Source organism: Acetobacter sp. DsW_54, assembly GCF_002153575.1.
GTDB lineage: Bacteria > Pseudomonadota > Alphaproteobacteria > Acetobacterales > Acetobacteraceae > Acetobacter > Acetobacter fabarum.
The window spans coordinates 293,945-351,113 of sequence record NZ_JOPD01000003.1 but is presented as its reverse complement, the minus strand read 5'-3'; the positions used below and the strand labels follow the sequence as shown (position 1 = coordinate 351,113).

At 59.9% G+C, this 57,169-nt stretch carries 50 protein-coding genes and 1 tRNA gene (2 of these 51 cut by a window edge); 27 read left to right on the top strand and 24 right to left on the bottom strand.

Features of this window, described 5'->3' with window-relative positions; genetic code table 11:
• A protein-coding gene (locus HK20_RS03360) for an ABC-F family ATP-binding cassette domain-containing protein (RefSeq protein WP_086645639.1) crosses the window boundary here: on the bottom strand, window positions 1-886 show its 5' end (the start). 1,007 nt of this gene lie to the left of the window's left edge; only the first 886 of its 1,893 coding nucleotides appear in the window; the start codon lies at window positions 884-886; the stop codon falls past the left edge of the window.
• A gap of 139 nt (window positions 887-1,025) precedes the next feature.
• On the opposite strand from HK20_RS03360, the gene ndk reads away from it, so the two are divergent.
• Both ndk and hpnR read left to right on the top strand, forming a co-directional pair.
• Complete coding sequence (gene ndk, locus HK20_RS03355) at window positions 1,026-1,448, top strand: nucleoside-diphosphate kinase (protein ID WP_086645638.1); 423 nt, start codon at window positions 1,026-1,028, stop codon at window positions 1,446-1,448.
• Between the two features lie 221 nt (window positions 1,449-1,669).
• Window positions 1,670-3,211, top strand: coding sequence for a hopanoid C-3 methylase HpnR (hpnR, locus tag HK20_RS03350; RefSeq protein WP_086645637.1), 1,542 nt, complete (start codon window positions 1,670-1,672; stop codon window positions 3,209-3,211).
• Between the two features lie 80 nt (window positions 3,212-3,291).
• Here the strand turns inward: hpnR and HK20_RS03345 are convergent, their stop codons facing one another.
• Window positions 3,292-3,957 carry a hypothetical protein gene (locus HK20_RS03345; RefSeq protein ID WP_086645636.1) on the bottom strand — a complete coding sequence of 222 codons (666 nt, stop codon included), beginning with the start codon at window positions 3,955-3,957 and terminating at the stop codon, window positions 3,292-3,294.
• Between the two features lie 140 nt (window positions 3,958-4,097).
• Between HK20_RS03345 and HK20_RS03340 the strand changes: the two genes are divergently transcribed.
• Window positions 4,098-4,310 (top strand): heavy-metal-associated domain-containing protein, encoded by a 213-nt coding sequence (locus tag HK20_RS03340; protein WP_025826709.1) that lies wholly within the window; start codon window positions 4,098-4,100, stop codon window positions 4,308-4,310.
• Between the two features lie 186 nt (window positions 4,311-4,496).
• Entirely contained in the window at window positions 4,497-4,763 is a 267-nt protein-coding gene (locus HK20_RS03335) for a hypothetical protein (protein WP_086645709.1), read from the top strand.
• Between the two features lie 15 nt (window positions 4,764-4,778).
• Here the strand turns inward: HK20_RS03335 and HK20_RS03330 are convergent, their stop codons facing one another.
• Window positions 4,779-5,342, bottom strand: coding sequence for an HNH endonuclease (locus HK20_RS03330; protein ID WP_086645635.1), 564 nt, complete (start codon window positions 5,340-5,342; stop codon window positions 4,779-4,781).
• Window positions 5,343-5,531: 189 nt separating this feature from the next.
• Between HK20_RS03330 and gluQRS the strand changes: the two genes are divergently transcribed.
• From gluQRS to HK20_RS03310, 4 genes are all read left to right on the top strand, one after another.
• Window positions 5,532-6,497, top strand: coding sequence for a tRNA glutamyl-Q(34) synthetase GluQRS (gene gluQRS, locus HK20_RS03325; protein WP_086645634.1), 966 nt, complete (start codon window positions 5,532-5,534; stop codon window positions 6,495-6,497).
• A gap of 210 nt (window positions 6,498-6,707) precedes the next feature.
• Window positions 6,708-7,910: a pyridoxal phosphate-dependent aminotransferase gene (locus HK20_RS03320; RefSeq protein WP_086645633.1), complete on the top strand. Its 1,203-nt coding sequence runs from the start codon at window positions 6,708-6,710 to the stop codon at window positions 7,908-7,910.
• A 3-nt stretch (window positions 7,911-7,913) separates the two neighbouring features.
• The gene (locus tag HK20_RS03315) at window positions 7,914-9,119 is read left to right on the top strand and encodes a pyridoxal phosphate-dependent aminotransferase (RefSeq protein ID WP_086645632.1); all 1,206 of its coding nucleotides are present in this window, start codon (window positions 7,914-7,916) and stop codon (window positions 9,117-9,119) included.
• A 46-nt stretch (window positions 9,120-9,165) separates the two neighbouring features.
• Entirely contained in the window at window positions 9,166-10,110 is a 945-nt protein-coding gene (locus HK20_RS03310; protein ID WP_306460210.1) for a DMT family transporter, read from the top strand.
• Between the two features lie 59 nt (window positions 10,111-10,169).
• Here HK20_RS03310 and HK20_RS03305 read toward each other — a convergent pair whose 3' ends face one another.
• Complete coding sequence (locus HK20_RS03305; RefSeq protein ID WP_086645630.1) at window positions 10,170-11,207, bottom strand: ABC transporter substrate-binding protein; 1,038 nt, start codon at window positions 11,205-11,207, stop codon at window positions 10,170-10,172.
• A gap of 471 nt (window positions 11,208-11,678) precedes the next feature.
• On the opposite strand from HK20_RS03305, the gene HK20_RS03300 reads away from it, so the two are divergent.
• A tRNA-Asn gene (locus tag HK20_RS03300) sits at window positions 11,679-11,754 on the top strand.
• Window positions 11,755-11,891: 137 nt separating this feature from the next.
• On the opposite strand, the gene HK20_RS03295 is transcribed toward HK20_RS03300, so the two are convergent.
• Together HK20_RS03295 and panC are read right to left on the bottom strand one after the other, a co-directional pair.
• Entirely contained in the window at window positions 11,892-12,242 is a 351-nt protein-coding gene (locus HK20_RS03295) for a RidA family protein (RefSeq protein ID WP_086645629.1), read from the bottom strand.
• Between the two features lie 47 nt (window positions 12,243-12,289).
• A complete protein-coding gene (gene panC, locus HK20_RS03290; protein ID WP_086645628.1) occupies window positions 12,290-13,129 on the bottom strand; it encodes a pantoate--beta-alanine ligase in 840 nt (279 codons plus the stop codon).
• 176 nt (window positions 13,130-13,305) lie between these two features.
• On the opposite strand from panC, the gene dnaE reads away from it, so the two are divergent.
• The 8 genes from dnaE (at window position 13,306) to parC (ending at window position 25,256) form a co-directional block, all read left to right on the top strand.
• Complete coding sequence (dnaE, locus tag HK20_RS03285) at window positions 13,306-16,725, top strand: DNA polymerase III subunit alpha (RefSeq protein ID WP_086645627.1); 3,420 nt, start codon at window positions 13,306-13,308, stop codon at window positions 16,723-16,725.
• Between the two features lie 3 nt (window positions 16,726-16,728).
• Window positions 16,729-18,105: an aminodeoxychorismate synthase component I gene (gene pabB, locus HK20_RS03280; protein ID WP_086645626.1), complete on the top strand. Its 1,377-nt coding sequence runs from the start codon at window positions 16,729-16,731 to the stop codon at window positions 18,103-18,105.
• Complete coding sequence (locus HK20_RS03275; protein WP_086645625.1) at window positions 18,102-18,908, top strand: aminotransferase class IV; 807 nt, start codon at window positions 18,102-18,104, stop codon at window positions 18,906-18,908. The genes pabB and HK20_RS03275 overlap by 4 nt, the downstream gene beginning before the upstream one ends.
• Before the next feature lie 159 nt (window positions 18,909-19,067).
• Entirely contained in the window at window positions 19,068-20,174 is a 1,107-nt protein-coding gene (locus HK20_RS03270; RefSeq protein WP_086645624.1) for an aromatic ring-hydroxylating dioxygenase subunit alpha, read from the top strand.
• A 162-nt stretch (window positions 20,175-20,336) separates the two neighbouring features.
• Window positions 20,337-21,125, top strand: coding sequence for a 30S ribosomal protein S2 (gene rpsB / locus HK20_RS03265; protein ID WP_086645623.1), 789 nt, complete (start codon window positions 20,337-20,339; stop codon window positions 21,123-21,125).
• Window positions 21,126-21,257: 132 nt separating this feature from the next.
• The gene (gene tsf / locus HK20_RS03260) at window positions 21,258-22,163 is read left to right on the top strand and encodes a translation elongation factor Ts (RefSeq protein ID WP_086645622.1); all 906 of its coding nucleotides are present in this window, start codon (window positions 21,258-21,260) and stop codon (window positions 22,161-22,163) included.
• 39 nt (window positions 22,164-22,202) lie between these two features.
• Window positions 22,203-22,961, top strand: coding sequence for a DNA repair protein RecO (locus HK20_RS03255; protein WP_198943872.1), 759 nt, complete (start codon window positions 22,203-22,205; stop codon window positions 22,959-22,961).
• Between the two features lie 84 nt (window positions 22,962-23,045).
• A complete protein-coding gene (parC, locus tag HK20_RS03250; protein ID WP_086645708.1) occupies window positions 23,046-25,256 on the top strand; it encodes a DNA topoisomerase IV subunit A in 2,211 nt (736 codons plus the stop codon).
• Between the two features lie 66 nt (window positions 25,257-25,322).
• Here the strand turns inward: parC and HK20_RS03245 are convergent, their stop codons facing one another.
• Together HK20_RS03245 and hemB are read right to left on the bottom strand one after the other, a co-directional pair.
• The gene (locus tag HK20_RS03245; RefSeq protein ID WP_086645620.1) at window positions 25,323-26,096 is read right to left on the bottom strand and encodes an arginyltransferase; all 774 of its coding nucleotides are present in this window, start codon (window positions 26,094-26,096) and stop codon (window positions 25,323-25,325) included.
• Between the two features lie 72 nt (window positions 26,097-26,168).
• The gene (hemB, locus tag HK20_RS03240) at window positions 26,169-27,173 is read right to left on the bottom strand and encodes a porphobilinogen synthase (protein ID WP_086645619.1); all 1,005 of its coding nucleotides are present in this window, start codon (window positions 27,171-27,173) and stop codon (window positions 26,169-26,171) included.
• Between the two features lie 475 nt (window positions 27,174-27,648).
• Here hemB and glyA point away from each other — a divergent pair, with 475 nt between their 5' ends.
• Window positions 27,649-28,938: a serine hydroxymethyltransferase gene (glyA, locus tag HK20_RS03235; RefSeq protein ID WP_086645618.1), complete on the top strand. Its 1,290-nt coding sequence runs from the start codon at window positions 27,649-27,651 to the stop codon at window positions 28,936-28,938.
• 248 nt (window positions 28,939-29,186) lie between these two features.
• On the top strand, window positions 29,187-30,182 hold the full coding sequence (locus tag HK20_RS03230; RefSeq protein WP_086645617.1) for a glycosyltransferase family 2 protein: 996 nt from the start codon (window positions 29,187-29,189) through the stop codon (window positions 30,180-30,182).
• A 38-nt stretch (window positions 30,183-30,220) separates the two neighbouring features.
• Here the strand turns inward: HK20_RS03230 and HK20_RS03225 are convergent, their stop codons facing one another.
• Window positions 30,221-31,249 (bottom strand): succinylglutamate desuccinylase/aspartoacylase family protein, encoded by a 1,029-nt coding sequence (locus HK20_RS03225; RefSeq protein WP_086645707.1) that lies wholly within the window; start codon window positions 31,247-31,249, stop codon window positions 30,221-30,223.
• A gap of 189 nt (window positions 31,250-31,438) precedes the next feature.
• Complete coding sequence (locus tag HK20_RS03220) at window positions 31,439-32,665, bottom strand: DEAD/DEAH box helicase (RefSeq protein ID WP_086645616.1); 1,227 nt, start codon at window positions 32,663-32,665, stop codon at window positions 31,439-31,441.
• A 133-nt stretch (window positions 32,666-32,798) separates the two neighbouring features.
• Between HK20_RS03220 and HK20_RS03215 the strand changes: the two genes are divergently transcribed.
• On the top strand, window positions 32,799-33,830 hold the full coding sequence (locus HK20_RS03215; protein WP_086645706.1) for a mitochondrial fission ELM1 family protein: 1,032 nt from the start codon (window positions 32,799-32,801) through the stop codon (window positions 33,828-33,830).
• 83 nt (window positions 33,831-33,913) lie between these two features.
• On the opposite strand, the gene HK20_RS03210 is transcribed toward HK20_RS03215, so the two are convergent.
• From HK20_RS03210 to serB, 4 genes are all read right to left on the bottom strand, one after another.
• The gene (locus HK20_RS03210) at window positions 33,914-35,122 is read right to left on the bottom strand and encodes an MFS transporter (protein WP_086645615.1); all 1,209 of its coding nucleotides are present in this window, start codon (window positions 35,120-35,122) and stop codon (window positions 33,914-33,916) included.
• Window positions 35,123-35,126: 4 nt separating this feature from the next.
• Window positions 35,127-35,393: a metal-sensing transcriptional repressor gene (locus HK20_RS03205; RefSeq protein WP_086645614.1), complete on the bottom strand. Its 267-nt coding sequence runs from the start codon at window positions 35,391-35,393 to the stop codon at window positions 35,127-35,129.
• Between the two features lie 157 nt (window positions 35,394-35,550).
• Complete coding sequence (locus HK20_RS03200; protein WP_086645613.1) at window positions 35,551-35,745, bottom strand: hypothetical protein; 195 nt, start codon at window positions 35,743-35,745, stop codon at window positions 35,551-35,553.
• Between the two features lie 47 nt (window positions 35,746-35,792).
• The gene (gene serB, locus HK20_RS03195) at window positions 35,793-36,680 is read right to left on the bottom strand and encodes a phosphoserine phosphatase SerB (protein WP_086645612.1); all 888 of its coding nucleotides are present in this window, start codon (window positions 36,678-36,680) and stop codon (window positions 35,793-35,795) included.
• Between the two features lie 30 nt (window positions 36,681-36,710).
• Here serB and miaA point away from each other — a divergent pair, with 30 nt between their 5' ends.
• From miaA to HK20_RS03165, 6 genes are all read left to right on the top strand, one after another.
• Window positions 36,711-37,739 carry a tRNA (adenosine(37)-N6)-dimethylallyltransferase MiaA gene (gene miaA, locus HK20_RS03190; protein ID WP_086645611.1) on the top strand — a complete coding sequence of 343 codons (1,029 nt, stop codon included), beginning with the start codon at window positions 36,711-36,713 and terminating at the stop codon, window positions 37,737-37,739.
• A gap of 39 nt (window positions 37,740-37,778) precedes the next feature.
• Window positions 37,779-39,593, top strand: a complete 1,815-nt coding sequence (ilvB, locus tag HK20_RS03185; RefSeq protein WP_086645610.1) for a biosynthetic-type acetolactate synthase large subunit — start codon at window positions 37,779-37,781, stop codon at window positions 39,591-39,593.
• A gap of 65 nt (window positions 39,594-39,658) precedes the next feature.
• Complete coding sequence (gene ilvN, locus HK20_RS03180; RefSeq protein WP_086645705.1) at window positions 39,659-40,177, top strand: acetolactate synthase small subunit; 519 nt, start codon at window positions 39,659-39,661, stop codon at window positions 40,175-40,177.
• 62 nt (window positions 40,178-40,239) lie between these two features.
• Complete coding sequence (gene ilvC, locus HK20_RS03175) at window positions 40,240-41,259, top strand: ketol-acid reductoisomerase (protein WP_086645704.1); 1,020 nt, start codon at window positions 40,240-40,242, stop codon at window positions 41,257-41,259.
• A 228-nt stretch (window positions 41,260-41,487) separates the two neighbouring features.
• Complete coding sequence (locus HK20_RS03170) at window positions 41,488-42,438, top strand: alpha/beta hydrolase (protein WP_086645609.1); 951 nt, start codon at window positions 41,488-41,490, stop codon at window positions 42,436-42,438.
• Between the two features lie 231 nt (window positions 42,439-42,669).
• Window positions 42,670-44,115 (top strand): catalase, encoded by a 1,446-nt coding sequence (locus HK20_RS03165; protein ID WP_233129052.1) that lies wholly within the window; start codon window positions 42,670-42,672, stop codon window positions 44,113-44,115.
• 73 nt (window positions 44,116-44,188) lie between these two features.
• On the opposite strand, the gene HK20_RS03160 is transcribed toward HK20_RS03165, so the two are convergent.
• The 5 genes from HK20_RS03160 to HK20_RS03140 form a co-directional block, all read right to left on the bottom strand.
• The gene (locus HK20_RS03160) at window positions 44,189-45,472 is read right to left on the bottom strand and encodes a DEAD/DEAH box helicase (protein WP_086645608.1); all 1,284 of its coding nucleotides are present in this window, start codon (window positions 45,470-45,472) and stop codon (window positions 44,189-44,191) included.
• Window positions 45,473-45,603: 131 nt separating this feature from the next.
• Window positions 45,604-45,936, bottom strand: coding sequence for a metal-sensitive transcriptional regulator (locus tag HK20_RS03155; RefSeq protein ID WP_086645607.1), 333 nt, complete (start codon window positions 45,934-45,936; stop codon window positions 45,604-45,606).
• Window positions 45,937-46,095: 159 nt separating this feature from the next.
• Complete coding sequence (locus tag HK20_RS03150) at window positions 46,096-47,007, bottom strand: copper resistance protein B (protein ID WP_369823008.1); 912 nt, start codon at window positions 47,005-47,007, stop codon at window positions 46,096-46,098.
• 155 nt (window positions 47,008-47,162) lie between these two features.
• Window positions 47,163-48,872: a copper resistance system multicopper oxidase gene (locus HK20_RS03145; RefSeq protein WP_086645702.1), complete on the bottom strand. Its 1,710-nt coding sequence runs from the start codon at window positions 48,870-48,872 to the stop codon at window positions 47,163-47,165.
• A gap of 79 nt (window positions 48,873-48,951) precedes the next feature.
• The gene (locus tag HK20_RS03140) at window positions 48,952-49,365 is read right to left on the bottom strand and encodes a hypothetical protein (RefSeq protein WP_086645605.1); all 414 of its coding nucleotides are present in this window, start codon (window positions 49,363-49,365) and stop codon (window positions 48,952-48,954) included.
• Between the two features lie 127 nt (window positions 49,366-49,492).
• Between HK20_RS03140 and HK20_RS03135 the strand changes: the two genes are divergently transcribed.
• Window positions 49,493-51,877, top strand: a complete 2,385-nt coding sequence (locus HK20_RS03135; protein WP_086645604.1) for a heavy metal translocating P-type ATPase — start codon at window positions 49,493-49,495, stop codon at window positions 51,875-51,877.
• 39 nt (window positions 51,878-51,916) lie between these two features.
• On the opposite strand, the gene HK20_RS03130 is transcribed toward HK20_RS03135, so the two are convergent.
• From HK20_RS03130 to HK20_RS03110, 5 genes are all read right to left on the bottom strand, one after another.
• Complete coding sequence (locus HK20_RS03130; protein WP_086645603.1) at window positions 51,917-53,206, bottom strand: lipoprotein pyruvate-formate lyase; 1,290 nt, start codon at window positions 53,204-53,206, stop codon at window positions 51,917-51,919.
• A gap of 188 nt (window positions 53,207-53,394) precedes the next feature.
• Window positions 53,395-54,726, bottom strand: a complete 1,332-nt coding sequence (gene gltX / locus HK20_RS03125; protein ID WP_086645602.1) for a glutamate--tRNA ligase — start codon at window positions 54,724-54,726, stop codon at window positions 53,395-53,397.
• A gap of 115 nt (window positions 54,727-54,841) precedes the next feature.
• The gene (locus tag HK20_RS03120) at window positions 54,842-55,285 is read right to left on the bottom strand and encodes a hypothetical protein (RefSeq protein ID WP_086645601.1); all 444 of its coding nucleotides are present in this window, start codon (window positions 55,283-55,285) and stop codon (window positions 54,842-54,844) included.
• Entirely contained in the window at window positions 55,282-56,487 is a 1,206-nt protein-coding gene (locus tag HK20_RS03115) for a nicotinate phosphoribosyltransferase (protein WP_086645701.1), read from the bottom strand. Before HK20_RS03115 ends, HK20_RS03120 begins: the two co-directional genes overlap by 4 nt.
• A gap of 109 nt (window positions 56,488-56,596) precedes the next feature.
• On the bottom strand, window positions 56,597-57,169 hold the 3' portion of the coding sequence (locus HK20_RS03110; protein ID WP_086645600.1) for a class II 3-deoxy-7-phosphoheptulonate synthase. It continues 807 nt past the right edge of the window; 573 of the gene's 1,380 nt are visible here — the last part of the coding sequence; its start codon lies beyond the right edge, outside the window — the gene reads right to left on this strand; the stop codon is at window positions 56,597-56,599.

The following is a 57,169-nucleotide window of genomic DNA, read 5'->3' as shown; positions in this document are numbered from 1 at the left end:
CGGTATCTTCCACCACAGCGTCGATCACGGGCAGTTTTTCCAGCGCCTTGAGCCGGGCCTGTGCCTGTTTGGCTTTGGTGGCCTTGGCCCGGAAGCGATCCACAAAAGACTGCATATGAGCGCGGCGGGCGGCAATTTTTTCGGCCTGCCGGGTCTGCTGCAACGCCTGTTCGGTACGGATTCGGACAAAATTTTCGTAGCCACCGGGGGTCAGGCTCAGCTTGCCGCGTTCCAGATGGGCAATGGCGTCCACGCAGGAATCGAGCAGGCCACGGTCATGGCTGACAATAAGGGCAGCCCCTGCGAATCGGCGTAACCAGTCTTCCAGCCAGAGTGTGGCCTCAAGGTCCAGATGGTTTGTGGGTTCGTCGAGCAGCAGCAGGTCAGGTTCCAGAAAAAGGGCCGTGGCCAGCGAGACACGCATGCGCCACCCGCCCGAAAAGTCCGATACCGGGCGCATTTGCGCCTGAGCACTAAAGCCCAGCCCCGCCAGCACGGCCCCGGCGCGCGCGGGGGCGCTGTCTGCTCCTATGGCGCGCAGGCGTTCGTGTATTTCGCCAAGGCGCATGGGGTCTGTGGCTTGTTCGGCCTCGGCCAGCAGGGCTGTGCGCTCGGTATCTCCTGCCAGAACGGTGTCCAGCAGGTTGGCGCCATCTGCTGGGGCTTCCTGTTTAACGCGGGCCATGCGCGCGCGTGAGGACAGGCGGATTTCCCCCCCATCGGGGGCAATGTCCCCCGCAATGGCGGCCAGCAGGGTGGACTTGCCAGCACCATTGCGCCCGACCAGCCCGACCTTGCGGCCGGGGTCGATGGAAAGGCTCGCCTGGTCCAGCAGAACGCGGCCAGCCATACGCAGGCTAAGGTTGGAGATGACAAGCAGGCTCAACTCAAGTCTCGTTTCTTCTGGAATTGTTCATTACATTCTGTGTGGTACCTACCAGCCAGCGCCGATATGCTCTAGATGGAAACGCTGAACGTTCGCCAGACCAAGGCGGATATCTGCGTTTATACCCAAGGAGGGCCTTATGGCTAAAGAACGTACTCTGTCCATTATCAAGCCGGATGCAACCCGTCGTAACCTGACCGGCAAGATCAACGCCGTGTTTGAAGATGCAGGCCTGAGCATTGTTGCGCAAAAGCGCGTCCAGCTGTCCCACGCTGTGGCTGGCGCTTTTTACGCTGTGCACAAGGAACGCCCTTTTTACAACGATCTGGTGTCCTTCATGATCTCCGGCCCGGTTGTGGTGCAGGTGCTTGAAGGCGAAAACGCCGTTGCTAAAAACCGTGAAGTCATGGGTGCAACCGACCCCAAAAAGGCCGACCCCCAGACCATTCGCGCCCAGTTTGCTGAAAGCATTGAAGCAAACTCCGTGCATGGTTCCGACAGCGCGGAAAATGCTGCAAACGAAATCCGCTTCTTCTTTGCAGAAACGGAAATCCTGCCCTAATTCTGGCAGGTCACACCCCGGCGTTGTGCCTTGCGCATACGTCGGGGCCGCCATAATGGCGCTTAAACGCCAAGCCAGACGTCTTGCGCATGGGAGATACCCGGCTGCAGGATAGGGCAATGGGGTGCATTTCTTATATAATCATTTCTTATGCTCGAGCGTTATGGGCAAGGCGGGATGCCGTTCGCATTCCCGGCCCGCAGTAGGCAGAAAGGAATGTCATGAAAGTTCTGGCGGTTCATCCCAGCGCCCTGATGTACACCAAGGTTTTCCTGCGGCTGGAGCCGCTGGGGCTGGAACTGGTGGCAGGTGCTGCGCGGAATGCCGGACACGACGTGCGGATTATCGACCTTCAGGCCGAAACGCACGAAGATTACTGGAAGCTGGTTGACGAGTTCCAGCCCGATGCCGTGTGCTACTCGGGCAGCTATCTGGCCAATGTGCCGGAAATTCTCGATCTGTGTCGTGAAACACGCTACCGCTTCCCGCAGGTGTTCCAGTTTATTGGCGGGCATTCGGTTTCGTTTATCGCCAAGGATGTGCTTGATCTTTCCGAAGGGACGGTCAACTGCATTCTCAAAGGGGAGGGCGATGCTACGGTCGGCCTGCTGCTGGATGCGGTGCAGAACGGCACGGATATTCTGGAAGTCCCCGGCACCATTACGCTGGACGGGGAAGGCCCGCCCCCCATTTTTGTTAAATCGCTTGATGAGGTCCGCCCCGCGCGTGACCTGCTGCGCCACCGCAACAAGTACTTTATTGGCACGCTGGACCCCGCAGCCTCCATTGAATTTGCCCGTGGCTGCCCGTGGGACTGCACGTTCTGCTCGGCTTGGACCTTCTATGGTCGCTCCTACCGCACGGCCAGCCCGCAGGTCATTGCGGATGAGCTGGAGGAGATCAAGGAACCCGGCATCTTTATTGTGGATGACGTGGCCTTTGTGCATGAAGAACACGGCATGGCCATTGCCAACGAAATTAAAAAGCGTGGCATTAAAAAGGAATATTACCTTGAAACCCGCGCAGACGTGCTGCTGCGCAACAAGGAAGTGTTCAAGGTCTGGAGCGAGATCGGTCTCTCCTACATCTTCATCGGTCTGGAAGCGGTGGATGAGGAAGGGCTCAAGCAGTTCCGCAAGCGTGTTTCACTCGACAAGAACTTTGAAGCCCTTGAATATGCCCGCTCTTTAGGGCTGATCGTGGCCATCAATATCATTGCCGATCCATCCTGGGATCGTGCGCGGTTTGAGGCTGTGCGGCAGTGGTGCCTGGAAATTCCCGATATTGTGAACATTTCCGTCACAACGCCTTATCCGGGGACGGAAATCTGGCACAAGGAAGCACGCCGCCTGACCACGCGTGACTACCGCCTGTTTGACATCCAGCACGCGGTCCTCCCCACCACCCTGCCTCTGCCCGAGTTTTATGAAGAACTGGTCAAGACCCAGCAGGTGCTCAACACCAAACATATGGGCTGGCAGGCACTCAAGGACACGGCAGGGATTGCGGTTAACCTGCTCAAGAACGGCCAGACCAACTTTGTTAAGATGTTGTGGAAGTTCAACTCGGTCTTTAACCCCGAACTCCAGCTTGCCGACCACCAGCGTCCTGCGCGCTACCTTATGCCCGTGCAGCCCGATGCGGTGGACAAGGTGGACCGTAATGACCTGTACGTGCATGGCCCCGGCGGCCGCAAAACCCGCGCGCTGGATGATGCGACCGAAACCTTTGTGGACAAGACCCGTATGGGGGAAGATGCGTAACCCGCATCTTCCCAACAGTTTTACCCACACTCAGGCGTTTGCCTGAGTGCTGGTGCTGCCTCTGCTGGCCTGTGCGGTGTTTAACACACAGGGGGCGGAGTAAAAGTAAAGGCCTGCGGGGTGTAGGTTTCCACCACCAGACTGAACGGCGTGCCGGCATGGGTCCGTAACAGGGCAATATGCCGGAAAAGATGCGGGGGCAGAGCCAGTGGGTCTGCCCCCGTTGTGCTGTTTGGCGGATGGAGCTGCATTTCCCACAACTCTGGCAAGGGGGACCATAGGGTTTCCCGCCGGATCAGCTGGCGGGTAAACCGCAGGGGGGATACAACACGGCCAAAGGGTGTGTCGGTTTGCTCCAGTGCCTCGGTCATGGCTTTTGTCAGGCGCTCTGGCACAAACCAGTTTTCCGCTTCCGAATAAATGCGGTTGTGCCCTGCCAGCCGTATTTTGCGGTAGCGCAGGCTTTGGCCACCTTGTGTGGTGGGCAGGTCCAGTGCGGCCAGCAGGTCGGGTGGGCAGGGGCTGTGGGCACCGGCTTCACGCTCGGCGCGCAGGGTTTCATGCGCGCCAAGGAGTGCGTGCTCGCGCAGCCAGTGTTCCAGCGTCTGTGTGGCGCTGTTTTCGGCCAGCAGGCGGTTTTCCATCTGGCTGATCAGGGTTGCCAGCATAAGCCGGTGCATAAAGCTGTTCCGCCAGAGGGGGCGTGCAGGCTCCGTGGCGGGTTGAGGGGGCGCAAAGTTGGGCATGTGGGTCTTATATCATGCTTTGGGGCAGGTATGGGCTGCACATCACTGTTTCGCATCAAGGCGGAGTTGCGTTATGGAAGAAGCAGAATGGCCGTGTAAAAACGCCATGTATGGAATTTTGTAAAAAGGATGCAAACGCAATGAGCCAGACGACAGCAAGCTTTATGGTCGAAGGAATGACATGCGACGGTTGTGTTTCGTCCGTAAAACGTGCGCTGGCCGCAATTGACGGTGTGGATGGTACGGATGTGAATCTGGCCAATGGTGAGGTCAAGGTAACGTATGACCCCGCACGTGTTGGTGTTTCTTCCCTGCGGGACGCCATTCGTGGTGCTGGTTACGAGGTAAGCTGAGCGGCATTGTGCCGTGTCATGCAACCAGCGGAAAGGGGGCGTGAGCTGCGCTCTCTGGTTGTTGGGGGGCAGGCATGGCACCATGGGGTGTGCCGGAGTAACCGGTGCTTAAAAGCCGCTCGACAGGCAAAAACAGAGGTAAGCTGGTCCGTGACGCAAAAAACAAACAAATTTGCTCTGGGTGTAATGGCGGCGGGCGGTTTGCTGCTGGCTGGGTGTTCATCCGAAATCGGGCGTGTGCCCATGCTGGATACGGATATAAGCTGCCTGCACAAGCAGATGGCTGGCCCCATGTTTTTGAGTTTTCCACTGGCGGCCAATACCTGCCAGCGCATGAGCAATAATGGTTTTGTGCTGGGCGAGGCCAAGGCCAAGCCGCTCCCCCTTGACCTGAAGGGCGCACCGGACCTGCAAAAACTGGCGGATGAATACGGCTACACCTACACCCGCTAGGCCGTGTGGGCGGGTTTAACCTTCCAGTTCCGCATCCCAGTATAAATAGTCATGCCAGCTTTTGTGCAGGTAGTTGGGTGGAAAAGCCCGTCCGTTTTCCTGTAGTTCCCATGACGTGGGGCGTACAGGGGTGCGGCGGGGCAGCATGCCAATATGGTGCGGCATGTGCGGGCCCTTGCGCAGGTTGCAGCAGCCACACGCGGTAACAACATTCTCCCAGCTTGTGCGCCCGCCCTTGCAGCGGGGAATAACGTGGTCAAACGTCAGTTCCTGCGTGGGGTGGCGCTCCCCGCAATACTGGCAGGAAAAGTTGTCGCGCAAAAATACGTTAAAGCGCGTAAAGGCCGGTTTGCGGGCGGCGGGCACATAGTCCTTGAGGGCCACCACGCTGGGCAGGCGGAAGGCCTGGCGGGGTGAATGCACTTCCATGTCATATTCGCTCAGGACCGAAACCCGGTCGAGGCACACCGCTTTTATGGCATCCTGCCATGCCCAGAGGGAAAGCGGGAAATAGGAAAGTGGTCGGAAGTCTGCATTCAGAACAAGGGCTGGGTAGTTTAGAGTACTGCCATCGGCCAAGATGTGTCTCCTCGTTAGCACGAGAACACAGTTCCGAAGGGGTCAGAACAACTCAAGCCGACCGCCAGCAGAAGTGCGTCGTCGAGATAATTACCGCCAAGACTATTGCAGACACAAAGAGGTGTGGCAAGAAAATGCGGGCCAATAGTCACCGATATTTGGCATCTTTATATATCTGGTAAGATTAATATGACTATTCAATTACAGTACAATGAACATTGCAAAACAGAATGGGTTACGCGGTTCGCCCCCAGCCCCACAGGGGCGCTGCATCTGGGCCATGTGGCGTCTGCCCTGTTCGGGTGGGAACTGGCGCAGCCCGGCGGGCAATGGCTGGTCCGCATGGAGGATATAGACCCCCAGCGCTGCAAACCTGCCTATGCCACCGCTCTTTTGGAAGACCTCGCATGGCTCGGGCTGGTGCCAGATGGGCCTGTTCTGTACCAGTCCACCCGTATGGCGGTTTACAAGGCCGTGCTGGACACGCTTGAACATATGGGTGTGCTGTATCCATGCTTTTGCACCCGATCGGATATTGCGCGGGAGAGTGCGGCCATGTTCTCCGCCCCCCATACCGCCCCCGATGGCAGCCTGCTCTACCCCGGCCGTTGCCGCCAGCTTGATGCCCACACACGGGCGCAGCGTATGGCGCAGGGCCAGCCATACGTGCTGCGCCTGCATATGGCGCGCGCCATGGAGTGTGCCCGCACGCTGGCCCGCACCCGGAGTGGTGGGGAGCATGGCGGGGCAGGGGCCTGTGGTCCGCTCATCTACCATGATCTGGCCTGTGGCCCGGTCCCCTGCCACCCCGAACTGTTTGGCGATGTGGTTCTGGCCCGGCGGGACGTGCCTGCATCCTACCACCTGTGCGTGACGTGTGATGATGCTGCGCAGGGCGTCACGCTGGTCACACGGGGGGAGGACCTGCGCCCCGCCACCAGTCTGCACCGGTTGTTGCAGACCCTTATGGGCTGGCCCGCCCCGCATTACGCGTTCCACCCCCTGCTGTGCGATGCCACAGGCCGCCGTCTGGCCAAGCGTGATGGTGCGTTGAGCGTGCGCGCCATGCGCCAGAGCGGGCTGAGTGCCCAGCAGGTGCGGGACAAGGCCGTGTTTGCGGCGGCTCCCCATGGCAGCGCGCCCTTGCAGGGTTAGGTGTTCCTGCCCACTGCCCTCCTTATTTGCATGACAGGGAAAAAGCCCGCGCAGAACAAAAAAGACAGAGCAGGTGGAATCTCCGGTTCCGCCCTGAGCGGAAGAGGATTACTGTGCGCGCCGGAGCAGCGCATTTGCCGCCTTTGTCCGGGTCTGTGCCCGCGTAGGTGCCGAGTGCCTTAAAATATTGTGTCGGAAAGTAAGAAAACCATGAGCCTTGTTGCTGACCGCCTGAACAGGATCAGTCCTAGCCAGACAATCGTCATTTCAACGCGTGCACGGGCGCTGAAGGCAGAGGGGCGGAATATTATCAGCCTTTCTGCGGGTGAGCCGGACTTCAACACACCCGACAACATTGCTCAGGCCGCCGTAAAGGCCATTGCCACAGGCCAGACCCGTTATACGGATGTGGCCGGCACGCCTGAACTGCGCAAGGCCGTGGCAGAGCGCTTCAAGCTGGATAGCGGGCTGGATTATACGCCTGAGGAAGTTATTGTTTCCACCGGTGGCAAGCAGATCATTTACAATGCCATGATGGCGACCCTGAACCCGGGTGATGAGGCCATTATTCCCGCGCCATGCTGGGTGTCCTACCCCGATATTGTCACGCTGGCCGAAGGCGTACCCGTGGTGGTGCCCTGCAAGCGCGAAAACGGTTTTCGCCTTCAGGCGGATGAGCTGGAAGCCGCCATTACCCCGCGCACCAAATGGGTGTTCCTGAACTCGCCCTGTAACCCCACCGGGGTTGCCTACTCGGCCGAAGACCTGCGCCCGCTGTGCGATGTGCTGCTGCGCCACCCGCATGTGTGGATTTTTACGGACGATATTTACGCCAAGCTTGTGTACGACGGTTTTCGCCCCGCAACATTCGTGGAGGTCGAACCCCGCCTGCGCAGCCGCACCGTAACCATGAACGGCGTATCCAAGGCTTATGCCATGACCGGCTGGCGTATTGGTTTTTCCGGCGCGCCGGTGGAACTGACCAAGGCCATGAACAAGTTGCAGGGGCAGTCCACCTCCAACACCTGCTCCATTGCGCAGGCCGCAGCGGTGGAAGCCCTGACCGGCCCGCAGGACTTTATCCAGACCATGGTCGATACCTATCAGGGGCGGCGGGATATGGTGGTCAGCATGATCAATCAGGCCAAGGGCATGGAATGCGATGTTCCCCAAGGGGCGTTCTATGTTTTTCCCTGCATTGAAAAATGCCTTGGCAAAACCTCCGCTGGCGGAAAACTGCTTAAAACGGATGAGGATTTTGTAACGGCCCTTCTGGAAGAAGAAGGCGTGGCAGCCGTGCATGGGTCGGCCTTCATGTATCCGGGGTATATGCGTATTTCCTACGCAACCGATACGCAGAGCCTGCGGGACGCCTGCACCCGGATCCAGAATTTTTGTGAAGGTCTGCTGTAAACCATGTCCCGGAGTTTTGCGCACCGCCTGAATGGCCTGCCAGCCCCCGCAACAATAGAGATGGCCCGGCGCGCCCGGGCTCTCAAGGCGGAGGGCAGGCCGGTTATCTCGCTTGCTCTGGGCGAGCCCGATTTTGCAACGCCGCCTGCGGTGGTGGAAGCCGCCCATCAGGCTGCGCTGGCCGGGCAGACCAAATACCCCCCTGTGGATGGTACGCCCGCGCTCAAGGCGGCCATTGCCCGCAAGTTCGCGCGGGAGAACGGGCTGGACTACACGCCCGAGCAGATCATGGTTTCCAACGGGGGCAAGCAGGTCATCTTCAACGCCTTCATGGCGACCCTGAACGCGGGGGACGAGGTGGTGGTGCCAACACCCTACTGGGTCAGCTACCCCTTGATTGCGCGCATGTTCGGGGCCACGCCGGTGTTTGCTCCATGCCGGGAGGAGGACGGGTTCAGGCTCCGGGCAGATGTGCTGGCGCAGGCTCTTACGCCCCGTACACGCTGGGTTGTGCTGAACTTCCCCAACAACCCTACCGGGGCCATCTGCCCGGCCGAGGATCTGGCCGCTCTTGCCAAAGTCCTGCGCGATTACCCCGATGTATGGATTTTGTCGGACGAAATTTACGAACATCTGGTGTTTGACGGAGCACGCTCCGCATCAATTGCCGCCGTGGCACCCGACCTCAAGGACCGCACCATTACGCTTAATGGTGTTTCCAAGGCTTATGCCATGACCGGGTGGCGCGTGGGGTTTGCCGGTGGACCAGCCGACCTTTTAACCGCAATGCGCGGTGTGCAGGGGAACGCCACATCGGGCGTGTGTTCCATTGCGCAGGCGGCTGCCACTGCGGCACTGGATGGGCCGCCGGACCTTGTACAGACCATGGTTGCCACATACAGCCGCCGCCGTACCAATGTGGTGCAGGCCCTGCGTGCGGTGCCGGGCTTGACCTGCGCCATGCCCGAAGGGGCTTTTTATGCCTATCCCGGTGTGGCCGCCTGCCTTGGGCGCACAACAGCCGCCGGACGCCTGCTAGAGACTGACCACGACTTTGCCGCAGCTTTGCTGGATGAAGAGTTCGTGGCAACAGTACCCGGTAGCGCCTTTGGGCAGTCCCCCTACCTGCGTCTGTCCTGCGCAACCTCGGACGAGGTTCTGGCCGAAGCCTGCCAGCGTATTGCGCGCTTTGTGGGCGGATTAACGTAATCATACGGTCGGGCAGGTTCCAAGGCCCGGCCAGGAGTGCCTGAACGTGCCTGACCAGCCCCAGCCCGCGCCGCTACCTGCGGGGGAGAAACGTGTATTCCGGAGCTTCTCGCGTGAGGAGATGGCTCTGGTCTGCATTACTGTTCTGTGGGGGGTAACGTTTTTGGTCGTGCATACGGCCATGCGTTACACGGGGCCCATGTTTTTTGTGGGGCTGCGCTTTACCACGGCGGCTCTGCTTTCCATGCTGCTGTTTCGCCGCCTGCTGCTGGACCTGACCCTGCGGGAAGTGCAGGCGGGGGCCTGTGTGGGGGTGGCCATTTTTTTTGGCTATGCGCTGCAAACTCTGGGGCTTGGGAGCATTTCCAGCAGCCAGTCGGCCTTTATTACGGCCATGTATGTGCCTATTGTGCCGTTTTTGCAGTGGTTTTTCCTGCGCAAACCCCCTCATCTTATGGTGTGGCTGGGGGTGCTGTTCGCTTTTTCCGGTCTGGTGCTGCTAACCGGCCCGCAGGCCATAGCCCATATGCACCTCCAGTTTGGGGAGGTTGTAACCTTGGTCAGCGCTGTGGCTATTGCGATGGAAGTTGTGTTGATCAGCCGTTTTGCCTCCCCCGCCATTAACAGTTTTCGGGTAGCGATCGTGCAGTTGCTGGTTGCCGGGCTGCTGGCATTTGCTGCCATGCCCATTATGCACGAACACGTACCGGCTCTGACGTGGTGGTGGGTGCTGCCCGGTCTGGGCCTTGGGGCCATGAGCGCGGTTATTCAACTGGTTATGAACTGGGCGCAAAAAACAGTTTCTCCCACACGGGCAACACTTATTTATGCGGGTGAGCCCGTATGGGCCGGGCTGGTGGGGCGTCTGGCGGGGGATATGCTGCCAGCCAGAGCGTTGGCGGGTGGCGCGCTGGTTATTCTGGGCGTGTTGGCCAGCGAAGTGCGGCTGCCGCGCAGGCAGGGGCGGGGCAGGAAGGGGAGGTCCCTGTAAAGTGGCTCCGGTCATTCTGCCTGAGTGTGTGATACAGGCCGCTGGTTAGAAAAAACCGTTTATTCGTGCAGAACATTCAAGGTGTAGGCACGGGCAAGGGCGGTGGAATCCTCTCCATCGGCCATCATGCCCACAAGCTGGAGTTCATCGCAGTACTGCGCGATTTGCTCACGTAGGCCGTGGCCTACAAGGGGGCGGATAACCGGCTCGTTGCGCAACATGCTGCGGGCACTGGCCACGGGCAGACCGGCGGCGTTATCGGCTATCAGGGTTGCGGCATCATCGCGGTGGGTGTTGACCCATAGGGCCGCGTCGCGCAGGGCCATGACCAGTGCCGTGGCGGCTGTGGGGTCCTTGTCCTGTGCGGTGTCTGCAACGCCCAGAATAAGGCTGGTGCGTGCGGCGTAATGGCCTGTATCGCTGCCAACAAGTTCGTACAGAAGGTCCGCGTAGTTCTGGAGCAGGCTCCACGCATCGGGATCATGCGTGACCACAGCTTCTATTGTCTGGTCATGCAGAGCCTGTTCTATTTGCGGGATGGGCAGGTCAACCCAGTTGATGTGGTTGAGTGCATCCATGCCCTTGCGGCGCATCATGATACAAAAGAACAGTTTGTCTGCCGCGTTCTGGTCTGGCACCGCCACGTTGCGGCCCATAAGCTGGTCCAGCCGTGTAATGCCGCTGCTCCGCCGCACCAGCAGGCGGCGGCTGCCCGACTGTACCCCCATAACCAGATGAGCCGGCAACCCCGAATGCAGGTGTTGAAGCCATGTGAGAGCCGGGGCCAGCGCGTAAGAGGTTTTTTGCTGCGCCAGTGCTGCAAGCGCTTCCTGCCCGTTGTGGATATTGGGCAGGGGGTCCACGTCCAGATTGTACTGGGCAAAAAAGTTCTTTTCCAGTGCTGCTGCCAGCACGGGGGACATGGCGGCCTCTGGCCAGGCAATCCGGAGCTTGCGGTAAACACCGTCGGGCTGTTTGCGGGGCTTGCGGGGGTGCTGCTGGCTCGCCAGAAGCACAACGCCACCTGCGGCAACGCAACTTCCGGCCCCCCAGAGCAGGGCACGGCGTGAAAAGGGGGAAGGTGCGGGTGCGCTCATATGCGTTATCTTACACCGTGTTGGCGGAGGTGTCCCGGTTAAGGGGGCAGAAAATCAAAAAAACAGGAGCATGCCAGAGCCTTATGGCCGCAGTGGTGAGGAGGAAACTGTACTATTGTTTTTATTGTTTGTTGTTTTGGAAAGGTTTTTTAAAAGCTCTTTGTACATTCTGGCGATGTGTACGCAGGTATGTGTTCTGCCAGTTTGGATGCGGCGCAAAATGTGCGGCGCGAGGGTAGGTCATACAGGCCAGCGCATTGGCCAACAGGCAGCAGATAGGGGTTTTGGCAGAGACGGTGCGGGCGGAAACAGAGTGTATTTACAGGGGAAGTTTGATTAACATTTTGTAATATAAAAAGGGTCTTGCACCCTCAAAGGGTTGCCGTTATACACCCATTCAGCAGCACGACGGGCGGCATCTTGAAAAAGATTATGCCCTGAAATGCCGCTAAGTGGTTGTAAAATAATTATTCCCGAATAGCTCAGTTGGTAGAGCAAGCGACTGTTAATCGCTGGGTCGTAGGTTCGAGTCCTACTTCGGGAGCCACACTTATTCCTCCCCCCCCCCTAAAATACAAATCCCTACACCGTAGCTTCAAACGCTCTGTGTGCGTTCGCGCATGTTTTTGCCGCCCGAGTGGTGTGCCAGCACGGGCGGCGGAATGTGGAGTGTGTTGCGTGGGCTCAGGCCTGAGCGGCAACGCCGGTGAGTTCCACCTTCCAGGACGGATCAGCCAGCTTGGCTTCTACCGTGGCGCGGGCGGGTTTGTTGCCCTTGTCCAGCCATGCATCCCATGCGCGGTTCATGCCTGCCATATCGGCCATGTCGGCCAGAAAAATCTGGACTGAAATCAGGCGGCTTTTATCCGTTCCGGCTTTGGCCAGAATGGCATCCACCTGACGCAGAATATCTTCCATCTGCCCCTGCGCATCCAGTGTGGCGTCATCCGCGACCTGCCCCGCCAGATAGACCAGACCGTTGTGAATAACAGCGCCACTCAGGCGTTCTTCAGGTTCAAGGCGGGTTATGCTCATGCTGTTGTCTTTCCTGTGCAAAAAAAAAGCTTGGTGGGTAAAGGAATTTACGCAGCCGCCATGTTGTCAATCAGGCGGATGTCGCCCAGACTTGCGGCAACAAACAGGCGTGCATCGGGTGTGAGCGTTTCGGTCGCAAGGAGTGTATCGCCCGAGCGCAGGTCCAGATAATGCACGTTAAAGCCATGGCTTTTCAGGTTTTCACGGCAGGATTGCAGGCAGGCATCAACCGCTTTGCCAGCCTGAATATCCGCAATGCAGGCCCGTAATGCCGCAGGCAGGTAAGGAGCCTGTTCACGCTGTTGGGGGGTGAGCCTGCGGTTGCGTGAGGACAGGGCAAGTCCATCGGCCTCGCGCACGGTGGGGACGGGTTTTATGCGCACGGGCAGGTTCAGGTCCTGCACAAGGCGGCGGATCAGGCAGAGCTGCTGGTAATCCTTTTCGCCAAACGCGGCTATGTCGGCCCCGGTCTGGAGCAGCAACTTGGTAACAACCGTTGCAACGCCATCAAAATGGCCCGGTCGGTCCGCGCCACACAACATGCCATCCAGCCCGGAAACCGTAATGCGGGTTGCAAAACCCTCAGGGTACATTTCTGCCCCGTCCGGGGCGTAAAGCACATCTACTTTGCCTGTGCCTTCCAGCAGGGCGGCATCGGCTTCCAGCCCGCGAGGGTAAAGTTGGAAGTCGGCTGCGTTATCAAACTGGATTGGATTGACAAAAATACTCACAATCCGGCGCGTGGCCTGCCCGTCCAATGCGTTAACAAGGGTAAGGTGACCATTGTGGAGCGAGCCCATGGTGGGCACAAAACCTATGGTTTCGCCCGCGTTGCGCCATTGGGCTACCAGTGTGGCCAGTTCGGTTCTGGATCTGATAATCCGCATGAAAAATCCTGAAAAACAGATGAACCCCCATAAGGGGATTGCCCGGACAGGGCAGGAATATCCGCATTGTAGTGCTGATTGGCGCGCGGTTCCAGAGAGGGCGGTTTTACAGCATGCGGGATTTAAAGTGCAGACAACCCGGTGGAGAGGGGCCGGGCCTGTGCTATAGGGGGCGTATGTCCTACGCTGATTTTGTTCATCTTCGTGTGCACTCTGCCTACTCGCTTAGCCAGGGGGCAATCCGGGTGCCGGAAATTGCATCCCTCGCGCAGGAAATGCATATGCCTGCCGTGGCTATTGCCGATTCGGGCAATCTGTTCGGCGCTTTGGAATTTTCGCAGTACTGCACAAAAAGTGGCATTCAGCCCATTATCGGGGCCCAGATCGGCCTGCCTGCCCGCAATGACAAACCCGGGGCCCCGGCTGAACCGGTGGTGTTGCTGGCCCAGAACGAGGTGGGGCTGACCAATCTCCAGTTCCTCTCATCCGAAGGGTTCAAGACATCCGACCCGTCTGACCCGTTTGTAACGCTGGACACACTCTGCGCACGCGCCGAAGGGCTGATGCTGCTTAGCGGCGGCACACGCGGCCCGCTGTTCCAGATGCTGGCCGAAGGGCAGAAGGACGAGGCCACACGCTGGCTGGCCCGTATGCAGGAAGCGTTTGGCGACCGGCTGGTGGTGGAACTGCACCGCCACGGGCTGGCTGTGGAAAAAGCGGTGGAGCCGGGTGTGCTGGGCCTTGCAAGCCAGTTTGGTCTGCCGCTTGTGGCCACCAATGAGTGCTTTTTCCCCAAGCCGGAAATGTACGAGGCGCATGACGCGCTGGTGTGTATTGCCCAGGGCCGCACCATGGCGGAAAAAGACCGCTTCCGCGTGACCCCCGAACACTGGTTCAAACCCCCGCAGATGATGCGCGCCCTGTTCGCGGACCTGCCCGATGCGTGCGACAATACGCTCGAAATTGCCCGCCGCTGCGCCATAAAGGTGGAAACCCGCAAACCCCTGCTGCCCGTCTGCCCCAAAGTGCGTGAAGGTGCGACCGAGGACCAGACCCTGCGCGCCATGGCGTGGGAAGGGCTGGAGCGCCGCATGGCCTCCATGACGCTGGATGACGCAACGCAGGACCGCTACCGGGAACGCCTGACATTCGAGCTGGATATTATCTCCAAAATGGGGTTCCCCGGTTACTTCATGATCGTGGCGGACTTTATCCAGTGGGCCAAGGCGCATGATATTCCGGTAGGGCCGGGGCGTGGTTCGGGTGCAGGCTCGCTGGCGGCATGGGCACTGACCATTACGGATATTGACCCCATTCCTTTCAACCTGCTGTTCGAACGGTTTCTTAACCCCGAACGTGTCTCCATGCCTGACTTTGATATCGACTTCTGTCAGGACCGGCGAGACGAGGTGATCGCGTATGTCCGGCGTGAATATGGGGGCGACCGGGTTGCCCAGATCATTACCTTTGGTAAGTTGCAGGCCCGTGCGGCCGTGCGTGACGTGGGGCGTGTGCTGGGGCTGCCCTATGGCATGGTCAACCGTGTGGCCGAGCTTATTCCCAACAACCCTGCCAAGCCTGTTACGCTCAAGGAAGCCATAGCAGGCGAACCCAAATTGCAGGAAATGCGTGATAACGACGAGGCTTTGCGCAGACTGCTCGAAATTGCCCAGCAGCTTGAAGGGCTGTTCCGCCACGCCAGCACCCATGCCGCCGGGGTGGTGATCGGGGACCGCCCGCTGGTGGAACTGGTGCCACTGTACCGAGACCCCAAGAGTGATACATTAGTTACCCAGTATAACATGAAGTTTGTTGAGCAGGCCGGTCTGGTCAAGTTCGACTTTCTGGGCCTGACAACACTGACCATTCTCAAACGCGGTGTGGATTTTATTCACCGCATGGGCAAGGACGTGGATCTGGCGAGCATCCCGCTCAATGATGCGCCAACCTACGACATGCTCAGCAGGGGGGATACGGCAGGCGTTTTCCAGTTCGAAGGTGCTGGCATGCGCGATGTTCTCAAACAGATGCGCCCCACCCGGCTGGAAGACCTGATTGCCGCCGTGGCCCTGTACCGCCCCGGTCCAATGGCCAATATTCCCGATTACTGCCGCCGTAAACATGGAGAGGCATGGGAACCCCCGCACGAGGAAATCCGCGATATTCTTGAAGAGACCTACGGTATTATGGTCTATCAGGAACAGGTCATGCAGATTGCCCAGAAGATGGCCGGCTACAGTCTGGGTGGGGCAGATTTGCTCCGCCGTGCCATGGGTAAAAAAATCCGTGCGGAAATGGACCACCAGCGCGAGATCTTTACCAAAGGGGCCACCGGGCGCGGCATAGACCACGACAAGGCGGTAGAGGTGTTCGACCTCATGGCCAAGTTTGCGGATTACGGGTTTAACAAATCCCATGCTGCGGCCTATGCTCTTGTCTCCTACCAGACTGCATGGATGAAGGCTAACCACCCTGTGGCCTTCCTTGCGGCCTGTATGTCACTCGCGCGGGAGCGGACGGAAAAACTGGCCGCTCTTCGGCAGGAAGCCGAGCGCATGGGCATTGCCGTGCTGCCGCCAGACATCAACCGTTCAGAGGCCGATTTTGCCGTGGAGGTCATGCCCAATGGTGAATATGGCATTCGTTATGCACTGGCCGCGGTTAAAAAAGTTGGTTTTGGGGCCATGGAGGTTCTGGTTGCCACAAGAGGGGACAAGCCTTTTACCGATCTGGCCGATTTTGCAACGCGTATAGACCCCAAACACATCAACCGCATGCAAATGGAAAATCTGGCCAAGGCAGGCGCGTTTGAATGTCTGGATAAAAACCGGGCGCGTGTTTTTCATTCCGCCGATGCCCTTTTGCGCCGTGCCCATAGTCAGGCGCAGGAGGCGGCATCTGGCCAGATTGGCCTGTTTGGTGGTGGCGGGCAGAAGGAGCCCCTGCGTCTGGCCGAAGGGCCGGACTGGCCGGAGTTTGAAAAACTGGCCATGGAAGCAGAAGCAATTGGCTTCCATATGACAGCCCACCCGCTGGATTCCTACGGCCCGGTGTTGCGCAGGTTGGGGGTTGTTAAATCCTCCCAGCTGCTTGCCGCGGCAGAAGCCGGGGTAGGGCGGGTTAAAATTGCGGGCTGCGTGGTGGACCGCAAGGAACGCCCGACCCGCACAGGCAATAAAATGGCATGGGTGCGTCTGTCCGATGCCACAGGTGGGTGTGAGGTCACGGTATTTTCCGAAGTGCTGGGCCGTGTGCGGGAAAGTCTGGTGGCGGGCCGGGCTGTGCTGGTTACGGCCGAGCTTAAGCTGGAGGGCGAGGCCATGCGCATAACCGCTTCCGACATTGTGGAACTGGAGGACGCAGCCGCCCAAGGCCAAAGCGAATTGCGGATATGGCTGGAAAAGGAAGAAGCTCTGCCCGCCCTGCAAACCGTGCTGAGCGACCAGAAGGGCGGAGCAGGCCGCATTGTGCTGCTGCCCGGTGTGGCTGAAAGCTGCGATGTGGAAATCCGGTTGCGTGGTGGCTACAAGGTGACCCCTCTGCTCGGGCAGAAGCTGCGTACCCTGAATGGTATTTCCCGCGTGGAGCAGGTCTAGCCCGTGGCATGGACGCGCACCCTGCCATGGCGGGAGCCGGATACGGTTCTGGCCCTGTGGGGCGGTGCCCCGTGGTGCGCTTTTCTCGATAGTGGCGGAGTGCTGGACGCGCGCAGCCGGTGGCGTATCTTCTGCCATAATCCACGCCATACCCTACAGGTTTTTGCAGATAGGGTGGAAGTGGATGGGGTGTCTCAGGCTCGGAAAACGCCTGATCAGATACTGGATATTCTGCGTAAAATACAGGCAGGTTTCAAGGTTGGTGCCTGTCAGGCTGATGTGCCGTTCTGCGGTGGCTGGGTTGGCTTTGCCAGCTACGCATTTGGTCGGGCCCAGCAAGGTGTTCCGTCCCGGCATGCGGAAGGGGATGCTCCTGTATTTTCCGCAGCTTTTTACGATCATGCTTATATATGGGACCGCAAAAACCGGCAGGTGGTGCTGGCAGGGCTGGCGCATGGCGGGTTAACGCCCCATGCGCGTGAGCAGGCTCAGGCACTCTGGTCCGCCCTGCCTGAGCACGTGGAGCCTGCGCCACAGGTGCCCCCGCTGCATTTGCGGGCCAGTCAGACACAGACCGAATACTGCCGGGCAGTCAGTGCGGCGCAACGCTATATTGCTCAGGGGGATATTTTTCAGGTTAACATCACCTGCCAGCATGTTGCGGACCTGCCGGCAGATGTGTGTGCATCTGGCCTGTATCGCCGGTTGCGGCAGGTGGCCCCGGCACCCTTTGGGGCGTTTTTATCCTGTGGGGCAGGGTTTTCGCTGCTTTCATGCTCGCCAGAGCGGTTTTTGCAGGTTGACCGGCACGGGCATATGACAACCCGCCCCATAAAAGGCACAGCCCCACGGGGCCAGAGCGGGGCGGAGGACCAGCTTCTGGCTCAGGCTCTGGCAGCAGACGACAAGGAACGGGCTGAAAACCTGATGATTGTGGACCTCATGCGCCATGACATCGGGCGTGTTGCCCGTATTGGCAGCGTACGTGTGCCAGAATTATGGGCGGTGGAACGGTTTGCGCATGTGCATCATCTTGTTTCCGAAGTGCAGGGGCATTTGCGGCAGGGGTGTGATGTGTTTGACCTGCTGGCAGCGACCCTGCCGCCCGGCTCCGTAACAGGTGCGCCCAAACACCGCGCCATGGAAATTATTGACGAACTGGAAGCCACACCCCGTGGGGCTTATTGTGGGACGGTTTTTTGCCTTGGTGTGGATGGGCGGATGGATAGCTCCGTGATCATCCGCAGTTTTGTTGCCCATGGGGGGCAATTGCGTATGGGCACGGGGGGCGGGATTACCATTCTGTCTGACCCGCAAAAGGAATATGAGGAAATGCGCCTGAAACTCGCCCCTTTTGCTGCCTTTGCGGAGGGAGCATGACCGTCGTCTGGCTCAATGGTGCGCTCCTCGCGCGTGATGAGGCCCGCATAAGCCCGGCAGACCGTGGCTTTACGCTGGGTGATGGCCTGTTTGAGACCATGCGCGCGGTTGGCGGGCGGGTTCTGCATCTGCCCCGGCACATGGCGCGTCTGGCATCGGGCGGAGGTGTGCTGGGCATGCCCGTGCCGCAGGTGGGTGTGGTGGAGGAGGCGGCCACGGCGCTGCTACAGGCATGCGGGTTGCAAAACGCGGTGCTGCGGCTGAGCGTGGCGCGCGGGGAGGGGCCAAGGGGGTTGCTGCCTCCGGCTCATCCGCACCCTACCGTGTTGCTTACGGCGACCCCGGGGGAGTTTAGCCTTGCCTGTATTCAAGCCGTGACCAGCCGGTTGATCCGGCGGGATGAGGTCTCTCCCCTGTCTTATATCAAGAGCCTGAACTATCTGCCCGGTATTCTGGCCCGGCAGGAGGCCGAGCGTTTGGGGGCGCAGGATGCGCTGTTGCTCAATACGCAGGGGCGGGTGGCGGAAAGTACAATCAGCAACCTGCTGGTAGCAACGGATGCGGGGCTGCTCACGCCCCATGTGGCCGAAGGTGCGTTGGCGGGCATTGCCCGTGAGCGCCTGCTGGAGCAGAATCTTGTGCGCGAGGCTCGTCTGGCCCCGGCGGACCTGCTGCGCGCGCGTGGCGTGTGGCTGGTCAACTCCCTTTCGCTCCGGGTGGTAACAGCACTGGACGGAACGCCTTTGCCGGTGGACGAACCACACACCGCGCAACTGGAGCAATGCCTGCGGCACACTGCATAAGCCGGTTTTGATTTATGCCCTTTTCGTTTAGAGGGCAGGCATGCGACGATAAGGGCTTGTGCAGACCTGCCTGAATGCTCAATCGTTCGCCCGTCCTTTTCAGGCCGGAATGATATGCATCGGAACAGCCGGTCTGTGGTATTCTGATGAGGTGACACCATGCAACAGGCAGCAACAGCCACGGAGCAACAGGCGGAGCAGGGTCATGCCCCCCGTTATGATCTGAGGCAGATCGATGTTGATCCCAATTTCTGGTACCCTGTGGCATGGTCCAGCAAGGTACGGCAGGGCAAGGCATTTGCCGCCCGCTTTGCAGGCCACCCCATTGCGCTTATCCGCCCCGAATACGGCCCGGTCTATGCGCTGGAAGACCGTTGCGCCCACCGTCAGGTCCCGCTGAGCAAAGGCGTTGTGGACGATAAGGGCTGCATCAAGTGCTGTTATCATGGCTGGGCGTTTGACCAGCAGGGCAAATGCGTAACCGTGCCCTACCTGAACAAGGAAGGCGTGGGCCGCCCGGTTAAATCCTACCCCTGCCGCGAAAAAAGCGGGCTGATCTTTATCTTCCCCGGCGACCCCGATCTGGCGGACAAGGTGCCCGTGCCCGACATCGCGCAGGTGGGGAACCCCGAATACAAGACCCGCCAGTTCAGCCCCCGCCTGAAGTGCCACTACACGTTCATGCACGAAAACCTGATGGACATGAACCATCAGTTCCTGCACCGCCGCCAGATGGGTTCCATCACGGCCCGTTTTCTGGGGCAGGACAAGGGCGATAACTTTATGGAAGCCCGCTACAGCTTTGCGCGCAAAGGAGGCAACCAGCCGCTGGCCGAAGCCCTGATTTTTGGCAAACACCATGATGACGGGCGCGAACAGCCGGTGGAAGAGGTCGTGTCCATCCGCACTACCTATCCGTACCAGACGCTCCAGATCCACGATAAAGACGGCGACCTGATCATGGACCTGTGGGCATGTTACCTGCCGCTGGGGGAAACCCAGCAGGTTACTCAGGCGTTTGGTCTGCTGTCGGTTAAAAAGCCCAAATGGACTTTCCTGCTTGATATGGCATGGCCAGTGCTGGGTCTGTTTACGCATCGCATCTTTGAAGAAGACCGCGAAATTGTGGAAATGGAACAGAACGCATGGCGTGAACTGGGCGGGGACCACAACGTGGAAGTGTTCCCTGTTGTCAAAAGCCTGCGCGAGCTGCTGGCCCGCAGCGGGGTGCCCAACCGTTACGCCAAACCGCTCAAGCAGGGCTGAACGCACTTTTTGGCCTTGCCCGCAGGGCCAAAAAACGCCATATAGAGCCGCCCCGGCGCAGGCCGGGGTATAACACACGCGGGGCCATACACCTCTGGTGCCCAGTCAGATGGCTGGGTGGTGTCTCGCGGAGGTTTAACCAGTTAGGTAGGAATACGCCCCATGGCGATGCCCGATTTCACACTGCGCCAGCTGCTTGAAGCTGGTGTTCACTTTGGTCACCACACACGCCGCTGGAACCCGCGCATGGCGCCGTTCCTGTTCGGTGTGCGCAACCAGGTTCACATCATCGACCTCCAGCAGACCGTTGGCCTGCTCGACCGCGCCCTCAAGGCGATTCGCGATGTTGTAGCTGGCGGTGGCCGCGTTCTGTTCGTTGGCACCAAGCGCGCCGCACAGGACCCGATTGCAGAAGCAGCACGTCGCTGCGGTCAGTACTACGTCAACCACCGCTGGCTGGGCGGCATGCTCACCAACTGGAAGACCATTCAGGGCTCCATCAAGCGTCTGCGCCAGATTGAAGAAACGCTCGAAGGCGCGACTTCCGGCCTGACCAAGAAGGAAGTGCTGGAACTGACCCGCCAGCGCGACAAGCTGGAACGCTCCCTTGGTGGTATCAAGGAAATGGGTGGTCTGCCCGACGTCCTGTTCGTGATCGACACGAACAAGGAAAAGCTGGCCATTGAAGAAGCCAACAAGCTGGGTATCCCGGTTGTGGCCATTCTGGACAGCAACTCCGACCCGCGCGGCGTGACCTACCCGGTCCCCGGCAACGATGACGCCATTCGCGCCATTGGCCTTTACTGCGACCTCGTTTCCGCTTCCGTGCTCGACGGTATTTCCGCCGAACTGGGTGCAGCGGGCCATGACGTGGGTGCATCTGAAGAACTGCCGGTTGAACCCGCTCTGGAAGCGGCTCCGGTGGCGGAAGAAGCTCCGGCAGCAGGCTGAAGCCTTTAAAAAACAGCCCGGCTTAAACCGGGCTGTTTTTTTGCATGAGATGCCTGTGGTTTTTACAGGCAACGGAATGTTCTGCCACGCGCCCTGCCAGGGGCGCGTTGCGGTTTTCTAAGGAGTAGGAATATGGCGGAAATTACCGCAGCATTGGTCAAGGAACTGCGCGAAAAAACCGGCGCAGGCATGATGGATTGCAAAAAGGCGCTGAACGAAGCGCAGGGTGATATTGAAGCCGCCATTGACTGGCTGCGCACCAAGGGCCTTGCCGCCGCCGCCAAAAAATCCGGCCGCGTGGCAGCAGAAGGTCTGGTTGCCGTTGCCTCTGGCGACAAAACCGCTGCCATGGTGGAAGTCAACGCCGAAACCGACTTTGTTGCCCGTAACGAAGCGTTCCAGAACTTTGTGGAATCCGTTGCTCAGGTTGCACTCAAGGTTGGTGATGATCTGGAAGCCATCAAGGCAGCTACGCTGGACACGGGCCGCACCGTTGCTGACGAACTGACCCACCTGATCGCCACCATCGGCGAAAACATGACCCTGCGCCGCGCACGCGTGTTCACCGTGCCGTCTGGTGTGGTGGCAACTTACGTGCATGGCGCCCTGCGCCCCGGTCTGGGCAAAATTGGCGTTCTGGCAGCTATTGAAGCTCCGACGGCTGATGAAGCCATCGAACAGCTTGGCCGCCAGGTTGGCATGCATGTTGCAGCTACCCGCCCGTCTGCGCTGGATGTCAGCAGCCTGAACCAGGAAGAAGTCGAGCGTGAACGCGCTGTTCTGATCGAACAATCCCGCGCATCGGGCAAGCCTGAAGCCATTATTGAAAAAATGGTCGAAGGCCGTATCCGCAAGTTCTACGAAGAAGTGGTGCTTCTGGAACAGGTTTGGGTGCATGACGGCGAAACCCGCGTGAAGGACGTTGTTAAAAAAGCTGGCGTCAAGCTGGCTGGTTTTGACCGCTTCCACCTAGGTGAAGGCATTGAAAAGACCGTTGATGACTTTGCTGCTGAAGTGGCCAAGGTTTCCGGCGTCTAAGACCGGGTCTTTTGCATGTTGAACAAGAGCGGGACTTCTCTGCAAAGGGAGGCTCCCGCTCTTGTTGTTTTTGTGGCCCCGCAGGGCGAAAATGGCGCGCGGGTTCATATGCTGACCGAGCAGGACGGGCTGGTGCGTGCTCTGGCTTACGGGGGTGCTGGCCGTGCCGGTCGCGCCTTGTGGCAGCCGGGTAATGTGGTCAAGGTCCGCCTGACACAACGGGGCGAGGGGGCTCCTGTTCAGGTATCGGGTGAGCTGCTGTACGGCTGTGCGGCGCGTATCCTGAGCATGCCGCTGGCACTGGCCATGATGCAGTCGGCCTGTGTTCTGGCCGATGCGACCCTGCCCGAGGGTGAGCCTTGCCCGGCATTTTTTGGGGCGACCCTCAAACTTCTTTCCTTTATCGGCTACAGCCCCGACGTTGCGGAGCAAACTGGCCTGCCCAATTATATTGAGTGGGAGCTGGCCTTGCTGGACGTGCTGGGCTTTGGGCTGGATTTAAGCTGCTGCGCCGTGACCGAGCAGACGAGCGACCTCGCTTTTGTCTCCCCCCGCACAGGGCGTGCCGTCAGCCGCGAAGGAGCAGGAGTGTGGAAGGACCGGCTCCTGCCCCTCCCTGCTTTTTTGCATGACCCCACACAGGCCGGTTTCTGGCCGGACTGGCTGGATGGCCTGCGCCTGAGTGGGCATTTTCTGGCGCGGGATGCCTTTGGCCAGCGGCATCTGCCCCTCCCTGCCGCCCGGCAGAGGCTGCTCGGGCGTGTGGAAAAACTGGTAGCAGGGGCGGGCGCAACCTGAACTGCGCACCAAGGCTGGCACAACTTGGCCTGTGGCGGTATGTCATGGCCATCACACATCGCACCGTTTTATCTGGGGCAGAACATGAACGAGACATTCGAAGGCCATATTGAGGAGACAAAACTGGCAGATGCGCTAAGCGAGCGTTATCTGGCCTATGCTTTGTCCACCATCATGTCACGTTCGCTGCCAGATGTGCGCGATGGGCTCAAACCCGTGCACAGGCGGCTGGTTTACGCCATGCACCAGCTCAAGCTGGACCCGGCATCGGGGTTTAAAAAGTGTGCGCGTGTTGTGGGGGACGTCATTGGTAAGTTCCACCCCCATGGTGATGCCTCGGTTTATGAGGCACTGGTCCGTCTGGCGCAGGATTTTGCCGCCCGTTACCCGCTGGTTGAAGGGCAGGGGAATTTTGGCTCGATTGACGGCGATAACGCAGCCGCCATGCGGTATACGGAATCCCGCCTGACCGAAGTGGCCGTAGCCCTGCTGGACGGGATCGAGAGCGATGCAGTCGATTTTCGCCCCACCTATGATGGTGAGGAGCAGGAACCCGTGGTGCTGCCAGCGGCGTTCCCCAACCTTCTGGCTAATGGTGCTGCGGGTATTGCCGTGGGCATGGCCACCAGCATTCCCCCCCATAACGCGGCAGAAGTGTGCGCGGCCGCAGCGCTGCTGGTGCGCAAACCCACCGCCACCACGCAGGACCTGCTGGCCCTTATGCCGGGGCCGGACTTCCCCACCGGCGGGCTGATTGTGGAGGATGCCTCGGCTATTCTGCAGGCATACGAGACAGGGCGCGGGGGCTTCCGCATGCGTGCACGTTGGGCTGTGGAACAGGGGCGGTTTGGTACATGGCATATTGTTGTGTCGGAAATACCGTACCAGGTGCAGAAGTCCCGCCTGATCGAGCAGGTGGCTGACCTGCTGGAGCAGAAAAAGCTCCCATTGCTAGGCGATATTCGCGACGAAAGTACGGATGAAATTCGCCTGATCCTTGAGCCAAAAACACGCGGGATCGAACCCGAAGTGCTGATGGAAACCTTGTTCCGCGCCACGCCGCTGGAAAGCCGCTTCCCCCTGAACATGAACGTGCTTGGGGCGGACCGCTCTCCCGGTGTGCTGGGGCTCAAGCAGGTGTTGCAGGCATGGCTGGACCACCGGCACGAAGTGCTGGAACGGCGCAGCCGCCACCGCCTTGCCGCCGTGGAAAAACGGCTGGAAATTCTGGCAGGCTTTCTCATCGTTTACCTCAATCTGGATGAGGTCATTCGCATTATCCGCGAGGAGGATGATGCCAAAGCCAGCCTGATGGCCACCTTAGGCCTGACCGACATGCAGGCCGAATCCGTGCTGAACATGCGCCTGCGCAGCCTGCGCCGCCTTGAGGAAATGGAAATCCGCAAGGAGCATGATGCCCTTGCTGCCGAAAAAGCCGGATTGCTCGCGTTGCTGGGGGATGAAAAGCAGCGCTGGAAGCAGATCGGGCAGGAACTGGAGGGCATGGTCAAGACGTTTGGCAAGGGCCGCGTTGGACCACGGCGCAGCACCATTCTGTCCGCCCCCAAGCCGGTTGATATTTCGGTGGTGGAAACAGTGGAGCGTGAACCGCTGACCATGATCCTGTCCCAAAAAGGGTGGGTGCGGGCCATCAAGGGCCACAATGTTGATCTGGAAAGCCAGAAGTTCAAGGAAGGGGATGGCCTCAAGCTGGCCCTTCCGTGCCAGAGCACGGACAAGTTGTGCTTTTTTGCGACCGATGGCCGTGCCTTTACGCTCAAGGGTGTGGACCTGCCACGCGGGCGGGGTGATGGCCAGCCGGTACGCCTGCTTATGGACCTCTCCAATGATGAAGAACTGCTAGCGGTTTTTGTGCTGGAGGAAGGTGGTAAGCGCCTTGTGGCTTCCAGTGCGGGGCGTGGCATGGTGGTGGAGGATGATAACCTCGTCTCCGAAAAGCGCTCAGGTCGGCAGGTGCTTAACCTCAAAGGCGATGAGTTCGCCCAGTTGTGCATTCCCGCACAAGGGGACCATGTGGCAGTGCTTGGGGATAACCGCCGGTTTTTGATTTTCCCGCTCGATCAGCTCCCCGTCATGGGGCGTGGTCTGGGGGTGGCGTTGCAGAAATACGCTGATGGCGGGCAGCTGCGTCAGGCTGTGGTGTTTACTGCATCCGAAGGGCTGGTCTGGCCCGGAGCCGTACGGAACCGCGTTATGGCGGATTTGCAGGACTGGCTGGGCAAGCGTGCAAGTGTTGGCAAGCTGGCTCCCACCTGGGCGAACAAAAAAGCCTAAGCCTGTTATCAGGCCTGCTCCTCGGGCACATGGCCTGCGGGGGCGGGCCCATGTCTGGCAGGTGGGTCAGAATAACGGCGCATCGGGGAACAGGGCGTCCCGCGTGGTGTTGATGGGCTGCTCCGGGTCCAGTGGCTGCCATGTATCATCACGCAGGATTTCTGCCGGTCGGAAGCGGCTTTTGTACGCCATCTTGGGGCTGCCCGGAATCCAGTAGCCCAGATACAGATACGGGCGGCCGAGCAGAAATGTCTGGTGAATAAGAAAAAGCACAACATACACCCCTAGTGAGCGGGTGGTCTGCTGGGGGTCGTAAAAGCTGTACACGGCCGAAAGCCCGTCATCGAGCGTATCGGTCAGGCTGACGGCGACCAGTTTGTTGTCTGCCGTGCGGAATTCTATGATCTGTGTATCAACCGTCGTTTCCTCCACCATAATCCGGTAGTCGCGCGCGGTCATGTTTGCCATTTCGCCATCTGCGTGGCGGGTGTTCAGGTACTGGCGGAACAGATCGTATTGTTCGCCTGTTGCTACAGGGGGCAGCAAGGTCGCGCTCAGGTCCGTATTGCGGTTCCAGACCCGTTTTTGTGTGCGGCTGGGGGCAAAGGCCGCCACAGGCAGGCGGATGGGAATACAGGCAGAGCATCCTGCACACAAAGGCGCGTAAGCGAGTGTGTGGCTGCGCCGGAAGCCCGTGGCAGACAGGCGGCTGTGCAGGGTGTCGGCATCGGGGACTGCCAGATCAACCAGAATTTTGCGTTCCATGCGCGCAGGCAGGTACGGGCATGGTTGTGCCGTGGTGGTGTAAAAAAACTGCGGGTTGCGCAGCGGAGGCGTCATAATCGGCAATCCCGGATGCATGGCGGGCCAGTAGAACCGGCCCGCTTATGCCCGGCATGGGCCAGGCGGTGGTTACAGGCCCGATCTTTCCCGGATGCGCTGTGCAGCTTCAATGGCAAAATATGTGAGTATGCCATTGGCTCCAGCACGGCGGAAAGCCATCAGGCTTTCCATGATGGCACGGTCGCGGTCGAGCCAGCCATTGTTAATGGCTGCCATGAGCATCGCATATTCTCCCGAGACCTGATACGCAAAAGTCGGCACGCTAAAGGTGTCTTTTACGCGGCGGATAATGTCCAGATACGGCATGCCCGGCTTGACCATGACCATGTCCGCGCCTTCGGCAATGTCCATCTCTACTTCGCGCAGGGCTTCATCGCTGTTGGCGGGGTCCATCTGATAGGTTTTTTTGTCGCCTTTCAGCAGCCCGCCAGAGCCAAGCGCATCACGGAACGGGCCATAAAAGGCGGACGCATATTTGGCGGCATAGGACATGATGCGGGTGTTGATCAGGCCATTGGCGTCAAGGTCCTGCCGGATAACGGCAATGCGCCCGTCCATCATGTCCGAAGGGGCAATAATATCCACCCCTGCGCGGGCCTGATTAACAGCCTGTTGGGACAGGATCTGGACCGAGGCCTCATTGACCACGTAGCCATCTTCGATCACGCCGTCATGGCCGTGGTTGGTGTAGGGGTCCAGCGCCACGTCCCCGATCAGGGCCATGTCGGGGAACTCTTTTTTCAGCAGTCTGGCAGCCCGACACATCAGGTTGTCGGGGTTGAGCGCTTCGGTCCCGACGTCATCACGGGCTTCTGTCGGGGTGATGGGGAACAGGGCAAGGGCTGGAATGCCCAGTTTGGCGGCTGGTTCCACATGCTTGGCAAGCCGGTCCAGTGTAACGCGGTGCGCACCGGGCATGGAGGAAACCTCGGTTGTAACACCTGTTCCTTCCATGAAAAAAATCGGCCAGATCAGGTTGCTGATGCCCAGTGAGTTTTCGGCAACCAGGCGGCGTGTCGCATCGTCAAACCGGTTGCGGCGCGGGCGGGTCAAAGGGAAACGACCAGCCATCATGGGCGGGATCTCCTTGCACGGTGTTTGCCACGGGGCAGGCTTGGCTGGTTGTCCATGGCAGCACAGGGGTGAACAAAACGGGGGGAGTATGCGCTCCTGCCCCTGTTATGCAACCCCGCTGGGGTAAAGGTCAGCTCCGCGTGGTTTTGCAATGCCCACGGTATGCGAATCCGCAGCTATCGCGGGGGCCAGCCTCCGTGTCATGCCGGGGCTGGTGCTAGTGGTGTATGCAAGCCTGTGCGGAGGGCAAAAGTGCAGGGCTGCAAAAGGGGGAGAGTTCCGCCCCTTTTGCGTTTTTCTCCTGTCAGGGGCGCAAGGAACGGAGTAAGAGAGCACCCAGCGCTTGTGTCTGTTATAAAAAGCAGTGTGGAACATGGTCTGGCAAAGAGCGTGCCAGAACCGTATAGAGTGACCACCATCTGCCGCCCGGCAGGCATGTTGCCAAACGACAGTTTGATTTTGAGGGAACACCCGAATGAGCCACACGGATCTGGACCGTTTTTTTCATGCGCCGCTGACCCAGACGGATCCGGACGTTGCGTCCGCCATTGCCGCAGAGCTGACCCGCCAGCAGGATGGGATTGAGCTGATCGCCAGCGAAAACATGGCCTCCGAGGCTGTTTTGCAGGCGCAGGGCAGTGTGCTGACCAACAAATACGCCGAAGGCTACCCCGGCCGCCGCTACTACGGTGGCTGTGTGGAAGTGGACAAGGTGGAAACCCTGGCCATTGAACGGGCCAAAACCCTGTTTGGTGCAGCTTTTGCCAACGTGCAGCCGCATTCGGGTGCTAATGCCAATCAGGCCGCGTTCATGGCCATGGGCAAGCCGGGTGACACCGTTCTGGGCATGAGCCTTGCAGCGGGTGGGCACCTTACGCACGGTGCAGCTCCCAACTATTCGGGCAAATGGTTCAATGCCGTGCAGTATGGCGTACGCCAGCAGGACGGCATGCTGGACTACGACCAGATGGAAAGCCTTGCGCGCGAGCACAAGCCCTCCATTATCGTGGCTGGTGGGTCCGCTTACCCGCGGATTATCGACTTTGCCCGTTTCCGCCGCATTGCGGACGAAGTGGGTGCGCTGCTTATGGTGGATATGGCGCATTTTGCCGGTCTGGTTGCTGCGGGCCTGTACCCCAATCCGCTGGAATATGCAGACATTGTAACCTCCACCACGCATAAAACCCTGCGTGGCCCGCGTGGCGGCCTGATCCTGACCAACAGCGAAGCACTGGCCAAAAAGATCAACTCTGCCGTGTTCCCCGGTCTGCAGGGCGGCCCGCTCATGCATGTTATTGCCGGTAAAGCCGTAGCTTTTGGCGAAGCCCTGCGCCCTGAGTTCAAGGAATATCAGAAAGCCGTACAGAAGAACGCCGCTGTGCTGGCCGAAGTGCTGGTGGAGCGTGGGTTTGATATTGTGACTGGTGGCACGGATTCCCACCTGCTGCTCGTTGACCTGCGGCCCAAAAAGGTGACCGGCAAGGCAGCGGAACAGGCACTGGAACGTGCGGGCATTACAGCCAACAAAAACGCCATTCCGTTTGACCCGGAAAAACCTGCCATTACCTCTGGCGTGCGTCTGGGCAGCCCTGCTGCTACGGCACGTGGCTTCCGCGAAGCAGAGTTCCGCCAGGTTGGTGAAATGATTGATGAAGTGCTGACCGCCCTTGCCGCCTCGGGTGGGGAAGGTGATACCGCAGTGGAAAACGCTGTGCATGAACGGGTTAAGGCCCTGTGTGCACGCTTCCCCATTTATACGCGCTAATCCGCGTTTAAATCGGTTCTGCCTTAAAAGGCGCGGGAGGTTTCTCCCGCGCCTTTTTTGCTGGTCTGTTCATGCCCGGAATATGAAAAGATATGCAGCCTGTTTTATAAAAAATGAAATTTATGCAGCGGCGTATACAACAGAAAAAAAATGAAATAAATACAACGCAAAAGCCTTGGACAACATGGATGGATTGAGGTGTGGAAAAGTAGTTTTCGCCATCCATATAGTAGAGTGTAAGTGATTCAATGGATGTTTCTAAGTCATTTTTAGCTGATATTAAAGTTGTGGTTTTAATACCCTGCTATAATGAAGAAATAACCATAGGGTCAGTTGTTCGGGATTTTCGGGCAGCACTGCCTAATGCGCCAATCTATGTTTATGACAACAATTCCACGGATCAGACGGTCAAAACCGCGCTGGCCGCTGGTGCCATTGTTCGTTCTGAATCCCTTCAGGGCAAAGGCTACGTGATCCGGCGCATGTTTTCAGACATTGAAGCCGATTTTTACATTCTGGTGGACGGGGATGCCACATACGAGGCCGCTGCTGCACCAGAGATGCTGAAAACCGCCTACACCAACGGGCTGGATATGGTGAATGGCGCGCGTGTTACCGACCGGGTGGATGCCTACCGGCGCGGCCATGTTCTGGGCAACAAGGTGCTTACCGGGCTTGTCACCAGTGTGTTCGGGCGCCGGTTGTCAGACATGCTTTCGGGCTACCGGGTTTTTTCGCGGCGGTTTGTCAAATCCTTTCCTGCCCTGTCTTCAGGGTTTGAGACGGAAACGGAATTTACCGTTCATGCGCTGGAACTGGCCATGCCTATTGGCGAGCAGCCAACCCGTTATGTGGAACGGCCCCCCGGCTCGGCCTCCAAGCTGAATACCTATAGCGATGGCTTCCGTATTCTGGGTATGATCATCAATCTGGTCAAACAGGAACGGCCATTGATGTTCTTTACCACCATTGGTGTGGTTGTGCTGGTTTGCGCCATTGGTCTGGGCTTGCCGGTTATTCTGGACTTTTTCCGGACCGGGCTGGTGCAGCGCCTGCCCACGGCTGTTCTGGCGACCGGGCTGGTCATTCTGGCCGTATTTTCCATGGGGTGTGGTCTTATTCTGGATAGCGTTGCGCTGGGGCGGCGGGAAACCAAACGTCTGGCCTATCTCGCGCTGCCGCCTCCCCCCCGCCTGCCCGATGCGCAGGGCGGTGTTTCCCCGGTTGCAACGGCAGAGCCGTAAGGCACGCCTTGCTTTGAGCCTGTACTGCCGGCTTGATTCTACAGAAGGCGCGCCAGCCGGACAGCCGTATGCCCCCGGCGGGGGCGCAGGTTGGGTATGACCAGCATGCAGTTGTCGTAGGGGGTGCGGATTTCGTCCATACCATCCACGGCAATCAGGGTTTGGGCGCGTTCAATAATATCTCCACCCGTATAGCGGCGCAGGAAGGCAAAGCCTGCGGTATGGGCTTCCACACAATCGGTCACCACGGCATTGATCCCGCCTTGGTGTGGGGCGGTGGGTAAAGGCGGCCCCATGCCATGCTGGGCCAGAAATGCGCGGACCATGCTCAGGCTGTGCTGGGTGGCGCTGCGGGTCCAGTGTTGCCCGGCTTCAAGCAGGCAGGCCCGTGCCGTGCCTGATGGTGTGGAAAAACGCTCGTAATCAATCAGGCGGGGCCCGGTGGGGTGGCCCTGATCCAGCACAACCTGTGGAGGGTCTGCCTGCTGGCAGGCCAGAGTGTTGGCCATGCGCAGGTTGCGTTCCGCCATGCTGGTCAGCAGCAGGGGGGCGGAAGGCCATGTCATGGTGTGCAGGTCAAGCAGCACGTCCACCGTGTCAATCACGGGTACAAGTTCGCGCACGCGCTGCATTTCAAGGGATGTGTGTGTGGAGTGGATAAGCTTGGGGGCCCACAGCCTGTTCATGTCCTCCTCAATATAACGGAAGCGGGAGGGGTGGCGGGGGTCAAACGCCGCGTAGGCATCCGGGTTAAGAAAAATCAGGCTTAGCCGCCCCCGTGTGGGGGTAAGGGGCGTTGCCAGCAGGTGGGTAAGGGCTCCGGCCCCGGCATATTCGTTGCCGTGCATCAAAGCCGTTATGGCAATGTGGGGGCCGGGCCTGTGGCTTTCAAAATGATGGACCCCTCTTATGCCGCAGTTCCCCTGCACCCATGGTGTTATGTCCGGCAAGGGGTCTTGCGGTGGTGCGTGGGGGAGCGGTGGCGGAGGGGGAGGCAGAACCTCTGGCAGGGTGCGGAAGCGGTAGGAGCTTTTGCCACCCCGTTTGCGCTTTGCGGCACAGCTCATGGCTGCCCCGGTGCTTTGCAACGGAGTGTTGTCCCCAAAGATTGGCACAATGGGTGAGGGAGGAAAAAACTGCACCACATGGGCCTGAGTATGGTTCGGGTTGCGTGTGGCTGCAATCCCCTCCCTGCACGGTGGTGTGGAGGTGTTGCGGGCATGGGGGACATGCCCGTGTTGTGGTGGCGGGTGTGGTTATGCGCCTTTGGTTTTTGGGCGCGGCTTGCCTGCCACAGCGCGCGGACCAGACGGCGTTGCAGGCGGGAGTGCCTGCTCCGTGCTGAGCACGCGGAGTTTGACATGCGCGCCAACCTCCACCTGCCGCAGGCGCTTGCGTTCGGCCCCCGAACACAGGGTGAGTGCGGAGCCCTTCTGCCCCGCGCGGCCTGTGCGGCCAATGCGGTGCAGGTAGGTTTCGGGCTGTTCGGGCACGTCGTAGTTAATAACCTGCGCGACCGAGGCAATATCCAGCCCACGGGCGGCCACATCGGTTGCGACCAGAATAAACAGGCGGCCAGAGCCAAAGCTGGCCACAGTGCTGGTGCGTTTGTCCTGTGTCAGGTCCCCATGCAGGGGGGCCACGGCCAGACGTGCTTTTTTGAGTGTGGCGGCCAGCACATCCGCTTCCGCTTTGGTGCGGACAAACACGATGCTGCGTGTTTTGGGGCTGCGACCAAAAAATGTCTTGAGGAAGGCTGCCTTCTGTTCGTCTTCCAGAAACAGCACACCCTGACGGATGGCGGGGCGCTCCTCGGGTGGTTTTTCAACACTCAGTTCCACCGGCTTGTACACAATGCTGGCCAGCATGGCCTTGCACGCGGCCGGCATGGTGGCGGAAAAAGCCAGTGTCTGGCGTGGTGTGGGCAGGTAGTTGAGGATGGTGCGGGTTTCCTCCTCAAACTCGTGGGTGAACAGGCGGTCGCACTCGTCCATCACAAGCTGGAAGCAGTCCGTAAGGTCGCATGTGCCTGTGCCAATAAAGTCCAGCAGACGCCCCGGTGTGGCAATAAGAATACGGCTCATGCCGCTGGTCTGGATGAGTTCTGCGGCCTGCTCGTCCCGGTCCGCGCCGCCATACAGGCAGATAATGGGGGGGGTATGTGTTCTGGCGTTTGCCTGCTTTTTGCCCCCTTCGCCCAGACAGGCGCGAAAGACCTTGGCGGTCTGCAACACAAGTTCACGCGTGGGCACCATAACCAGCAATGTACGGGGTTTGCGGGCCTTGAGCAGCCTGTGCAGCATGGGCAGCACATAAGCTGCGGTTTTGCCCGTGCCGGTCGGGGCGGTGGCCAGAATGTCCCGTCCTTCCAGTGCTGCGGGAATGGCCGCTAGCTGGATGGGGGTCGGATGTGTCATTCCCGCCTGCTGTGCATGGGCGCAAAGGGCTGGGGACAGACCCGTATCCTTAAAGCTAGCGGACATACTGTTGCCTTTCTCGTGGTCTGGAATGCGTACAAGGTGCCTTGCTTTTAAAGACAAACCGATAGCAAGGACAAAGCGGACCATGCAGGGCGCGTGGTTGCAAAGGCCGATGTGTAGCGGAGGAATGCGCGTTATGGCGAGCGCAATGTATGCAGGTGCGCAAACTGGCTCGAACCCGGTAGAGGATTTGCCGCGTGCGGCACCCCACGCTTTTGTGGTGGGGGAAAATTTTGCCGGTATGCGTTCGCAGGCATTGGGGCTTGCCCACCGTGCCGGGTGGGACGGTACGTTCCAGCCTGTATGCCCCAGCCGTGTGGCGCGTGTGGCACTGGCTGGCCCGCGCTGGCTTGGCCGCACATGCCTGCGTGGTAGCAGCGGGCAGATGCTGGAATCCCACAAGGACCTGCTGCGCGCGGATGTGGTGATCAGCATTGGTGGCAAGGGTGGCGCCATTGGGGCAGCCCTGCGCGCGCACCACCGCCCGGTGGTGCAGATTCAGAACCCCCGGCAGTCGCTCGCCCGTTTTGACCTGATTCTGGCCTGCCGGCATGATGATATTTCTGGCCCCAATGTTCTGCTCGGCCGCACCGCGTTGCATGGCCTTACCCCCGAGGAGCTTGCAAGTGCCCGGCAGGAGTGGGAGCCACGGTTTGCCCATTTGCCCCGCCCGCTGGTAGCCGCCCTTGTTGGTGGCTCCAACGGGCGCTTCCAGCTGGGTGAGGCAGAAGCCCGCAGGCTGGCCCATGTGCTGGTGCAGACCCGCAAGGATGAAGGCGGCAGCCTGATTGTGACCGCCTCCCGCCGGACAGACCCGCAGGCACTGGCCGCACTGAAGGAAATTATAGAACCCGCAGGTGGCTTTGTATGGGATGGGGAGGGGGATAACCCCTATATCGGGCTGATCGCCTGTGCCGACAGCCTGCTTGTAACCATAGACAGTGTTTCCATGATGTCCGAATCCGTGGCAGGGCGTGCGCCTGTTACGGTTTTTCCGCTGCCTGGCAAATCCCGCCGGATCAATGAGTTTGTTGAGGAACTCGAACTGGCCGGGCGCGTGCGTGTGCTGGGTGAGAGTGCTATCCGCCTGCCCACGCCATGGTACGTAACCCCACTGGATGACACGGCCGAACTGGTGGGGGAAATGCATAGCAGGCTCGGCTTCTAGCCCGCCTATAGTGCATGGAAGGCTGGGGCAGTACCCAGTGTGCTGCCTCCGGCCCAGTATTGGGCTGGCTGGAATGTATCAGGCTACAGGGGAGCCGGCTCGGGGGTGCCCGTGTTGTCTGCAGGCCAGACCAGAGACGCCAGTGCCGTGGCCATAACGGTCAGCACGCATAACCCCATAGCGGCAACAGGCAGCCCAAACGCAGCCCCTACGCGCCCGGCCAGTGGGTAAGCCAGCAACCAGCATAAATGAGAGAGCGAAAACTGGGCCGCGAACAGTGCGGGCCTGTCCTCCGCCGTGCCGGAGCGGCGGAGCAGGCGGCCAGAAGGTGTTTGTGCAACGGAATACCCAACGCCCAGCACGGCCCAGAGTGGCAGTAGCCAGCCATAGCTGGGCACGCTTATGGCCAGAGCAGCCCCCACACACAACACACTGGCCCCACCCAGCATAACCGTGCGGTCTGCCCTGCGTGCCAGCACGCGGGGTAAGCCAAGAGCTGCCAGCATGGAGCCTGCTCCAAAACAGGCCAGTGCGAGCGCTGTTGCGCTCTGCCCCAAACCGAATGTGCCCTGCACATAAACAACCGTGTTGACCAGCACGATGGAGGCTGCCGCAGCAACGGCCATGTTAATACCCAGCAGGCCCCGCAGGCGCGGAGTAGCAAGGTAGAGGCGTATGCCACGGGTTGTGCGCTCGTACACGCTCCGGTGCGGTGCAGGTCTGGGGGCGGGCAGGCGAACAGACATGACAAGGGCGGCAGAACCCAAAAAGCCCAGCGCAGTCCCCACGAACAGGGCGTGGAAGGACACGACACTCAACAGGGCTGCGGCCAGTAACGGGCTGAGTACGCTCTCCATGTCATACGCAATGCGGGAGAGGGAGAGCGCATCGGTATAATCCTGCTCGTCGGGCAGAATATCGGGGATGGTCGCCTGAAACGTCGGTGTAAATGCAGCCGAAGCCGCTTGGAGGGCAAAGATCAGAACGTAAATCTGCCAGACCGTGTTCACAAACGGCAGGCAGGCGGCCACACCACAGCGTACAAAGTCCAGCAGAACCAGTGCCGTGCGGCGGGGCAGGTGGCCTGCAAAAGCTGCGGCAAGGGGGGCTAGGCCCACATAAGCCAGCATTTTTATGGCCAGTGCGGTGCCCAGCACAGCCCCGGCATGCCCCCCCGCTACGCGGAAGGCCAGCAACCCCAGCGCAACGGTGGCAAGGCCAGTGCCGGTCAGGGCAACAAGCTGTGCCCCAAACAGGTGGCGGTAGGTGCGGTGGCGCAAAACATGCAGCATGCGCTTACAGGTATTTGGTCAGGGCGGCAAAAGCCTGCAAGGCATCCTCGCGGCTCATCTCGCCTGCGGCAATGGCGTCTATAATGCAGTGTTCAAGGTGGTCCTGCACCAGCATGCGCTTGGATTTGCGGATCGTACTTTCCACGGCCTCAAGCTGTTGCGCAAGGTCGGAGCAGCTTCGGCCTTCGTCGAGCATGGCAATAACTTTGGCCAGATGCCCGTGGGCCTGTTGCAGTTGCCGCCGGATAAGGGGGTGAGAATGATGAACCATACATCATCCTACCCTAGGGGGGAGGGGTAGGCAACGCACAAGCACGCATACCCTTGCAGTAGGTGCAGGGGGCAGTAGGGAGGGGAACATTGACTTCTAAAAGATGGAAGTGCTGCCCGCTTCACTCATGGGAAAAGCAGGGCGGGTTGAGCTGACCTTAGATCCAGATACTGCCCAGCAGCAGAATGGTGCCGACAATCAGCGCAGCCACATGCCGCATGACATGCTCGGGTGTGTCCTGTGGCAGAGTCAGGTAGAAGTTGAAGCAGTACAGCACCAGCCCCACGCCCAGTACAATACTGATGACGCGGGCTATGGGGTAGGTTGAAATATCCCTTGGGTCAAACTGCATGGTGCTGCCTTACTTTTTTACAGGCGCTCAGCGGCTGGTGTTACGGGTTATGCGCTTACAAAAGCGGATGCGGGGTAGCCCTGCATGAATAGTGCCGTGCGGAGCGAGGTATGGTTGATCTGGGCCGCTACGGCCTGACGTACAACCGGCTTGGCAAAAAAGGCAATGCCCAGCCCTGCGGCGCGCAGCATGGGCAGGTCGTTTGCGCCATCGCCAATGGCCAGAGTAGCCTCGGGGGCCAGCTTGTGGCGCGTGCTGAGTTGTTCCAGCAGGTCCAGTTTGGTTTGTGCGCCCAGAATGGGCAGGCCGGGGGCACCGCTCAGGTGGCCGGTCGCATCGGTCAGCAGAGTATTGGCGTGGTTTTCCTCAAACCCGCAAAGGGCGGCCACGCGGGAGGTAAAAAAGGTAAACCCACCCGATACCAGCGCGGTGTAGGCTCCATGCGCACGCATGGTGCGCACCATTTCCACCGCGCCGGGGTTCAGGCGTACATCCTGCCATGCTTTTTCCAGCAGGCTTTGGGGCAGGCCTTTAAGCAGGGCTACGCGTTCGCGCAGGGAGGTGGCAAAATCCAGCTCGCCGTTCATGGAGCGGGTGGTAATGGCGGCAACCTTGTCCCCAATACCGGCAAGGGCTGCCAGGTCATCGAGTGTTTCGTTGGCGACAATGGTGCTGTCCATGTCCGAGACCAGCAGTTTTTTGCGGCGGCCCTCTGCGGGGGTCAGTACCACGTCCACCTTGCTGCCAAGATGTGTGTGTAACTGGGCCAGCACGTCTGGCGTGCTGGCCGGGCAGGGAATATCCACTGCCTCTCCGGGGGAGAGAATAACGGTTTCACCCTGGGCACGGATAATATCACGCGCGAGGGAGATTGTGGCGGTATCGAGTGTTGTTGCCTCACGGGGGGCAACAAGGGTCAGAACAAGGCTCGTCATGGCACTTGGGTGTGTGGCAGGAATACGGACATGAAGCAAGCAGAACACCCATGCCCCAGCCCGGCAACCCGCTATACGCAAAGCCAGCCCCCGGCCCTTGTACTGGCAGGGCCGACCTGTTCGGGCAAATCCGCCCTGGCACTCAGGCTGGCCCAGCAGTTGGGGGGCGTGGTCATTAACGCGGATTCCATGCAGGTTTATAAAGACCTGCGTGTGCTGACCGCCCGCCCGGACGAGGCGGAAGAACAGCGCGTGCCGCACCGGTTATATGGTGTGCTGCCCGCCGCCCATAAGGGGAGCGTGGCATGGTGGCGCGAGCAGGCGCTGGCAGCCATGCAGCAGGCATGGCACGCGGGGCAGTTGCCCATACTATGCGGGGGCACGGGCATGTATATGCGCGCCCTGACCGATGGACTGGCCCAGATTCCACAAAGCCCCCCCGCCGTGCAGCAGGCTGCCCGCGCTCTGGTGGCGGAGGAAGGGGCCCCCGCCGTGCATGAGCGGCTTATGGAGGTGGACCCGCAAACGGCCGCACGCCTCAAGCCAGTGGATTCGCAGCGTGTGGCCCGTGCGTGGGAGGTATGGCAGGCCACAGGCCATGGGCTGGACTGGTGGCTGGCCCAGCCCGGCCTGCCGCCCGCCCCGGCCCGGTTTGTCGCTGTGCGTCTGGACCCGTCCCGGGTGGAACTGCGTGCGCGCATACAGGCCCGGTTTACTGCCATGTTGGAGCAGGGCGGCGTGGAGGAGGTGCGCGCCCTGTTACAACAGAATCTGGACCCGGACCTGCCCGCTATGCGCGCCCATGGCGTGCCCGAACTGGCCGCCATGCTGCGGGGGGAGATTACACAGGCCGAAGCCGCAACCCGTGCCGTTGCCGCCACAGGGCGCTACACCAAGCGGCAGGCTACATGGTTTGCCCATCATCCGCTTACTGCGGAGGGGCTGACCTGTATGGTTAATGCCTGTTTTTCCGATTTTGAGCAATTTTCGGAAAGAAAGTATGATGAAATTATTTCTTTTATTCTAAAGGGGATTGACGCACCCAATATCGGGTCCTAAACAGGCGACCTGCTCCCAATTCCGGGAAGAGAGGACGCTATGACACGCACAACGGGTTCGACCACACTGGACGCTCAGACAACCACCACCCTGCCGGGTGCGGAAGTTCTTCTGCGCGCATTGGTCGAACAGGGTGTGGAGGTTATTTTTGGCTACCCCGGTGGCGCCGTTCTTCCTATTTATGATGCCCTGTTCAAGCAGAATCACATCCGCCACGTTCTGGTGCGCCACGAGCAGGCGGCCGTGCACGCGGCGGAGGCCTATGCCCGCTCGACCGGCAAGGTGGGGGTGGTGCTGGTGACCAGTGGCCCGGGGGCGACCAACGCCGTAACCGGCCTTCTGGACGCCATGATGGATTCCATTCCGCTGGTCTGCCTGTCCGGGCAGGTGCCCACACCCCTGATTGGCAATGACGCTTTTCAGGAAGCGGATACAACGGGTATTACCCGCCCGGTTACCAAATACAACTATCTGGTGCGCAAGCCTGAAGATCTGGCGCCTGCGGTGCATGAGGCCTTTGCCATTGCCCGCTCCGGCCGGCCCGGCCCGGTGCTGATTGACCTGCCCAAGAACATTACGGTGGGCGATGCCCCTTATGTGGAGGCACACGCCGTAACCCCGCGCACCACCCGCATGGGTTCCCAGCCAGACCGTGCGGCCATTACCCGTGCCGTGGCAGCCATGAAGGCAGGCAAACGCCCGCTGTTTTACACGGGTGGCGGGGTTATCAATTCCGGCCCGCAGGCCAGTGCCGCTTTGCGCCGGTTGGTGGAGCTGACGGGTTTTCCCGTAACATCCACGCTCATGGGGCTGGGGGCGTTCCCCGGTACGGACCAGCGATTCCTTGGCATGCTGGGCATGCACGGGACGTATGAGGCCAATCTGGCAACCCATGGCTGCGATGTGCTGATCGCCCTTGGCAGCCGGTTTGATGACCGGGTAACCGGGCGGCTGGATGCGTTCTCCCCCAGCTCGTTCAAAATCCATGTTGATATTGATCCCTCCCAGATCAACAAGATCGTGCATGTCAACGAAGGCATTGTGGGGGATGTCGGGCAGATTATCGATCTGATGATCGAAGAGTGGGAAAAACAGCCCGCCTACGCCCATAAGTCTGACCTGGATGCCTGGTGGACACAGATTGAAAGCTGGCGCGCGCTGGACTGCCTGCGCTTTGGGCAGGACAAGGCCCCCGATGCCGTGATCAAGCCGCAGCAGGCCATCCAGCGGATTTACGAACTGGCACGCCAGACCGGGCGGGATACGTACGTTTCCACCGAAGTCGGGCAGCACCAGATGTGGGCGGCGCAGTTCTTCCGCTTTGATGCCCCCAATCGCTGGCTGACATCGGGCGGGCTTGGCACCATGGGCTACGGCCTGCCTGCCGCCGTTGGCGCGCAGATTGCGCACCCCGATGCGCTGGTTATGGATATTGCAGGGGAAGCCTCAACCCTGATGAATATTCAGGAACTGGGGACCATCGCGCAGTACCGCCTGCCGGTTAAGATTTTCATCATCAACAACCACTACATGGGCATGGTCCGCCAGTGGCAGGAACTGCTGCACGGTTCGCGCTATTCGGAAAGCTATTCCGATGCCCTGCCGGACTTTGTAAAGCTGGCGGAAAGTTTCCATGCCACCGGCCTGCGCGTGACCCGGCTGGACGAGCTGGATGCCACCATCCAGAAGGCGCTGGAGCATAATGGCCCCGTGCTGGTGGATATTTGCGTGGCGGAGGGGGAAAACTGCTTCCCCATGATTCCATCTGGTGCCGCCCATAACCAGATGATCCTTGGCCCGGAGCAGGAAGCAAGCAGTGCCACGATCAGCAAGGAAGGGCAGATGCTGGTCTGATTAGCCAGTTCTGTTCTTTTAGGTTCCGTCTTGTCCCTTCTGCCTTGATTGCGAGAAACATGAGTATGCAGGTCGAAGTTTCCGGTTCCGCTGTTATTTCCCTTCTGGTGGATAACGAGAGCGGGGCTCTTGCCCGTATTGTGGAGCTGTTCTCGGGCCGTGGTTACAACATCCAGAGCCTGACCGTGGCTCCGGTGGATGAGCATGGTCACACCTCCCGTGTGAACATTGTCACCACGGGCACGCAGTCTTCCATCCGGCAGGTCAAAACGCAGCTTGAGCGGCTTGTGCCCGTCTCGCGCGTGGTCAACCTTACGGCGGAAGGGCCTTATGTTGCGCGGGAAATGGCTCTGGTCAAAGTGGTATCCTCTGGTGAACCACGGACCGAAGCCCTGCGCATTGCACAGGCGTTCCGGGCACGGGCGGTTGATACAACCGCCAGTTCCTTTGTGTTTGAACTGACCGGCTCCACAGACAAGCTGGACAGTTTTATTGAGCTGATGCGCCCGCTCGGGCTGGTTGAGGTGTCCCGCACCGGGGTTGCCTCCATTTGCCGCGGGCCGCAGACAATTCAGAACTTCTGAAGTATAGACAGGTGCAACGCCGGGGACTGACCCCCGGCAACAGGGAGAAAAGTATAATGGCTATGCGCGTGTATTATGATCGTGACGCCGACGTTAACCTGATCAAGTCCAAAAAGGTGGCCGTTATCGGTTACGGCAGCCAGGGCCATGCCCATGCCAACAACCTGAAGGACAGCGGTGTTTCCGACGTTGTGATCGGCCTACGTGAAGGCTCCACGGCAGCGGAAAAAGCCCGCAATGCTGGCTTTACGGTTATGACGCCCGACAAGGCCGCTGCTTGGGCAGACGTTGTTATGGTGCTGACCCCCGATGAAGGTCAGGGCGCACTGTACACCGAATCCCTGGAAAAGAACCTCAAGCAGGGTGCAGCACTTGCCTTTGCTCATGGTCTGTCCATCCACTTCCGCCTGATCGAAGCCCGCCCTGATCTGGACGTGTTCCTGATCGCACCCAAAGGCCCCGGCCACACCGTGCGTTCCGAATACCAGCGTGGCGGTGGCGTGCCCTGCCTGGTGGCCATTGCACAGGACAAGTCCGGCAAGGCTCTGGACATCGCCCTGTCCTACGCATCCGCCATTGGTGGTGGCCGTGCAGGCACGATCGAAACTTCCTTCAAGGAAGAAGTGGAAACCGATCTGTTTGGTGAACAGGCCGTGCTCTGCGGTGGTCTGGTCGAGCTGATCCGCGCTGGCTTTGAAACGCTGGTTGAAGGCGGTTACGCCCCGGAAATGGCTTACTTCGAATGCCTGCACGAAATGAAGCTGATCGTGGACCTGATCTACGAAGGCGGCATTGCCAACATGAACTACTCCATCTCCAACACTGCGGAGTATGGTGAGTACGTGTCTGGCCCGCGCGTGATCACGGCGGAAAGCAAGAAGGCCATGAAGGACATCCTGACGGACATCCAGAACGGCACCTTCGTGCGTAACTTCGTGCTGGAAAACAAGTCCGGCAACGTGTTCTTCAAAGCGACCCGTGCTCGTAACGATGCCCACCAGATTGAAGCCGTTGGCGAAAAACTGCGTGGCATGATGCCCTGGATCGCCAAGTCCCGTCTGGTTGACAAAACCAAGAACTAAGACCGCGACCCTTACGGCGTTTACGCTGTGCTTACAGGCTCCCCCACCAGCAGGTGGGGGAGCCTTTTTTGTATCTGCATCGCTCCCAGCCTTGCAAAGGAGGGCGCTTTGCGTGCCGGGGCTGGCTGAAAAACGGTAGTCTTCAAATTGTTGTAGGGGTCATTGTTATCCTGCGTGACGGCTCTTTATGATCTTGCTGACCCGCAAGAGAAATGGAGAGTGTTGACGATGACAACCCTTGGTCTGGTTGATGAACAGCAGCGCGGGATGGTGGCGTCGTTTCCAGCCTTCAACCCTGAGCAGGATGATCTGGCAGAATTCCGCCGTGCTCTGGTGGAAGGCACAACAGAACTCCTGCAATCCGCCGCAGCCAGATTTGAGGAGCGCATCATCCCCGGGCCCAAGGGTGCGCCAGATGTGCGGATTATCCTGTTCCGCCCGGTGGGTGTTCAGGGCGTTGTGCCTGTTATTCTCAATATTCATGGTGGCGGCATGATCGCGGGCACGCCAGACATGCAGGCCGGGGCACTGGAGCGCCTTGCGGCAGATACGGCGGCTCTGGTTGTGTCGGTTGATTACCGGCTGGCACCGGAAACGCCTTTTCCCGGTGGTCTGGAGGATATTTACGCCGCGCTGGTATGGCTGCATGAGCACGTGCGTGCGCTTGGGGCAGACCCCGCGCGTATTATGGTCATGGGCGATAGCGGGGGCGGTTGCCTTGCGGCGGCTACCGCTCTTCTGGCACGGGACCGCGCACAGGTAAGGTTGTGCGGTCAGGCCCTGATCTACCCTATGCTGGACCTGCGCACAGGTAGCCCCGATGCCCCGGGGGATGACCCCACAACCGGGGAGTTTGTCTGGACTCGCGCACAGAACCGGCACGCATGGTCCGCAGTGCGGGGGGCGCTGGCAGGGGATGACCCGCGGTTTGCTTACCTGTCCCCCACCTTTATGCATGACCTGTCGGGGCTGCCTGCAACATTTATCGTAACCGGCGCGCTGGACCTGTTCCGGGATGAGGATGTGACGTTTGCACACCGCCTGTGGCATGCTGGCGTGCCAACCGAGCTGGTGGTGTATGCCCGTGCGGTCCATGGGTTTGACCTGCTGCCTTCTGCGCTGGCCGAGCGTTGCCGCCATGATCTGGTGGCTGCCGTGCGGCGTATGCTGGGGACGTAAAGCGCACAGGCAGGCTTCTGGTTGAGTGCTTATGCTGCTGCGTTGGCCTGCTGGCTGACAGTGGAGCCTTAAAGCGGGTGTGGGGGGGCAGGTACGCTCCCGTTTGCCTATGCCGGTCATTGCCTTGCCGGAAAAAGTGATGAGCAGGAAGTGAACACCCGGCACAGGATATGCGTTGCATAAGTGTACGGCGAACACGCGAAGGAGACCGTGGTGACAAATGATTCAACCGTGAAAATACACACAACGGAATCCGGTATCCCGGTTTCGAGCGATGAGCACTCGCTCACTGTTGGCGCGAATGGTCCCATAGTTCTGCATGATCATTACCTTATCGAGCAGATGGCGGCCTTTAATCGCGAGATGATCCCCGACCGCCAGCCCCATGCCAAAGGGAGCGGTGCATTTGGTAAGTTTGAAGTCACGCACGACATGAGCGCGTACACCTGTGCAAAGTTTTTGCAGCCGGGTGCGAGGACCGAGGTTGTGGCCCGGTTTTCAACCGTGGCAGGGGAGGCTGGCAGCCCCGACACATGGCGGGACCCACGCGGTTTTGCCCTGAAGTTTTATACGGATGAAGGCAACTTTGATATGGTCGGCAACAATACGCCGATCTTCTTTGTGCGTGATCCGCTCAAATTCCAGCATTTCATTCACTCCCAGAAGCGCCGGGTCGATAACGGCCTGCGTGACAACGACATGCAGTGGGATTTCTGGACCCTCAGCCCCGAAACCGCACATCAGGTTACCTGGCTTATGGGGGACCGGGGTATTCCGGCGTCATGGCGGCATATGGATGGTTTTTCCAGCCATACCTACATGTGGGTCAATGCACGGGGGGAGCGGTTCTGGGTTAAATACCACTTCAAAACCGATCAGGGTATTCAATGCCTGACGCAGGAGCAGGCTGGTAAAATTGCTGGGCAGGACGCGGATTATCACCGCAGGGACCTGTACGCGGCAATCCGGCGTGGGGAGTATCCAAGCTGGACACTCAAAATGCAGATCATGCCGTATGAGGATGCCAAAACCTACCACATCAACCCGTTTGATCTGACCAAGGTCTGGCCGCATGAGGACTATCCGCTGACCGATGTCGGCAGGCTCACGCTTGACCGGAACCCAACGGATTTCCATTCCCAGATCGAACAGCTTGCGTTTGAACCAAACAATTTTGTACCCGGCACCGGCCTATCGCCAGACAAGATGTTGCTCGGCCGTGCGTTTGCTTATGCGGATGCCCACCGTGCGCGCCTTGGCGTGAATTACAAGCAGATCCCGGTTAACGCACCCAAATGTCCCGTTCATGGGTACACCAAGGGCGGCACAATGCGCATGAACCCCGCGCACGACCCGGCTTATGTACCCAACTCCAAAGGTGGGCCGGTGGCGGATGCACAGCGTTTTCCAGATAACGCAGTCTGGGCGGCCGATGGGGCCTTTGTGCGAGAAGCCTACACCTTACGCGCCGATGATGATGATTTTGCGCAGGCCAATGCCCTGATCAACCGCGTTATGGACAGTGCCGCGCGGGACAGGCTGGTGAGCAATATTGTCGGCCATGTTCTACAGGGTGTTGAAGAACCTGTGCTGTCTCGGGTGTTTGAATACTGGACTAATATTGATGCCACCATAGGCCAGCGCGTGCGCGATGGCGTGGCTGCTGCACGGGACTAACCCCGTGCGTGCGGTAACCGGGGCAGGCATGGCAGCGTTATGCCATGCCTGCCTGTAAAAATAGCCGTATTATTCAGGCTGTTTTTTGGGATGCAGCGCGTGCAGCCTGTTTTTCTTCCTCAGTCCAGACCCGGCGCTCACGCTTGACCTGCGGTTTGACCTGCTTGACCGGCCCGCCACCCAGCACAGGCGCGCGCATGGTGGAGTTCCGGGCGTCTTCTGAGTGCCATTCATGCTCGGTATGGACGGTCAGGGTCTGCCCGATCTCCCGTTCCACATCATGGAGCCATGCGCGCTGTTCGGCATCGCACAGGGTTACGGCAATGCCACGCCGCCCCGCACGCCCGGTGCGGCCTATGCGGTGGACGTAACTTTCGGGCAGGCTTGGCAGGTCGTGGTTAAAAACATGCGTGACTGTATCTACGTCAATCCCGCGGGCTGCAATATCCGTTGCAACCAGAACCTGCACCGTGCCCTCACGGAACGCATTCAGCGCGCGCTCCCGCTGCCCCTGTGAGCGGTTGCCGTGCAGGGCTTCTGCCGTAATCCCGGCATCGGTCAGAAAAGAGCAGACTTCGTTGGCAATGTTTTTCTGCAAGGTAAAAACAACCGCCTGACCAATATCAGGTTCCTGCAACTGTGCGAGCAGGGCTGTTTTTTTGTCGGCGGCGTTCACAAACATGACCGACTGTTCAATCCGGTCCACGGTGGTGGAGGGGGGGGCAATTTCCACCTTGGCCGGGTCGCGCAGCAGGTTTTCCACCAGTGCGGCAATGGATTTGGGCATGGTAGCGGAAAACAGCACGGTATGCCGGTCTTTGGGCAGGGTTGCCACAATCCGCTCAATCGGTTTGGCAAAGCCCATATCAAGCATCTGGTCGGCTTCGTCCAGCACCAGGGCTTCAAGCTGAGACAGGTCGCAAAGCCCCTGTTCGATCAGGTCCAGCAGGCGTCCGGGGGCGGCAACAAGAATATCCACACCATCCTTGAGCGCGTTGACCTGATGCATCTGGCTTACGCCGCCAAATACCGTTGTGACGCTAAAGGGTAGGTGGCGGCCAAAGTTTTCAAAACCATCGGCAATCTGGGACACAAGCTCACGCGTGGGGGCCAGAACCAGAATACGCGCCCCCCCTTTGGGGGCCGGGCGCGGGTTTGCGGCAAGGCGGTGCAGGAGCGGCAGCGCAAAAGAGGCTGTTTTGCCCGTGCCTGTTTGCGCCAGACCCAGCAGATCACGGCCTTCAAGCAGCAGGGGAATGGACTGGGCCTGAATGGGGGTGGGGCTTACGTAGCCTGCCTCGGCCAGTGCAAGGAGCAGCGGCTCCATCAGGGAGAGGTCGGCAAAAGTCATGGACATGGGAAAGCGGCGCCTCCGGCGCTCAGTAAAGCTGCGCCTGATGGGGCATCGCGGGATGAAAACTGACGCTTTTTACGGAGGATGTCTGGCCGGGTCAATATAGCGGGAGGGCGGTCTTTTGGCAGAATGTCCTATTTTACCATTTTGCGGATAACGCCCATGAGTTCCTCCAGTGCTTCCTCCCCGCCGTTTTCAGCAATGGCGGTGCGCACGCAGCCTTTGGCGTGGGATGTCAGGATCTGCACCCCCACGCCATCCAGCGCGGATTTAACGGCGGAAAGCTGGGTCAGAATATCCACGCAGTAGCGGTCATCCTGCACCATGTTCAGTATCCCCCCGACCTGTCCCTCAATCCGTTTAAGGCGGTTGATCAGGGCAGTCTTGTCCGGCTGGGTTACGTGCCGTTCCGTGCTGGCCGGGGTGGGGGGTGTGCAGGCATGGCAACCGGGTTTGTCTGTGGACATGGGCTTCTACAGGCTGTTCTGAACAAAAGAGGCAGGGGCCGGAACGGGGCAGGGGCTTTTCAGGCCCCGCAGCCGTTCCGGAGTGTGATCTTGCTCCCTGTGTAGAATGTCTGCGCGCCGGACGCAAAAGGGAGTGTGCCGGTCAGGCGCTGGCAGGGGTTAGAACCATGTGCGCACGCCAAAGGTAAAGCGGATGTCCTCTGGCCCGTTATCGGCTGTGCCGTGCCAGTTTGGCCTGCGGTTTGCGGTGTTGCCGTAATGGCCGGCATAGGTCACGGCAATATAGGGAGCTATTTTGCGCTTGAATTCGTAACGCAGGCGCAAACCCGCATCAATGTCGGAAAAACCCCGGCTTACGTCACGCTGGGCATCTGTATGGGAATAGAAGTTGAACTCTGCCTGAGGTTGCAGGATCAGGCGGTTGGTAATCAGCAGGTCATAGGACCCTTCGAGCTTGCCCGCTACACCTTGGGCATTAAAGTAGGCTGTGGCTGACACATCAAAAAAGTACAGGGCTAGCCCCTGTACCCCAACAGCCCCCCACGCACGGGTTGGGCCACTATCCAGATCAAGCCGCACGCCGGCCTGTAGGTCAAAATAGGTGGAAATGGCATGGTCATATAAAAATTCGTGGTCGCCATCACTCATATGGCGGTGCCCGTCCACCGTGCCTTCGGACTTGATCCAGAGCTTGTCGTGGTCGGTGCCAAACCAGCTTTGCCCGGAATAGCGCAGCAGGCTGTCCCCCGCAGTATAGCGGCCTTCAAACTGCTCCATCAGAACATGAAAATAAGTGCTGTGGTCCATGACCGGGGGCATGTTGTGCACATAATGCACGACTGGCGTTGCCGGTGGGGTAGCCGGCCACTGGCTGCTGGGTGCCAGGGGGGGCAGACTCACGCGGAATGTAGTGGGGTTCGGGGGCTGTGTGCTCACTCCGCTGGTGGCGGAAGTGGCCGGGTGGGGCGTGCTGGCATGGGTGGTAGGCGCAGGTGGGGCCGCCGTGTGGGAGGGAGCCGCAGGGTGCGCCGTACCATGGGTGGTGGGCTGCGGGGCCGGGTGGGCTGGCATATCCATGCCCTCGCTCATGTCCATACCGGGCATATCCTCCATGCCTGCCATACCCGCCATGGCGGGTTGTGGGCTGGCAGCACGGGCGGGGCTGGTGTTTGGCAGGTTTATGCCAAGCAGCAGCAGGGCCGCGCAGGCGGCGGGGGTGTATCTGCTCATGACACCACCACTGTGCGGAACATGCCAAGGTCCATATGGTAGAGCAGGTGGCAATGATAGGCCCACAATCCGGGCGTATCGGCCGAGACAAGGTAGCTGAGCTTGCTGCCCGGCTGCACAATAATGGTATGTTTGACCGGGTTGTAAGCGCCTTGCCCGTTTTCCAGTTCGCTCCATAACCCGTGCAGGTGAATGGGGTGTTCCATCATGGTGTCATTGATCAGGGTAAAGCGGACACGCTCGCCCAGCCGCAGGGGAATTGGCTCTGCTTCGGAAAATTTTTTGCCGTCAAAGCCCCATATGTAGCGCTCCATGTTGCCGGTCAGGTGGAGCGTGATCTCCCGCGAGGGGGGGCGGGTATCTGCCACCGGGTGCAGGGCGCGCAGGTCGGCGTAGGTGAGCACCCTGCGGCCATTATCGCGCAGTCCATCCCCCGGGTCAGCAAGCCGGTCGGTGGGCATGCGGGCAATGTTCTGGTTTTCAACATTCAGCGGGGGCGTGTGGGCGGCAAGCGGTTTGGGGGCGGACATATCCATGCCTTTCATGTCCATACCCTGCATGGTGGAGGGCATGCCCATGTCCAGCATGGTGCGCACGGGGCGTGGGTCCATGGGGGGAATGGTGGCCCGCATACCTTGCTCGGGGGCCAGCGTGCCGCGCGCAAAGCCCGTGCGGTCCTCCGTCTGGGCAAAAATGGTGTAGGCTCTGCTGTCCGTAGGCTGCACGATGCAGTCGTAGGTTTCGGCCACACCAATGCGGAACTCATCAACCCGCACGGGTGCTACGTCGTTGCCATCGGCCTGCACCACATCCATTTGCAGGCCGGGAATGCGGATGTCGTAAAAGGTCATGGAAGAAGCGTTGATAAAGCGCAGCCTGACCCGCTCGTTCGGGCGGAACAGCCCGGTCCAGTTGGTATCGGGCGTGCAGCCGTTCATCAGGTAGGTGTAAATAATCCCGGTTACGTCTGAAATATCGGTGGCGGACATGTTCATGCCTGCCCATTGCAGGCGGTTTTTTATGGCGGCCCCCAGACCATCCCGCTTGGCGTCATGCACAAGGGAGACAGCCGTCCGCTGGCGGAAGTTGTAGTAGTCGTCCTGAAATTTCAGGTTATTCATAATGTCGTGCGGGGCCACGTCCGACCAGTCAGAGAGAAGAATAACGTAATCCCGCTCCCATGTTGTGGCCGGTGGGGTGCGGGGGTCTATGATAATGGCCCCATACAGCCCCCGCGCTTCCTGCATGTTGGAATGACTGTGGTACCAGTAGGTTCCGCTCTGTTTGACGGGAAAACGGTACGTAAAGCTCCGCCCCGGCGCAATGCCGCCAAAGCTCAGGCCGGGTACGCCATCCATATCGGCCGGGCAGCGTATGCCATGCCAGTGGATGGAGGTGTCCTCGGCCAGATGGTTATGCACGTTCAGGGTTACCGTCTCCCCCTCGCGCCAGCGCAGGGTGGGGCCGGGCATGCTGCCGTTCATGGCCGGTATGGTCTGGGTTTTGCCGGCAATGGTGCAGGCCATCGGGCTTATGGTCAGGTCATAAACCTGCTGTGGGTTGGGGGGAATAATGGGGTCAAACAGGGTATCCGCCTGCGCACGGGGTGTGGCAGGCAGGGTGGCCATGGCGGCAAGCGCGCTGGCACCAGTTATAAACTGGCGGCGTGCAATGCCCCTGCCATGGCGGAGGGAGGAATTGGGCATGGTCTGGTCCATACTGCGCGCTCTGCACGGGGGCAGGGCGTCTGGCTGATCGGGCGGAGCTGTGGCTCCGGCGGATGTGTCAGGCCGTGTGCAGTCTGGGTGGGCGGAGCAGGGGGGCGGCCCTGCGGTCGGGCAGGGTAGGGGGTGTTGCAAAAACCGGGCGTGCCCGGGTGTGCCACAACAGGCCATTGGGCAGCATGCCAACCGCTGTATCAACAACAGACAGGGCATTCCCCGTCATGCAGCATGCGCCGTGGTGGTGCATAAGGTGGTGTGTGGCGGCCGTGGTTGTGGGGCAGCTTATGGCTGTTGGTGTGTGGTTGTGCAGGGGGGGTGTGCCCGCCATGCTGTGCCCGGCCATGTGCATGGCTGTATGGGCCATGGCAGGTTGTGCCGCCCGCGCGGGTGTATGCGCAGCCCAAAGCCCCAGTGTTGCGGCCAGCACAAGCAGGCAGCCCATCACCATCTGATGCAGGAAAGAACGACACAGCATCTTTTAAATATACCCCTAGGGGGCATATATGGCAAGAAGAATGGATGCGGTTCCAACCCGACCACCCCCTGTGTGTAAGCATGTTTGGCCCCGGTCTGTGCGACCACGGGCGCGGAGCAACAAGAGCATGAGCCAGATTGTCAGTTTTCCCATAGAGGGCATGAGCTGCGCCAGCTGTGCCACCCGGCTGGAAAAAGTGCTTAACCGCCAGCAGGGCTTGCAGGCGTCGGTCAATTTTGCCACGGCAAGGGCGCAGGTCACGCTGGAGGACCCCACCACCCAGTTGCCACAGGTGTTTGCCGCCGTGCACAGCGCGGGCTTTGCGCCCCAGACGACCAGTGTGGATCTGGCCCTGACCGGGCTGACCTGTGCTTCCTGCGTAAGCCGGGTGGAAAAAGTGCTTAATGCCCTGCCGTCTGTTCAGGCATCGGTCAATCTGGCGACCGAGCGTGCGCATGTCAGTTTTGTGCCCGGTGTGGTGGATACCGCGGCCCTGATCGCGCGGGTGGAAAAAGCGGGTTACGGCGCAACCCTGTACAGCCAGCAGGACCCGGATGCGCAGGCAGCGCAGCACAAGGCCGCGTTGCGAGATGAATGGCGTAATTTTGTGCTTGCTGCAGTGCTGAGCCTGCCTTTTGTGGGGCAGATGCTGGGCATGCTGGCAGGGCTGCACACAGCCATGCTGCCCTTGTGGGCGCAATGTGTGCTGGCAGCCATTGTGCAGGTCTGGTGTGGGCGCTCCCTGTATGGCGGGGCCATGCATGCCTTGCGCAGTGGGGCTGCCAATATGGATGTGCTGGTGGTTATGGGCACGGGCATTGCCTTTGTGTTCAGCACCGTTGTCATGCTGTTTGGCCTTGACCAGCCTGTGTATTTTGAAACCAGCGCACTGGTCATGACCCTTGTTCTGCTTGGGCGGCTTCTGGAGGCCCGCGCCAAGGCCCGTGCCAGCGCAGGTATGCAAAGCCTGCTGCACCTGCAACCCCGCACGGCACAGGTGGAGCGCAATGGCCAGTGGGTGGAACAGCCGGTGGAACAGCTTGTGCCCGGTGACGTATTTATGGTTCGCCCCGGTGAGAGCGTTGCCGTGGACGGGCAGGTGCTTGATGGCCAGTCCGATCTGGATGAGGCCATGTTAACGGGGGAAAGTGCTCCCGTTGCCAAAACCGCAGGGGACCGCGTGTTTGCAGGTACGCTCAACCAGACCGGGGCATTGCGCGTGCAGGCCACCAAGGTGGGCACGCAAACCGTACTTTCGGGCATTGTGCGCATGGTGGAGCAGGCACAGGGCAGCAAGGCCAGCGTGCAGCGTCTGGCTGACCGCGTAGCGGCTGTATTTGTGCCCGCCGTACTGGTGCTGGCCGTGCTGGCCCTTGGTCTTGGCTGGGTTATCACGCATGACTTCGGGGCCAGTCTGGTCAATGCCGTGTCCGTGCTGGTTATTGCTTGCCCGTGCTCTTTGGGGCTGGCAACGCCCACGGCCATTATGGTTGGCACGGGCCTTGGCGCACAGGCAGGTATTCTGTTCCGCAATGCGGATGCGCTGGAACAAGCCCGCAAGATGGACATTCTGGTTACGGACAAAACCGGCACGCTCACCATGGGGCGGCCCGGTGTGGTGCAGGTGCAAAGTGCGCCGGGTGTGGCGGAACAGGCCATGCTTGGGCTGGCCTGTGCGCTGGAGCAGAGTTCCGAGCACCCGCTGGCCCGCGCCATTGTGGCCTACGCCACGGAGCGGGGTGCCCAGCCTGCGGCCCTGAGCGACTTTAAAGCCATACCGGGGCAGGGGGTGCAGGCCCGCGTGGATGGGCAGGATGTGCATATGGGCTCGCTGGCCTACATGCTCCAGCTTGGCTACCCGGTTGACCATGCCTTGACCGATGGCTGGCAGGCGCGCGGGCAGAGCATTGTTGCGCTGGCCCGTGCCGGTGCGGTGGTTGCCTATTTTGGGCTGGCTGATCAGGTGCGGCCGGAAGCCCAGCTTGCTATTGCCGCCTTGCGGAGCGAGGGCCTGCGGGTTGTCATGCTCAGCGGGGATAACGCGCGTGCAGCGCAGGCTGTAGCCCGGCAGGTGGGTATTGATGAAGTCGTGGCCGATGTGCTGCCAGATGGCAAGGCCGCCCAGATTGCGCGATTGCGGGCCGATGGCCAGCATTGCGTAGGCATGGTGGGGGACGGCATTAACGATGCGCCCGCCCTTGCGCTGGCCGATGTCAGCTTTGCCATTGGTGCTGGGGCCGATATTGCGCTCGAAACAGCCGATGTCGTGCTTGTGCGCAGCCAGTTGACAGCACTGGTGGATGCGCTCTCGCTGTCCCGCGCAACGGTTTTCAAAATTCGGCAGAACCTGTTTTTTGCCTTTATTTACAACATACTGGGCCTGCCATTGGCAGCCTTTGGGCTGCTGGACCCGGTCTTTGCCGGGGCAGCCATGGCCATGAGTTCCGTCTCGGTGGTCAGCAACTCCCTGCTGCTCAATCGCTGGAAGCCGCGCAAGGTCTGGTCCGCGTAATCTGCCTGTAGTCCAGCCTGCTCCCCTGTGCCCGGCGGTTCAGGCGGGCAGGGTGGGGGTTGTGCTGCCCAGTAGCAGGCTACTGGTATGGGGCCGCCATTCGCCCGTGTTTTCGTCCCGCCCCTGTAGGTAGAGCCTGCGGGGCGTGCCAGCCGTGGTGGGCTGTGCGGCCTCGCGCAGGAAGACCTCCATATCCTCGGACTGTTTGCGGTTGATCAGGCAGCATAACGGTGTATCGGGGAAGGATTTGAGCAGGTTGGCCGTGCTGCTTTCCCCCGCAAAGATCATCAGGGGGGGCTGTTTGCGTTTCTGTTCAAAATGGAGGCGGATCAGCTCGGTTTTTCCAACCCCTGCGGGGAATGGGTAGTGGGAGACCTCGGTGGGTTCCATAACGCCCTTGCGCTCGACCAGCCGCGCGCCAAACACGTGCTCGTGCCGCAGGTTGTAGCCGTATTCGGCCGAGGTGGCGAACAGGGCAATCAGGTCCTCCAGCGCGGAAGAGCAGATAATGGGGTCTATCCCGTGTTCCTGCAAAATCTGGAGCAGGTTGCCCATTTCGGGCGTTAGCCGCAGCATTTGCGTTATGTCTGCCTGCACAGGGCCAGCTTTGCCGGGGCGGGAGGCAGGGCAGACCCACCTCTGGTTGCTGATCGACGCCCCAAGGCACCATTCATTGGCGGCGCGGCTCAGGGTAATCACATCGGTCTGGGTTTGCCCCGCAACCAGCCGGATCAGCCATTGCTGTGCCGCATCGGGGCCATGCAGGGCGGCCACCGCCTGATGGCAGAATGCCATACGTGCCCTGAAGGCCAGCATGGCGGGGTTGTCCTGTAATTCCTCACGCGCAATGGGGTGGGGCATGTGCCCGTAGCGGGCGGCCAGTGCGCTGTAATCCTCTACAATATCGCTCACAAGGTCGGGAAAAGTAACCGGCTGCCCGGCAAGGTTTGCAAAGGGGGCTGGCAGGGGGTGGCTGGATGCGTGCACATGGATCAGGCTGCGGAACTTCTGGGCCGGCAGCAAAAAGCAGAAGTGTTCCAGCATGAACAGGAACAATGTCTGCTGCACATCACCCACTATGGCGGTGTTGTTCCAGTCCATCACCACATAAGGGGGGGCGTTGCCATTATAGGTGTCGGAATAATGGCCATGCGCGTTAATGAGTGCCTGAATGGCCTCCCGGAGCGGGGGATGCCACTTTAACTCCTCCAGTTCGGGCGGAGGGCGGTCCATCAGGTCGGGTATGCTGGTTGCCCGTCCGGCTGTGGGGGCGGCCAGAAGCGCGGTCAGGCCCAAACCAAATGTACGGCGGTGCAGAACAGGGCGCATACAGATTCCAGACTGACAGATAAAGCGGTGCAGCCCCCTATTGAAAGGCGGGAACACGCACGGTCAAGTCATGTTATGCGCAATGGACAAAAAGACACGGGCCAGAAGATGCTCAGCCAGACCCGCTACAGGGCAACGCCATATGACCCCGGTAGCCTATACCGGGGCCATATGGCGTTGCCGTTGGTTTAGACCTGAGAAGGCAGCAGGCGGGCCAGTGCGCGTTTGCGGCCGATAAGGGGGAGCAGGTCGCGCAGTTCAGGCCCGTGTTCTTCCCCCGTCAGGGCAACACGCAGGGGGTGGAACAGGCTTTTACCGCTGCGGCCTGTTTTGTCCTTGATCGCGGCTGTCCACGCCTTCCATGTTTCCACATCCCACGGTTCGGGCGGGAGCAGGGCTGCGGCATCCTGCAGGAATGCTTCGTCCTCTTCCTGCACGGGGGGGATAATGTCCCCCTCCACAACGTTCAGCCACAGCTTGGCTTCCGAAAGCAGGTCGATATTGCTGCGAATAGCCAACCAGAAGGCTTCCGTAGCCCCTTTGGGCAGCTTGTCGGCCACCGTGGTAAAGGGAAGCTGGGCAAGGTAGCGGTGGTTCATGGCCAGAAGCTGGCGCGTGTCAAACCGTGCAGCCGAGCGCGAGATATGTGACAGGTCATAGCTCTGGGCCAGCGCATCAAACGGCATGAGTGCCGGGTCGTCCGAACTGCCAAGGCGTGCGAGGTAGGAGATCAGGGCTTCCGCCTCCACCCCGTCCTGACGCAGGGTGCGCAGGGAGCAGGCATCAAACCGTTTGGAAAGCTTGCCGCCGTTTTCATCCAGCAGCAGGGGCAGGTGGGCAAAGCGGAAGTGGTCGGGGCGCGCGCCCAGAGCCTCGGCTATGTCAATCTGCACACCGGTATTGGTAACGTGGTCTTCCCCACGGATAATGTGGCTGATCCCTGTTTCCAGGTCATCCACAACCGAGGCCAGCGTGTATAGCACCGTGCCGTCGGTACGGACCAGAACCGGGTCGGATACAGATGGCAGTTTGACCTGACATTCCCCCATAACAAGGTCGCGCCAGCGCACAATGCGGCCAGAAAGTTTGAAGCGCCAGTAAGGCACCTTGCCATTGGCCTCGGCCTGTGCGCGCTGCTGCTCGGTCATTTTGAGCATGGCGCGGTCATACACAGGAGCACGGCGCTGGCGGATCTGGGTTTCGCGCTTTGCGGCCAGTTCCTGCTCGCTTTCAAAGCAGGGGTACAGGTGCCCGGATGCCTTGAGCTTTTCAATGGCGGCAGCATAGCGGTCCAGCCGCTCGGTCTGGCGGAAGGTCTCGTCCCACGTAATGCCCATCCATTCCAGATCCTGCTGGATGGCGCCTACCAGTTCCTCGCGCGAGCGACCGGTATCCGTATCATCAATACGCAGTTGGAATTTGCCCTTGTTGCGGCGGGCAAACAGGGCGTTGGCAAGGGCAAGGCGGGCATTGCCCACATGGAGAAGGCCCGTAGGGCTGGGCGCAAAGCGGAGTTTCATAACAGGGGCTTATGCCGTGAATGGGCTGGAAAGACCAGCGCGAAGGAAACATAAAACAGGGGCAGGGGTGGCATGCCGGGTGGGGCTGCCTGCCGCTGCCGCCTGTGGGCGGGAATTAGTGCAGGTTGTGCAGGCCGGGGTCGAACGTGTCCGTATCGTCCTCTTCCGCTCCCGCATCGTCTTCATCTTCAAGCAGGATGTCTTCCCCGTCCACCAGCCGGCGGGGGTCCAGCATGCGCCAGTCACGCTCCATGGGGGTTGCCGGGGTTGTGGTAAAGTCATCCAGTTCGTTGGCGGAGCGCCAGCCATCGTCTTCTGCGTCTATAACCACGGCGTCCTCGCCAAAGCTGGTCCATGTGTCCAGCACGTCCTTGGCGGAGGCACCGGGCGTGCGGCAGCGTTCCACACTGTCACGCACATAGGCGCGGGCAAAGGCGTTGGCGTGGGCAAGGTCATGAAAAACGCCAACCTCTTCCACAATATTGTCTTCGGCACCGCCGGACAGGTCCAGAATACGGACTTTCCAGCCCTGCTCCCGAGGGGCTTCGGTTTCGCTCATGAGGTTTTCCTAGCTGTCTTTTTGTTGTGGGCGGAGGCAAACAGGAATTCGCGTCCGATTTTAACCCGCTCAACACCGTTGTACGAAATAATATCGGCTGTGGCGTAGGTTTCGTTCCATATTTCGGGAATGAACGAGCCTGTGCCAACAACATCTATGGGGGCATGCGCATCGGCCATACAGGCGCATTTGGTGACCCCAAAGCCCGAGGAGGCGATAATCCGCACCTGTTGGAACCCTGCCTCGTCCAGTGCTTCACGCATTTTCCAGATGGATGCGGCAGAAACGCCTGTGCCAATCAGGTAGCGCAGCTCACGGTCCGAGCGGTAGCGGCGCAGGGCCTCGGGGGCGTGGCGGTTGACCACGGTATAGGATTCCTGCGGGTTCAGCCCTTCCATAAACCGCCCGCCATGCGTATCCAGCCGCACGGCAATGCGGCCTGCTTTGGCTAGGTCTTCAAACCGGCGGCATACGGCCAGTGCGTCGGTTATTTCCTGCCCAAAATAGTCCACCAGCACCACAAGGTCGGAATCGGGGAATGTCTCGTGGAACATTTCCGCCGCCCGCACGGTGGAACCCGCATACCCAATAAGCGCGTGGGGCATGGTGCCTGCGCCCTGTGTGGTGCCAAAAAAGGCGGAAACGGCATCATTGGCTGTGCCAACAAAGCCTACCGCCCCGTCCTGCTGGGCAGCCCGCCCACCAACGGAGGCCGCATAGGCCATAAGTTCCTGCATTTCGTAGCCTGCGCAATGCCGGGCATCCATGGCCAGAAAGCGGGTTTGTGGCAGGGAGAGCGCCATCTGGTAAGCCCGCAGGGCCGCAACGCAGGAACTCCCCAGCTTCTGGAGCAGAAGTGTTTCCAAATCCGCCAGATGCAGGAACGAGCCGGTCACATAGACCAGCGGTTCCCCCGCCCCAACCCATTCGCCCTCGGGGTGGAGCAGGTCCACGGTGTAATGGCTACCGCGTTTGGCCATAACGTTCTTCAGCCATTCCAGCATAATGCCGGGGGCGGAAATAACAGGGCAGCGCAGGAAAAAGGCGTAAGTGACCTCACAATCCCCAAAGTGGCTGACAATCTGACTGGTGCGGTTGAAGTAGGAATCCGTGCGTGCCCGGATTTCTGCATCTGTCAGGGCGGTTGCGGCCTGTGCCGTAGTAATGCCGGGAGCCGTTACGCCAGAGAGGGACTGCGTCATTGCTGAAATGCTCTTTTCTGCCAAATACACTGCACAGATGATGGGTGTGATGGAGGGTGGCGTAAAGACCACCCCCCGCTTCTGTGATCAGGCAAAGAGCAGCGCGGCCTTAGTTGCGGCCGGTCAACTCCTCCGCGATCAGGAATGCCAGTTCCAGAGACTGCTCGGCATTCAGGCGCGGGTCGCAGAAGGTTTCGTACCGTGCGCCAAGGTCTGCTTCGGTCAGGCGCTGGGCACCGCCTACGCATTCGGTCACGTTCTGGCCGGTCATTTCCAGGTGAACACCGCCAGCAGGTACGCCCTCGGCTGCGCACACGGCAAAGAAGCCTTTGACTTCCTTCATCACCGCATCGAACGAACGGGTCTTGACCTTGTTCTCGGTCGAGATGGTGTTGCCGTGCATGGGATCGCTGATCCATGTCACAGGCTGTCCCGTTTCCTTGACCGCCCGCATGAGCGGGGGCAGGAACTGTTCGATTTTTTCCGCCCCCATGCGTGAGATCAGGGTAATGCGCCCGGCCTCGCTCTGGGGGTTGAGGATGGTGGTCAGGCGTTTGATGTCTTCCACGCTGGTGGTGGGCCCAACCTTGATGCCAATGGGGTTGCGCACCCCACGCAGGAACTCCACATGCGCGCCATCGGGCTGGCGGGTGCGGTCTCCGATCCATACAAAATGGGCCGA

Excerpts from the sequence above, each read along its gene's own strand:
- ndk (WP_086645638.1), top strand. The coding sequence starts at position 1,026 with ATGGCTAAAGAACGTACTCTGTCCATTATCAAGCCGGATGCAACCCGT.
- hpnR (WP_086645637.1), top strand. The coding sequence starts at position 1,670 with ATGAAAGTTCTGGCGGTTCATCCCAGCGCCCTGATGTACACCAAGGTT.
- HK20_RS03345 (WP_086645636.1), bottom strand. The coding sequence starts at position 3,957 with ATGCCCAACTTTGCGCCCCCTCAACCCGCCACGGAGCCTGCACGCCCC.
- HK20_RS03340 (WP_025826709.1), top strand. The coding sequence starts at position 4,098 with ATGAGCCAGACGACAGCAAGCTTTATGGTCGAAGGAATGACATGCGAC.
- HK20_RS03335 (WP_086645709.1), top strand. The coding sequence starts at position 4,497 with ATGGCGGCGGGCGGTTTGCTGCTGGCTGGGTGTTCATCCGAAATCGGG.
- gluQRS (WP_086645634.1), top strand. The coding sequence starts at position 5,532 with ATGACTATTCAATTACAGTACAATGAACATTGCAAAACAGAATGGGTT.
- HK20_RS03320 (WP_086645633.1), top strand. The coding sequence starts at position 6,708 with ATGAGCCTTGTTGCTGACCGCCTGAACAGGATCAGTCCTAGCCAGACA.
- HK20_RS03315 (WP_086645632.1), top strand. The coding sequence starts at position 7,914 with ATGTCCCGGAGTTTTGCGCACCGCCTGAATGGCCTGCCAGCCCCCGCA.
- HK20_RS03305 (WP_086645630.1), bottom strand. The coding sequence starts at position 11,207 with ATGAGCGCACCCGCACCTTCCCCCTTTTCACGCCGTGCCCTGCTCTGG.
- HK20_RS03295 (WP_086645629.1), bottom strand. The coding sequence starts at position 12,242 with ATGAGCATAACCCGCCTTGAACCTGAAGAACGCCTGAGTGGCGCTGTT.
- panC (WP_086645628.1), bottom strand. The coding sequence starts at position 13,129 with ATGCGGATTATCAGATCCAGAACCGAACTGGCCACACTGGTAGCCCAA.
- dnaE (WP_086645627.1), top strand. The coding sequence starts at position 13,306 with ATGTCCTACGCTGATTTTGTTCATCTTCGTGTGCACTCTGCCTACTCG.
- HK20_RS03275 (WP_086645625.1), top strand. The coding sequence starts at position 18,102 with ATGACCGTCGTCTGGCTCAATGGTGCGCTCCTCGCGCGTGATGAGGCC.
- HK20_RS03270 (WP_086645624.1), top strand. The coding sequence starts at position 19,068 with ATGCAACAGGCAGCAACAGCCACGGAGCAACAGGCGGAGCAGGGTCAT.
- rpsB (WP_086645623.1), top strand. The coding sequence starts at position 20,337 with ATGGCGATGCCCGATTTCACACTGCGCCAGCTGCTTGAAGCTGGTGTT.
- tsf (WP_086645622.1), top strand. The coding sequence starts at position 21,258 with ATGGCGGAAATTACCGCAGCATTGGTCAAGGAACTGCGCGAAAAAACC.
- parC (WP_086645708.1), top strand. The coding sequence starts at position 23,046 with ATGAACGAGACATTCGAAGGCCATATTGAGGAGACAAAACTGGCAGAT.
- HK20_RS03245 (WP_086645620.1), bottom strand. The coding sequence starts at position 26,096 with ATGACGCCTCCGCTGCGCAACCCGCAGTTTTTTTACACCACCACGGCA.
- hemB (WP_086645619.1), bottom strand. The coding sequence starts at position 27,173 with ATGATGGCTGGTCGTTTCCCTTTGACCCGCCCGCGCCGCAACCGGTTT.
- glyA (WP_086645618.1), top strand. The coding sequence starts at position 27,649 with ATGAGCCACACGGATCTGGACCGTTTTTTTCATGCGCCGCTGACCCAG.
- HK20_RS03230 (WP_086645617.1), top strand. The coding sequence starts at position 29,187 with ATGGATGTTTCTAAGTCATTTTTAGCTGATATTAAAGTTGTGGTTTTA.
- HK20_RS03225 (WP_086645707.1), bottom strand. The coding sequence starts at position 31,249 with ATGAGCTGTGCCGCAAAGCGCAAACGGGGTGGCAAAAGCTCCTACCGC.
- HK20_RS03220 (WP_086645616.1), bottom strand. The coding sequence starts at position 32,665 with ATGTCCGCTAGCTTTAAGGATACGGGTCTGTCCCCAGCCCTTTGCGCC.
- HK20_RS03215 (WP_086645706.1), top strand. The coding sequence starts at position 32,799 with ATGGCGAGCGCAATGTATGCAGGTGCGCAAACTGGCTCGAACCCGGTA.
- HK20_RS03210 (WP_086645615.1), bottom strand. The coding sequence starts at position 35,122 with ATGCTGCATGTTTTGCGCCACCGCACCTACCGCCACCTGTTTGGGGCA.
- HK20_RS03205 (WP_086645614.1), bottom strand. The coding sequence starts at position 35,393 with ATGGTTCATCATTCTCACCCCCTTATCCGGCGGCAACTGCAACAGGCC.
- HK20_RS03200 (WP_086645613.1), bottom strand. The coding sequence starts at position 35,745 with ATGCAGTTTGACCCAAGGGATATTTCAACCTACCCCATAGCCCGCGTC.
- serB (WP_086645612.1), bottom strand. The coding sequence starts at position 36,680 with ATGACGAGCCTTGTTCTGACCCTTGTTGCCCCCCGTGAGGCAACAACA.
- miaA (WP_086645611.1), top strand. The coding sequence starts at position 36,711 with ATGAAGCAAGCAGAACACCCATGCCCCAGCCCGGCAACCCGCTATACG.
- ilvB (WP_086645610.1), top strand. The coding sequence starts at position 37,779 with ATGACACGCACAACGGGTTCGACCACACTGGACGCTCAGACAACCACC.
- ilvN (WP_086645705.1), top strand. The coding sequence starts at position 39,659 with ATGCAGGTCGAAGTTTCCGGTTCCGCTGTTATTTCCCTTCTGGTGGAT.
- ilvC (WP_086645704.1), top strand. The coding sequence starts at position 40,240 with ATGCGCGTGTATTATGATCGTGACGCCGACGTTAACCTGATCAAGTCC.
- HK20_RS03170 (WP_086645609.1), top strand. The coding sequence starts at position 41,488 with ATGACAACCCTTGGTCTGGTTGATGAACAGCAGCGCGGGATGGTGGCG.
- HK20_RS03160 (WP_086645608.1), bottom strand. The coding sequence starts at position 45,472 with ATGTCCATGACTTTTGCCGACCTCTCCCTGATGGAGCCGCTGCTCCTT.
- HK20_RS03155 (WP_086645607.1), bottom strand. The coding sequence starts at position 45,936 with ATGTCCACAGACAAACCCGGTTGCCATGCCTGCACACCCCCCACCCCG.
- HK20_RS03150 (WP_369823008.1), bottom strand. The coding sequence starts at position 47,007 with ATGCCAGCCCACCCGGCCCCGCAGCCCACCACCCATGGTACGGCGCAC.
- HK20_RS03145 (WP_086645702.1), bottom strand. The coding sequence starts at position 48,872 with ATGCCCAATTCCTCCCTCCGCCATGGCAGGGGCATTGCACGCCGCCAG.
- HK20_RS03140 (WP_086645605.1), bottom strand. The coding sequence starts at position 49,365 with ATGCTGTGTCGTTCTTTCCTGCATCAGATGGTGATGGGCTGCCTGCTT.
- HK20_RS03135 (WP_086645604.1), top strand. The coding sequence starts at position 49,493 with ATGAGCCAGATTGTCAGTTTTCCCATAGAGGGCATGAGCTGCGCCAGC.
- HK20_RS03130 (WP_086645603.1), bottom strand. The coding sequence starts at position 53,206 with ATGCGCCCTGTTCTGCACCGCCGTACATTTGGTTTGGGCCTGACCGCG.
- gltX (WP_086645602.1), bottom strand. The coding sequence starts at position 54,726 with ATGAAACTCCGCTTTGCGCCCAGCCCTACGGGCCTTCTCCATGTGGGC.
- HK20_RS03120 (WP_086645601.1), bottom strand. The coding sequence starts at position 55,285 with ATGAGCGAAACCGAAGCCCCTCGGGAGCAGGGCTGGAAAGTCCGTATT.
- HK20_RS03115 (WP_086645701.1), bottom strand. The coding sequence starts at position 56,487 with ATGACGCAGTCCCTCTCTGGCGTAACGGCTCCCGGCATTACTACGGCA.